Source organism: Streptomyces sp. NPDC056734, assembly GCF_042790455.1.
Lineage (GTDB): Bacteria > Actinomycetota > Actinomycetes > Streptomycetales > Streptomycetaceae > Streptomyces.
Genome location: NZ_JBHTZD010000005.1, coordinates 373,505 through 429,856 on the forward strand (window position 1 = coordinate 373,505; position 56,352 = coordinate 429,856).

Sequence of the window (56,352 nt, forward strand, 5' to 3'; positions counted from 1 at the left end):
TCACGCAGACGGACGAGAAACAGCCCCGCGACATAACGTCCCCGGACCTGGCAGACACCGGACCAGGAAAACACCAACCGGCGAGCAGCCCGGCCAGCGGCAGTCATGCAGACGGACGGGAGAAGAGCCCGCGACACAACAGCCTCGGACCTGGCGGACGCCGGACCAGGGAAACACCGGCAGGCAGGCGGCCAGGCCATCCGCGGGCGCGCACGCGGGTGGAAGGCGGCTCGGGGCCTTGCCGTCCACGGGCTCCCGGGCCCCGTCGCCCCAGGGGTCCGACGGGCCCCGGCCCCGTCGCACCATCGCCCCGTCGCCCCGTCGCCCCGTCCGCGAGCCCGCATGAAATGACTGTGCCCGCCCCGGTCCGACGGGCCCCGGGCCCTGCCGGACCCCCGCCCATGCCCAGCGCGGCGGCACGCGTTCGACGGCGATTCCGCCTACCCGGGGCCATCTCGGGGCACTATGAACGGCGTGGCAGGCGCGGGCAGGCGTGAGGGTGGGGCGGGTCGGGTGGGAGGGGCCGTCCGGGCGGTCGGGCGTGCCCTGCGGTCGCCGTTCTCCGCGGCCGCGCGGGGCATCCGCAAGGCCACGCACGCCCACGGCGCCGGCGAATCCGGCCTCGGCAAGCTGATCGAACTGCACGGAGTGAACGGCGCCGGGGACGTCATGATCACCGTCGCCCTGGCCTCCACCGTCTTCTTCTCCGTACCCACCGACGAGGCCCGCGGCCGCGTCGCCCTGTACCTCGCGATCACGATGGCCCCGTTCACCCTCCTCGCCCCCGTCATCGGCCCCCTCCTCGACCGCGTCCCGCACGGCCGCCGCCTCGCCATGGCCTGCGCCATGCTGGCCCGCGCGCTGCTCGCCCTGGTGCTGTCCGCCGCGGTGATCAGCGGCGGCATCGAGCTGTACCCGGCCGCCCTCGGCGTACTCGTCGCCTCCAAGGCGTACGGCGTGGTCCGAAGCGCCGTCGTGCCCCGGCTGCTGCCGCCCAAGTTCTCCCTGGTCAAAGCCAACTCCCGGGTGACCCTCGGCGGGCTGCTCGCCACCGGCGTCGCCGCTCCCATCGGGGCCGGGCTCCAGTTCATCGGGCCGCGCTGGCCGCTGTACGGGGCGTTCGTCATCTTCATTGCAGGGACGTTCCTCTCCTTCTCCCTGCCGCCCAAGGTCGACTCCGCCAAGGGCGAGGACACCGCGCTGCTCGCCGCCGACGCCGACCACCTCCACGGCCCGTACCAGAAAGCCGCCAAGCGGCCGGGGCTGCGGACCGTCGGCACCGCCGTCACCCACGCGCTCGGCGCCAACGCCGCCCTGCGCTGTCTGTCCGGCTTCCTGATCTTCTTCCTGGCGTTCCTGCTGCGCGAGCATCCGCTGACCGGGCAGAGCGCGGCCGTCTCCCTGGCCACGGTCGCCGTCGCGGCGGGCGCGGGCAACGCGTGCGGGACTGCGGTGGGGGCCTGGCTGCGGGACCGCGCCCCGGAGATCATCATCGTGACGGTGGTGGCCTGTGTGCTCGGCGCGGCGATCATCGCCGCCATATTCTTCAGCGCCTTCCTGGTGGCCTGTCTGGCGGCCGTCGCCGGATTCGCGCAGGCACTGGCCAAGCTGTCGCTGGACGCCCTGATCCAGCGGGACGTACCGGAGCAGGTGCGCACCTCCGCCTTCGCCCGCTCGGAGACGCTGCTCCAGGTGGCGTGGGTGCTGGGCGGCGCGGTCGGCATCTCGCTGCCGCTGAACGGGCCCTTCGGGCTGTCCGTCGCCGCCGCGATCGTCGCCGCCGGGTGGCTGAGCACCGTACGGGGGCTGCTGGGTTCGGCGCGGCGCGGCGGCCGGTCCCACCCGAGGGTCGCCTGACCCACCGGGGCCCCGCCCCTGGCCCGACCGGACCTCGCCTCCCTCATGGCCCGACCGGACCTCTCCCCTGGCCCGACCCGCCCGGCACACCCCCCGCATGGCCGCCACCCCGCGTGGCGGGGCGACCACGATCGCCCGATAGCCTTCGGCCATGACCACGATGCAATCCCGTGTGCGACGCCGCCGCGCCGTCGCCGCCGCCGGCGCCGTCTCCGCCGGACTGCTCGCGCTGACCGCCTGTGAGAAGCCGACGCCGATGGCGACGATCACGGTCGGCACGAACTCCATCAGCTCCGAGGCGTCCTGCTACAACGACGGCAAGACGCTGAACACCGAGGAACTGACGGCGTGCCTGCGGGACACGGACATCAAGACGATCTCCGTGGACCCCGACGAGACCGTGCGCTTCGGCGTCGACCCGGACATCGCGGAGAAGGGCTGGACGATCCTCATGAACGGCCAGCCGCTCACCGACTCCTCCACCAAGACGTACCGCACCATCCCGGGCAGCGTCTTCTTCAACGCCCAGTACGGGGCCAGCGGCAACACCACCACGGTGTCCATCCAGGAGGGCGAGACCCAGCCCCTCGGGCTGTGGTCCTTCAAGCTGGAGAAGGACGCCTGACCACGCCCCCGGCACCGGTCCCGGCCCCACCGCCGCCCGTGCGCGTACTCGTCGCCACCGCCGTCCCCGCCGAACGGGACGCGGTGGCACGGGCGTTCCCGCCCGCTCCCGTGCCGGTCCCCCTCCCGGGCACCGCCACCCTCCTGCGCATCCCCGCCGGTCCCGATCTCCTCGCCGCCGGGGTCGGACCCGCCCTCGCCGCCGCGACCACGGCCACCGCGCTGACCGCTGCCGCACTCGCCGGGCGGCCGTACGATCTCGTCGTCAGCGCCGGTATCGCGGGCGGCTTCGCCCCCCACGCGCCGGTCGGCGCACTGGTCGTCGCGGACGCGATCACCGCGGCCGATCTGGGCGCCGAGACACCCGAGGGGTTCCTCCCGGTCACCGACCTGGGCTTCGGGACCGTCACCCACCGCCCGCCCCCGGCCCTGGTCGCCGCCGTGGCCACCACCACCGGCGCGCTCCCGGGCACCGTCCTGACCGTCTCCACCGTCACCGGTACGGCAGCCCGCGCAGCCGCCCTGCGCACCGCGCACCCGGACGCGCTGGCCGAGGCGATGGAGGGCTTCGGGGTCGCCGAGGCCGCCGCCGCGCACGGGGTGCCGGTGCTGGAACTGCGGGCCGTGTCCAACGCCGTCGGCCCGCGCGACCGGTCCGCCTGGCGCATTCCCGACGCCCTCGCGGCCCTGTCCGCCGGTTTCGGGAAGCTCGCACCCGCCCTGGAGAGTTGGAAACCGTATGAGCGACACGACCGGTGAGCCTCCGACCGCTGACCACCTGCCCTCCGACCAGCCGCCCGCCGACCACCCGACCGGCGATCAGCTGAGGATCGCGTACTCCCCCTGCCCGAACGACACCTTCGTCTTCGACGCCCTCGCCCACGGCCGCGTCCCGGGCGCCCCCGCGCTGGACGTGACCTTCGCGGACATCGACATCACCAACGGCATGGCCGAGCGCGGCGAGTCCGATGTGCTGAAGGTGTCGTACGCCGTGCTGCCGTACGTCCTCGACGAGTACGCCCTGCTGCCGTGCGGCGGGGCGCTGGGCCGGGGCTGCGGGCCGCTGGTGCTGGCCCGGGAGGCCGGCATCGACCTGGCCGGGCGGACCGTGGCCGTGCCGAGCGAGCGGTCGACGGCCTATCTGCTGTTCCGGCTGTGGGCGGCGGACACCGTGCCGGGCGGGGTCGGGAACATCGTGGTGATGCCGTTCCACGAGATCATGCCGGCCGTGCGGGACGGGAAGGTCGACGCGGGCCTCGTCATCCACGAGGCGCGCTTCACGTACCAGAACTACGGGCTGCGCAAGCTCGCCGACCTGGGCGAGCACTGGGAGCACACCACCGGCCTGCCGATCCCGCTGGGCGCGATCATCGCCAAGCGGACGCTGGGCACGGCGGCGCTGGAGCGGCTGGCCGACGCGATCCGGTCATCCGTACGGGCCGCCTGGGACGACCCCGAGGCATCCCGGCCCTATGTGCGCGAACACGCCCAGGAAATGGACCCGGCGGTCGCGGACCAGCACATCGGGTTGTATGTCAACGAATTCACCGCCGACCTCGGTACGGACGGCTATGCGGCGGTACGCGGGCTGCTCACCCGCGCGGCGGCCGAGGGACTGCTTCCGCCCCTCGGCCCGAACGCGCTGAAGTTCCCTTGAGCCCTACGCCTCTTTGCGTCTTTGTACGTCTTTATACGTCGAGCTGGTCGGCGACCGCGCGCAGCAGTCCGGCGACCTTCTTGCCCGCGACCTTGTCGGGGTAGCGGCCCCGCTCCAGGGTCTGTGTGACGTTCTCCAGCAGCGTCGTCAGGTCCTGGACGATCGAGGCCAGATCGTCGGGCTTCTTGCGCTGGGCCGCGGCGACGGACGGGGTCGGGTCCAGGAGTGTCACCGAAAGGGCCTGGTCGCCGCGTTGCCCCGCGACGACTCCGAACTCCACCTTTTGGCCCGGCTTGAGTGTCTCGACTCCGGCGGGGAGAACCGAGGAATGGACGAAGACGTCACCGCCGTCGTCGCGGGAGAGAAAGCCGAAGCCCTTCTCGCTGTTGAACCACTTGACCTTGCCGGTAGGCACGTCTGTCCTCGTCCTCGTACTCGTCGGAAAACTGCTTCGGAAACGGCTCTTGACAGCACGGGGGCGGGTCGACCGTGACCCGCCGCTACCAAGTACCACCAAGAGCTACCAAGGCTAATGGTCTTGAGGCGGGAGACAAGACGTCGCCCGGTTGTTCCTTTGCGCTGGGAACTACCCTGGTCCGGTGCGTGACAAAACCCAAACGAATTCCGCCGCGCCCGGCGACCGGCTGATCCGCGCCGGTGCCGTGGTGTTCCTCATCGGTACGGTCGCCACGGTCGTCACCGTGGCCCCGCTGTTCCTCGGCTCGACCCCTTTTCCGACGTACATGTTCCTGCTGAGCATGCTGATGGGCGTCGGATTCCTGATCGCCGGGGTGGGGGTGTACCAGGGGGCGGCGGCCGGCCGCCGTCAGGCCCGGGCGGTGTCGTCGTCCACGTCCGGCACGGCCGCGAGGTAGTCCGAAAGCCATCCGGGGAACGCGCCGAGACCGTCGAGTACGACATCGGCGCCCGCCTCGCGCAGCTCGCGCGCGTCACACGGCCCGGTCGGCACGGTGACCGACAGCGCGCGGGCGGCCCGGGCCCCGCGTACGTCGCCCACGTGGTCGCCGACGTAGACGGTGGCCCCGTGTTCGCGCAGCGCCGCCGCCTTGGCCTCGGCCCACAGGTCGCCGACGACCGCGTCGGGCTCGATGCCGAGATGCGCCAGATGCAGTTTCGCGTTGGGCTCGTACTTGGCGGTGACGACGATCGCCCGCCCGCCGGCCGCCCGTACCGCCGCCACGGCGTCGTGCGCGCCGGGCATCGCCGGGGTCGCGTTGATCGCGATGCCCGGGTACATCTCCCGGTACAGATCCGCCATCGCGGGCACCCGCTCCGCCGGGAACCAGTTCACCAGTTCCTCCGCCAGCGGCGGCCCCAGCCGGGTGATCGCCAGATCGGCATCGATGAACACGCCGGTCCGCTCGGCCAGCGCCCGGTAACAGGCGTGGATCCCGGGCCGGGAGTCAATGAGCGTCATATCGAGATCGAACCCGACGGTGGGCGCGGGGGGACGGCTAGCGGCGGGGGCGGCAGTCATGGGGTCCATTGTGCCGAGGGGGGTGGGAGGGGGGCTGGTGTGGGGTGGGCTGGGGTGTTCGGCGAGGGTGTTCGGCGGGGGTGCGGGCTGTCCGGCGCGGGCGCCGGGGGGCGAGCTGTCCGGCACAGGGGACGAAGCTGTTGGGCACAGGCGCCGGGGGCTGGGCTGCCAGGCACAGGCACAGGCAGAGGCGGAGGGCGCGACCGTGCGGGCCGGTGGCGGGCGGCCGATGGCGGGCGGCGGGTGGCGGGTGGCGGGTGGCGGGTGGCGGGTGGCGGGACATGCTGGCCGGCGGCAGGTGACGAGGCACGCGGGCAGCGGCAGGCGGCGGGATGTGTCAGCCACCGGCGAGACGCCCAGGTCCAGGGTGTTGCAGAGGTGTCGTCGTCCAACCGGCGGGCGGCGGCCCGACGGGTTCCGGTGCGTGCTCTCGGCGTGGCCGGGGCCCTCGTACGGGATGAGGTCGGGCCCTCGCCCAGTGCGCGGGGCACCCGGCCCACGCCTCACGACCGTGGGTGCGCCTGCCGGGCGTCACCAGGCCGGTGGCGAGACACGCGGGCGAAGGTGAGATGCCCAGGGCCCAGCGGCTAGCGCTGGCGCTGGCGTTGGGAGCGCCAGATCAGGAACGCCGCCGATGTCACCGCTGCCGCTCTGAGGACCCAGGGCCAGGTCTCGTCCAGGGCGGCTCTCATCTGGCCGTCGGCGATGGGGTCGCCCCAGCGGCCCTCGGTGCGGCCCCAGAGCCAGACCAGCCCGGCGGTCACGGTCAGGGCGGGCAGGACCATGACCGCCGTCTTCATCTCCGCGCGGGTCAGCCGGCGCGAGGCCCAGGCGATGAGCCAGCCGACGGCGAGGGCGAGCAGATTGCCCAGGACCGCCCCGGCGATCAGCAGGGCCGCCGCGATCAGCAGGAGCGGGTTGTGCCATTCGCGGGAACGGGAGGCGGGCAGACGGAGAAAGCGGCGGGATTTCCCGGGCGCCGGGTCCCCCGCCTCAGCGGACTCCTCCCACTCCTCCGGCCCCGCTCCCGGCTCTTCCTCTTCGGGCTCTTCGTCGTCCTCCGGTGCCGGATCTCCCCTCTTCCCTCTGGCCGGTGGGGGCTTGAGGAGTTCCGGGATCTCCACGCCTCCTATGAATCCGGGGACCTCGTCACCGGGACCGAACGGGGTGCTGTCGGTGCGCCACCAGTCGGGCTGGGTGCTGGGGTCGCCCAGTTCATGGGCGGGGGCGATATGCGGGGAGGACGGGCCCGCCGTCGGGGCGAAGGTCCCGGGGCCGGCGGCGCGGGGCTTGGGGATGCCCCGGCGCAGCCGACGGGTGCGGGCCGGGGGCTCGCCGTCCTCGCGCTGGAGGGGGACGGCCGCGCTCGGGGTGTCGGGCGCGGCCGGGGTGCCGCCCGCCCTGGCCACGACCTCGTCGGGCGTGCCGATACGGGTCAGGATGCGGTGGACGGCGGCGGGACTGTCCACCGCGACCTTGGCCCGCCGCCGGTCGATCTCGTCGCGCAGCTGGGAGACCAGCCGCATCCGGGCCGACGACGGCAGTTGCTGCCGGTGCGCCACATCGCCGACGCGGCTCAGATACTCGTAGACGACCTGGTCGCTCTCGATCCCCACACAAGTCCCCTTGAGGGTGCCCCACTGCCCGTTTCGGCCCGCGATGGCCCGTGGCACGACGGTAGCGCAGGCGGGTCCGGTCATATCGGGCTGCACTCGCCGGGGTTCTGCGTTTCGGGCGAGTCCGGGCGGGGCGGCGCATTCCCGCGCGGTCGGCGCACTCCTCCTCCCCTGGTGGCCGTACCCCCGCGCGCCCGCCTGGCCCTGCGCGATGCCCAAGGGCGGCGCCCCGGCACACCGACCCGCTACCGTTGACCGGATGAGCGACGTGAAGCCGGCCGCCCCGCGCTCCCTCGCGGAAGCGCTCCGCGCCAGGGACGACGCCTCCCTGGCCGCGCTGCTGCGCAGTCGCCCGGATCTCGTCACGCCGGTCCCGACCGATCTGACCCAGCTGGCCACCCGCGCGGGCACCCGTGCCTCGGTGCTACGGGCGCTGGAGCGGCTGGACCGTTTCGCCCAGCAGACCGCGCAGGCGCTGGCCGTCGCCCCGGATCCGGCGACGTACGGCGAACTGCTCGCCCTGCTGGCGGGCGACGAGGGCGATCCGGCGGTGACGGACGCGCTGCCGGGGGCGGTGGCGACACTGCGCGGACAGGCGCTGGTGTGGGGCGGCGACGACCGGCTGCGGCTGGTGCGCACGGCCCAGGAACTGCTGGCGCCCTCGCCGCAGCATCCGTCCCCGACCGGCCTCGGCCCGACCGTGCGGGACGCGACGGCGGGGATGTCGCCGGGGCGGATCCAGGAGATCGTGGCGGCGGCCGGGCTGCCCGCCACGCACGACGCGGTGTCGGCGGCGGCGGCGCTGACCGCCCTGTTCGGCGACCGCGGGCGGCTGGCCGCGCTGCTCGCGAAGGCCCCGGCGGAGTCCCTCGACGTCCTGACCCGGCTGGTGTGGGGGCCGCCGTACGGGCAGGTCACGGCGGATCCGGCGCCCCGGCTGCGGTGGCTGCTCGACCGGGGGCTGCTGCTGCCGACGGCGCCCGGCACGGTCGTACTCCCCCGGGAAGTGGCCCTGCATCTGCGGGGCGGCCGGGCGCACCGGACGCCGGAACCACTGCCTCCGGCGGTGCCCGCGGCCTCCGTCCACCGGGCCCGGGTGGTCGACTCGACGGCGGCCGGACAGGCGTACACCGCGCTGGCCACGATCGATGAGCTGCTGAAGGACTGGGACGAGGGCGGGCCGGCCGTGCTGCGGGCGGGCGGTCTGAGCGTGCGCGATCTGAAACGTACGGCGGTCGCCCTCGATGTCTCCGAGCCGGTCGCCGCGTTCTGGGTGGAGCTGGCCTACGCGGCCGGTCTGATCGCCTCCGACGGGGAGACGGACGAGCGGTTCGCGGCGACACCGCTGTACGACGAGTGGCGCGACCGGCCCCCGGCCGAGCGCTGGGCACAGCTGGCGCAGACCTGGCTGACGGCGACGCGTACGCCGGGGCTGGTCGGCGGGCGGGACGGCAAGGACCGCACCCTGGCGGCGCTGGGCCCCGGCCTCGACCGCTCGGCCGCGCCGGAGGTACGGCACCGGGTGCTGGCCCTCCTCGCGGACCTGCCGCCGGGCGGGGCCCCGGCCCCCGGGTCGGTCCTGGACCGGCTGCGCTGGGAACGCCCCCCGCGCCGCGAGGACGACCTCCGCTCCCGGCTCGCCCACTGGACGCTGACCGAGGCGGAGTTGCTGGGGATCACGGGGCGGGGGGCCTTGGCGGGGCACGGCCGGGTGCTGATGGGACTGGCGGACGCGGACCTGGCATCCGCGGCCGACGACGCCTCTCCGCACACCGCCGACAAGCCTCCCCACCCCGGCGACACCCCTCCCCACCCCGCCGACGATGCCTCCGACGACGCCTCCGACGCCGGAGCCAAGCTCCCCGTCCACCACCGCTCCCGCCCCCACCCCCTACCGGAGCCGCTCTCCGCCGCCGAGCAGGCCGTGGCGTCCGCGGCGGCGGCCCGCGCACTGGCCCCGCACCTGCCCGAGCCGCTCGATCACGTCCTGCTCCAGGCGGACCTCACGGCCGTGGCCCCCGGCCCGCTCCAGCGCCCGCTCGCGGAGGTGCTGGGGGTGTTCGCGGACGTGGAGTCCAAGGGCGGGGCGACGGTGTACCGCTTCACGCCGGGTTCGGTACGGCGGGGGCTTGACGCCGGTCAGACGGCCTCCGACCTGCACGCCTTCCTCGCGACGCATTCACGGACGCCGGTGCCGCAGCCGTTGGCGTATCTGATCGACGACGTCGCGCGACGGCACGGCCATCTGCGGATCGGCGCGGCGTCGGCGTACGTGCGCTGCGACGACGACGCCGTGCTCGGCGAGATCCTCGCCGACAAGCGGTCCGCCGGGCTGCGGCTGCGGCGGCTCGCGCCGACCGTGCTGGCCGCGCAGACCGACCCGGGCTCGCTGCTGGAGGGGCTGCGGGCGATGGGCTTCGCACCGGCCGCCGAGTCGGCGGAGGGGGACGTCCTGATCACCCGCGCGCTGGCCCACCGCACACCGCCGCGCGCCGCGCCCGAGCCGGTCCCGGACGGGCCGCCGCCGCCCGGCGCGACGCTGCTGACGGCGGCGATCCGGGCGATCCGCGCGGGCGACCTGGCCGCCACGACCCCGCGCAAGGACACCCCGGCGACGACCGGCGGCGACCTGCCCCGCACCGGCCCCGCCGAGACCCTCGCCACCATGCAGGCCGCCGTACTGACCGGCCAGACCCTGTGGATCGGTTACGTCAACGCCGAGGGCGCCGCCAGTCAGCGCGTGATCGCCCCGGTGCGGGTCGAGGGCGGTTACGTCACGGCGTACGACCACACGGCGGACGAGGTCCGCACGTATCCGCTGCACCGGATCACGGGGGTGGCGGAACTGGCGGAGGGGGCGGAGCGGGCGGGGGCGGGGGCTGAGGGGGAGACGGGCTCGGGCTGAGGCCCCCGGGGTCCCCCACCCCCGCTACCCCCTCCCCCCGGTCACTCCCCCGGGTGTACCCCCCGATTCATGCACGCCACGCCGAGGGCTTCGCCCCCATGAGGGACGTTGACCGGCGTGCCGCATCCCGGTGGGGAGGGGCGGGCAGCCACCGGGTGTTCTGATCGAACTCGTGCGCCCGGGGGCGCGGGTGTGTCCCGGACCCGGGCGGGTCGGGCGGGTTCCGTCGAAGTCCAAGCCGAAGCCGAAACCGAAGGGGAACTCCATGCGCCACGCCCGTAGAGCCGCCGCCGCACCGACCACGACCGGGGGAACGGCGGAGGGCCGGGCACGGTCCCCCGGTCCGGCCGGCCCCCGGTTCTCCCCTCACGCTCCGCTGATGAAAGGCTCCGACGCTCCCATGCGTGCCAAGCGCCCCGTCTCCCCCCGTACCGCCACCGTCGCCGTCACGCTCGCCGCGCTGGTCTCCACGGCCGCGCTGATCGGCGCCCTCGCCCCCGGGGCGGACGCCGCCCCGGGAGTCGTCGCGGCGCCGCTCAACGCGGCCTCGCCCCTTCCGCTGCCCGCCGTCATCGGTCCGGGGTCGCTGATCTCCGAGACGCTGAACGTGGAGGGCCCGCTGATCAACAACATCGTGGTGCCGGGACTCACGGCCTAGCGGTGAGCCAGCGGGTGCGGTAGCTGTCGCCGTCGAGGCGGACGATCTCGGCGTGGTGGGCGAGCCGGTCGGCCATGGCCGCCGCGGCCGGGCCGCTGAAGACCTCGTCCCAGCGGCCGGGCGGCCGGTCGCCGGTGACGATGACCGAGCCGCGCTGGTAGCGGTGGGCGACGAGCTGGAAGAAGAGGCGGGTGGTGTCCGGGTCGAAGGGGACGTACCCGACCTCGTCGACGATCAGCAGGCCGTAGCCGTCCAGCTCCGCGAGTTCGGCGTCCAGCCGCCCGGCCGCCTGCGCGGTCGCCAGCCGTACGGCCCACTCCGCGGCGGTCGCGAACCGCACCCGGTGCCCCGCCTCGCAGGCCCGTACGCCCAGCCCCACGGCCAGATGGGTCTTGCCGGTGCCGGGCGGGCCGGTGAAGACGACGTTGTGCCCGGCGGTGAGGAAGTCCAGCTTGCCGAGCCGGGCGACGGTCTCGCGGTCGAAGAGGCGGGGGTGCTCGGCGTCGAAGTGCTCCAGCAGGGTGCGGGAGGGGAACCCGGCCTCGCCGATCCGCGACTCCGCCCCCGTCTCACCCGCGCGCGGCGCGGGGATCGGCAGCGCGGGTCCCGGCGCCGGTGCGGGCTCCTGGACGGGCGCCGTACTGTCCGGGCCGTCGGGGCCGTCGGGGCCGTCCGGGTGGGGGCGGGTGGCCTCCCGGTGCTGCAACTGGATCTCGCTGTGGATCTGATCGGCCCGCGCGGCCATCGGCCCCGACATGTACGCCAGGATCGCGGCCGACACGATGAACGCCATGTGGATCACCGTGCCCCACAGCAGCGAGTGCTTGGAGGTGCGGTGCACGTCGACGAACATCTGGAGCAGATGCACCGAGGAGATCCCGACGATCGCCGTGGCCAGCTTGACCTTGAGGACGTTCGGGTTGACGTGCGAGAGCCACTCCGGCTGATCGCGGTGGCCCTGGAGGCCGATCCGGGAGACGAAGGTCTCGTAACCGCCGACGATCACCATGATCAGCAGATTGGCGATCATCACGACATCTACTAATTTCAGGACGGCGAGCATGACGTAGGTCTCGGTCGCCCGTCCGCCCACGCAGGTGACGATGAGTTTCCACAGTTCGTAGAAGAACTTGTAGACGTAGACCCCCTGCACGGCCACCAGGCCGAAATACAGCGGTGCCTGGAGCCAGCGGGTCGCGAACAGCGCGAGCCCGAGCGTGCGCGGGGGCGGCGTGGGCGCGAAGGGGCCGGAGGTGAGGGATGTGGAGGTCAGGGAGGTGGAGGTCTGGGATGGGGGAGTCAGAGATGTGGGGGTCGAGTGCTGCACACTCCCGCATTCTCCGGACCACCCCACCCGCCGGATCAACCTGAGCCACCCCCAGGGCTGAATAGACATCCCGTACGACGGGTGGCAACGGGCCGGAAAGTCGACACGGCCGGTGGCCGGACCGCCGGCGGCTTCCGGGCCGGCGACGGGCGCTGGCCGCCGTCGCCCCGGGCACGATCAGGCACACTGGACGTTTGGCCGAACCGTCCGGCCGCACGAAAGGTGCCGCGCGTGAATGGTCCGTTGATCGTCCAGTCCGACAAGACCCTGCTTCTGGAAGTGGATCACGAGCAGGCCGACGACTGCCGTCGGGTCATCGCCCCGTTCGCCGAGCTGGAGCGGGCGCCGGAGCACATCCACACCTATCGGGTGACGCCGCTCGGGCTGTGGAACGCGCGGGCGGCCGGGCATGACGCCGAGCAGGTCGTGGACGCGCTGGTGGAGTACAGCCGCTACCCGGTGCCGCACGCGCTGCTGGTCGACATCGCCGAGACGATGGACCGCTACGGGCGGCTGACGCTGAGCAAGCACCCGGCGCACGGGCTGGTGCTCACCAGCACCGACCGTCCGGTGCTGGAAGAGGTGCTGCGCTCCAAGCGGATCGCCCCGCTGGTGGGGAACCGCATCGACCCGGACACCGTCGCCGTGCACCCCTCCGAGCGCGGGCAGATCAAGCAGACGCTGCTGCGGCTGGGCTGGCCCGCGGAGGATCTCGCCGGGTACGTCGACGGCGAGGCGCACGCCATCGCGCTGCACGAGGAGGGCTGGGCGCTGCGGCCGTACCAGAAGCAGGCCGTGGAGAACTTCTGGCACGGTGGCAGCGGGGTGGTGGTGCTGCCCTGCGGCGCGGGAAAGACGCTGGTCGGGGCGGGCGCGATGGCGCAGGCGCAGTCCACGACGCTGATCCTGGTCACCAACACCGTCTCGGCCCGGCAGTGGAAGCACGAGCTGGTGAAGCGGACCTCGCTGACCGAGGACGAGATCGGTGAGTACAGCGGTACGCGCAAGGAGATCCGGCCGGTCACCATCGCCACGTACCAGGTGCTCACCACCCGGCGGAAGGGTGTCTACCCGCACCTCGAACTCTTCGACTCTCGGGACTGGGGCCTGATCCTCTACGACGAGGTGCATCTGCTCCCCGCGCCGGTCTTCAAGTTCACCGCGGATCTCCAGGCGCGGCGGCGGCTCGGACTGACGGCGACCCTGGTCCGCGAGGACGGCCGGGAGTCGGATGTCTTCTCCCTGATCGGCCCGAAGCGGTTCGACGCGCCCTGGAAGGAGATCGAGGCACAGGGCTATATCGCGCCCGCGGACTGTGTGGAGGTGCGGGTCAATCTGACCGACGCCGAGCGGCTCGCGTACGCCACGGCGGAGACGGAGGAGAAGTACCGCTTCTGCGCGACGACCGAGACCAAGCGCAAGGTGACCGAGGCGATCGTGCGGCGCTTCGCGGGGCAGCAGATCCTGGTCATCGGCCAGTACATCGACCAGCTGGACGAGCTGGGCGAGCATCTGGACGCGCCCGTGATCAAGGGCGAGACGTCCAACGCCCAGCGCGAGAAGCTGTTCGGCGCCTTCCGTGAGGGCGAGATCAGTGTGCTGGTCGTGTCCAAGGTCGCCAACTTCTCCATCGACCTGCCGGAGGCGACGGTCGCCGTGCAGGTGTCGGGCACGTTCGGCTCCCGCCAGGAGGAGGCGCAGCGCCTCGGCCGGGTGCTCCGCCCGAAGGCCGACGGGCACAAGGCCCACTTCTACTCGGTGGTCGCGCGCGACACCATCGACCAGGACTTCGCGGCCCACCGTCAGCGTTTCCTCGCCGAGCAGGGCTACGCGTACCGGATCGTGGACGCGGACGAACTCCTCGCGGAGAGCTGAGCCGCAGCGCCGAGCAGCAGCACCAGCGCCAGCAGGGCGTAGGGCGACGCCAGCGGCTGCTGCCACCAGGGCAGTCGCAGGTCCAGCGCGCCCTGGTGCGGGACCAGCCACATCGTGCGGGCCGTGCAGAGCAGCGCGGTGACGGCGGCCAGGGTCAGGCGCCCCCGGGCGAGAAGCAGGGCGAGCAGCGGAACACACCAGACCCAGTGATGGCTCCAGCTGATCGGGCAGACCAGCAGGGCGGTACCGGCCGCGAGGAGTACGGCGGTGGGCTCGTCCGGGGCACGCCGGACCAGCCACAGTCCGGCGACGGCGACGACCGCCGCCGGGAGCGCCCAGGCGAGGCCCGGGTGCGGGTCGCCCAGGGCGCGGGCGATGAGCCCCTGCAAGGACTGGTTGTCGACGATCCATGCCTTTCCTACGCGGTCGGTGTCGTGGAGGTGGCGGGTCCAGAAGTCGAGGCTGGCGCGGGGCAGTACGAGCGCGCCGAGGGCGACGGTCCCCGTGAACGCGGCCACCGCTGTGGCGGCCTCGCGGTACCTGCCTCGTAGCAGGAGGTAGGCGATGAAGACGGCGGGGGTCAGCTTGACCCCGGCCGCGACGCCGATGGCCACGCCCGTGCCCCGGGCGCCGGGTGCCCGGGTGAGATCCCAGAGGACCAGACAGGCCAGGGCGAGATTGATCTGGCCGAAGAGGAGCGTCTGGAAGACGGGCTCCAGCCAGAGGGCGAGGGCGGTGGCTGTGCAGAGGGTGAGGGTCTGGTTGACGTCCGGGCGGGGGGTCGGATGACCGGCCTGACGGGGCGTCGGGTGACCGGCGAGCCGGGTGGACAGGTGGATGAGGATGGCGAGGAGGGCCAGGTTGCCGACGAGGAACGCGCCCTTGAGCAGTGACAGCGGCAGCCAGGCCAGGGGGGTGAACAGCAGCGCCGCGAAGGGCGGGTAGGTGGCGGGGAGTTGCCACTCGGTGACGGTGAAGCCGTACAGATCACGACCACCGGCGACGGCCGCGCCCTCGGCCCGGTACACGAGCACGTCGGCCATGGGGAGGCCGTGCACCGAGCAGAGGGTGAGGAAGGCGGCGAGGGAGGCTACGCAGACGGCTAGGGCGACACGGGGGGTTACGTTTGATGAGCGGTGGGTCACCTGGTGACCCTAGGCATCGCTTGGGGTGGGCGCGGGTTTCCTCGCCGTGCTGGTCGTACTCGCCGTACTCGCTGGGATGACGACGCGGGCTGGAACACGCCGTCCGGCGGGGAAGGCCGGGGGCTGGTGGTGGGGAACTACGTGGGCTTCCCCAAGGAACGAGTGATCACCCTTTCGCTGCGATCGAGAGCGGCCGAGAGGTCGCTCGCGAGTTCCTCCGGGAGCACTCCGGTTCCCAGGCCACAGGACCGGACCAGATCACGGCACGCCTGAGCACCGCTTTCCGTGGCGAGGGCGGTGAACAGCCCGTGCGACAAGACGTCGCGGGCCGCGTATCCGTTCAGCGATTCGGTGATCCGCCGGTTCAGCTCTTCGACGATTCGGCCTGCCCCCGGGTGGTGCGGTCCCACAGCGTCCAGGACCGTGATGCCGAGCCGGGCGTCGAAGATGGTCAGCCCGGGTTCGGCGTCTCGTCCGAGGTAGGTGTTCACCAGTTCGGCCGCGTAGCCGTCAAGGCGTTGACCTGCGTCGCGGCGACAAAGCACGGTCAGGCACGCGGTGACGGCCCGCTCCCATGGCTCACCAGGAGTTCGGCGAGCAACGCCGCCGCGCGCCGGCTGTCACCCGAGGTCAGGGCTGCTACGACAGCGACTTGCCGTCCGTCGAGCATCCGTGTGCCCACGCCTCGATGTCGCTCGATGTGCGCCAAGGCTTCAGGCCAACGGCCCGTGCTGGTGAGCGTTCGGGTGCCGTCGGCGAGCACCACGCGCCACAGCCACGCGTGAACCTCCCTCCGGGCCTCGGCCGTCGCGGTCAGTGCGGCCGGCACGGCAATGCTCTCGAAGACCGCGGAGCTGCTGGCCCCGACGGCCTCGTACAGGTCCAGCAGCCGCTGGCGCCCGCCGGGCGGGCAGCGGCAGACAGGCGGGCCGGAAGCGGGCAACGAGTGGGAATCGCCTTGCTATCGGTCCCTACGGGTCCATACGTTCCCCCGAGGAGGCGAGTACAGGTCGAACGAGGAGGGATGGCCGGTGCCCACCGGCCCGCGTCGGGCACCGGCCGTCTCACGTCCCGACTGACATCACCGCCAGCCGACGCTGATGAGGTTCAGTGGGGTTTCGAGAACGAAGAGACCGGGGGTCTGCTCGATTGCTGGGGCGTCGAGATGCCGGATCTCGAAGCTGGCCTCCCGATCGCGGTATTCGCGGTCCCAGGTGCGGATCGTGTCGGCCACCTTCGCGGCCAGTTCGTCACTGCCGGGACCATGGCCGATCACGCCGAACTCCCAGAGCTTGCCGCCCTCGGGGGTCTTCTGGTCCGACAGTCGGCGGGCGAGATACGTGAGGGCGCCTTTCTCCACGGCCACGCTGGACGACGGGTAAGGGTCATCGGTGAGGACGGTGCCCTTGGCCTCCTTCGGGAACAGCATCCGGATCAGGCCGCTGGACAGGGAGCAGGAGACGAACAGCTCCATCCACTCCGGCGATTCCATGGCGCGGACCATCATGCCGGTCCACTCCTCGCAGCGCGGCTGCTCCAGTACACCGGCCAGGGCCTCGGCGTCGATCGGCTGCCGCGCAGGAGCCTGGAGCCGTACGGAGCCGTCGGCGCTGAGCGGGATGACACGGCGATCGTCGTCGGCGATGCCACGCCGTAGCGGCATGAAGGTGTTCATCTTGCTGCTGACGCTGGTCCAGCGGCCATCGCGCTGTTCATACGCGATGGAGCGGGAGACGCTGCCCTTGAGCCGCTGGGGAACCACGAGCCGTCCGCCTGGGGCGAGCTGCTCCATCCAGGCGTGCGGAACCCCGTGCGCGCCGACCGTGGCGATGATTCGGTCGTACGGTGCGCCCTCGGCGTGGCCGACGGCGCCGTCGCGGGTCAGTACCTCCACCTTCGTGAACCCGGCCGCGGCCAAGTGGGCGCGAGCGCCCTCCACGAGATCGTCATCGACGTCGATGGTCGTGACATGGCCGGTCTCGCCGACAAGGTGCGCGAGCAGAGCGGCGTTGTAGCCGCTGCCCGCACCGAGTTCGAGGATGCGTTCGCCCGGCTGGGCGTCAAGCTGGTCGAGCATCAGGGCGACGACCACGGGCTGCGAGGCACAGGAGATCGACGTGCCATCGGTGTCGTACTTGATGTTCACCGGCACGTTGGCGTAGGCGTCTTCGAGCGTGACATCGGGCACGAAGAGGTGGCGCGGCACGGTACGCAGAGCGGTCTCGACCGAGGGCGTGCGGGCATCCCCGGATTCGCGGATCTTTTCGGCGAGAGCGTTGCGGAGCCGTACGGCGTCGGCCTCGGAGGTGGCGATGGTGTCGGAATTCACCGCACTGACGCTAGAGGGCGCTCTGGTCGTCCCAGGGAAGACCTGCGCGGTTGGCGTGGAAGTGAGGGCCCAGCTCGGTCCGGCGGGTGAGTCCAGCCACACTCGCTGTTCGGTGTCGGTGACGGTGATGCCGTACCGGTCCGGGCCCGGCTCGTTGTTGTCGCGGTGGATGCGGTGGGCTTCTTCGAGGTTGGCCCACAGGGGGCGGGGGCCCGTCTCGGTGACCTTGCCGTCGGGGAGCAGGCAGGCCAGGGATCCGTCGGGGGCCCATACGCGGGCAGCAATGGGTTTGCCGTTGTCATCCGTGTCGTACTGCCAGGTCAGGGCCGGTTCGACCATGCTCGTCAGGAACCGGAAGGCGTTGTTCACGATGGCGTCGACGGGGAGGGCGGACGGGCGTCCTGCGCCGGTCGGCAGTGTGGGGCGTCGGGGCGGGATTCCGTCGGCGGCGGTGTGGCGGAGCGGCATGAAGAACGCTCCACCGGGCAGGAAACGGCCCTCGGCGGTGCGGGGCCCGGTGCGGTGGACACGGGCGAGGGCGTTGCCGACGGGGGCGAGGATGAACCCGCCGTCGGTGAGCTGCCGGACCAGTGCGGGCGGGATGGCGTCGAGGCGGCAGGTGGCCATGATCCGGTCGTAGGGGGCACGGTCCGGCCAGCCGAACGAGCCGTCGCCGGTCACGACGAGCGGCCGGTGCCCGGCGGCGGCGAGACGTCCCCGGGCGGCCGCGGTGATGTCCGGGGCGATGTCGACCGTCACCACGTGATCGTCGCCGAGGCGGTGCCCGAGCAATGCGGCGTTGTAGCCGGTCCCCGCGCCGATCTCCAGCACCTTGTGCCCGTCGGTGAGGTCCAGGGCCTGGAGCATGGCGGCCATGAGGGACGGCTGAGAACTGGACGACGTCGCCGTGCCGTTCGTGCGGTGGGTGACCAGTGAGCGATCTTCGTGCACGGCGGTGAACCACCGCTCCCGGGTCTCCGGGTCGTCACCGGCGATCCGGTTACCGGCGTGGTCGTAGAAGAACGGCACGAACAGGTGCCGGGGAACCGTCTCGAACGCGGCCCGCCATGCCGGGTCGCTCAGGTCGCCGCCGTCGACGAGGGCGGCGACGAGTTCCGCCCTCGCGGCGGCGGCATCGTCGCTGATGTCAGTGGTCATGCGGGGCCCTTCTCCAGCAGATCGGCGATGGCTTGGGTGATGGGCTCGCGGGTGGGCTCGATCCATGCCCACTGGCCCCCGGGGTTGACGTCCACCAGATGGTGCGCGCCCTTGAAGTCAACGATGAAATCGAGCGCGGCATAGACGAGTCCGAGGCGGCACATCAGCTCGGGAATGCCGTCAGAGATGTAGCCGGGCAGTGTGGTGGGGGTGTGGGTGAACGTACGGGAGTCGGGGCGCCAGTCCACGGGGGCGCCTTCGGCCGGCGGATGGATCGCGACCGGGAAGAGGTGACGGTCGACCACCGTCACACGGATCTCGTGTGTCTTGTCGGTGATCTCCCGCTGAAACAGGTGCGCGGTCAGCGCGATACGGGGATCGTCCCACTGCGCTTCGGGAACGCGGCGGGTGTAGAGCTGGCCACGCTTGCCGTCCTCGGTATGGACGATGCCGCCGAGAACCTTGGTGACGATCCTGCCGCCGCACCGCTCGGCGAACGGGCGGACAGCCGCCGGGTCGTTCGTGATCAGTGTCTCCGGCACATACAGGCCGGATTCGACGGCGGCGGCAAGCTGCACGGCCTTGGTGCAGTCCGCGTTCGACTGTGGCCGATTCACCCAGAGCACCCCCGGCAGCGACCCCAGGACGGTCATCGCCTGTTTGGCCTGGGTCGTCGCGAACGCCCGCTCGGGGCCGGACATCGTGTCCGCGAACGCGAAGCCGGTGGGCTTGCGCCACCACACCGTCCGCAGCTCGGACAGGTCGATCCCCCGCAGCTCACCATGCCAGGCCCCGGCCCACTGGCCGTCGGGCCGCAGTTCGGCGCGCAGGGTCGTACGGGTGGGGAACTCGGCAAGGTCGGTGCGCCAGAACGGCACCCCGCGCGCATTCAGCTCCCGAAGCACCGTAATCCGCGGTGGGATCCAGTGCGTACGTCACGACGAGCACGCGCGGCGAAACCTCGCCGCGCATGCCCTGACCAGTGGAGACGGTCATCAGTCGTCGTTCGTGTCCGTGTCGATGGCGATGGCGTCCCTGCCGTCCGACTCGGTGTTGCAGGCAGTGCCCTCGTCCTCGCTCGGGTCCTCGGTGCACATCTGTCCGTCGATGGCGGACAGTTGGGTACCGGGGTCGACCGTGACGATCGGGCGGCGGCCGTCGACCCTGACCGGGGTGGTCAGCGCGTCGAGACCGAACGGCCGCGTCCCGGCCGGTCCGGCGCCCTCGGTACGGACCTCGTGGGACAGGGTCGGGATGCGTTCCAGTAATGCGGACATGTGCTGTTCCCTTCGTTGTCGGTGATGCGGTGTGCCCTGCCTGGGCTCCGCACGTCGTGAACGAGCCCAGCCCTGGCAGGGGGCGGGCGAGACGCCGCCCGGTCGGTCTTGCCTTGAACGGGTGCCGGGCGGGCGATGACTCGGGGGGGGGCGACGCAGGGCGTCCACCTGGGCCGTCCCGCCCCGGCGGATGGGGCCCACTCAGCGGGAAGGGGCGGCTACCAGACGCTGGGTGGTCGGTCGCCAGTGCGGCAGCGGGGGCAGCGGCAGGGGGGCCAGCGGAGGGAGTCGGCGAGGGTGAGGGGGCCGGGTCCGGGCCGGTAGACGCGTGTGCGGGTACGGTCCACGCGCTCGCCGTCGGGCCGGATGCGGTAGGTCTCGATGGTCATGCGGGAGGCGCCCGGGGCGGGTGGGGTACCGGCGTTCATCGGGCGACCTGCCCTTCCGGCTGGCGGCAGGGGCGGCGTTCTGCCGACAGCCGCCCCTGTCGCCGCTCAGCCATCGCCGTCCCGGGAGGGTTCCGGGGCCCGCCTGACAATGGCATCGAGGACGGTGGTGAGCGCCCGCTGGAATTCCGGGCTGTTTTCGATGGCTTCGTGTTCGGGGTCGGTGTACTGCCAGGTGTGACACCCCGGATGACCGGCGTACAGGATGCACGCCTCGTCCTTGGGGGTCGGACCGGACAGGGTGTTGCAGTCGGGGACGACCTGGAACGTGTCGGGGCGCCGGCCGTCCGCCCACTGGGCCCACACCTCGCCCTCGCTCGCGTCGTCCAGCTCCCACGCCAGGTCGTGGTGACGGCCCCCGGAATGCTCCTGGAGCAGGCAGCGCAACACCGGCCGTACGTTGCCCGGGGTGCTGGAGTCGTGGACCGACGCGAACATCTCCGCGATCAGGCCGACCGGCATCAGCGCGGTGGCACCACACACCCGGGGCCGGGGCCGGGGCGGCCAGGGCTGTTTGATCAGCGAGACCACACCGCACCCCCCGGCATCGCCTGCGGCACGGACACGTCCACGGCCACGGGGCCGACCGCAGCGTCAGCCGCACGCCACTTGTGCGGCAGGCGGGCGCTACGACGTCCGGACGACGGCGGTAACAGCCGCGACAGCCAACCGAAGAACAGCTTCACACGCTTCATCGCGTCCCCAAACTCCCATCCACTGGTTGCCACTTGCCCACGCCCTCACTCCGGCCGTGTCGCCCTCTTCGCTCTAGGCAACTGCGTGGTGACGCAGAGCGGTACCGTTGAACCAGCAAAAGGACCTAAGAACTTAAGATCCGCACCGACGCCAGGGGGTGAGAGCTAATTGAAAACTCCGAATCTGTGTTTAGAGAGACTGCATCGGGAGGCGGGGTGGACGCAGCGCCAGTTCACACAGTCGGTGAATCGCATCGGTGCCGAACGGGGCATGCGCCTCAAGTACAAGGAACCATCCGTCAACCAGTGGCTCAAGGGGCATATGCCCCGTGAAGCAGTTCGCCCCATCATCCTGGAGGCGCTAGCCCGTAGGCTCCATCGACCGGTTTCACCCATCGAATCCGGATTCCCTGCACCCGCCACGCCCGCAACCTCTGAAATGGGAATAGTTCACGAGCTTATCGAGCTTGGGAGGCTTGATATGGACCCGGCTCGACGCAGCGTGCTCAGTACCGGTCTGTTCTCGGCCGCCTTGATGATCCCCGGCTGGCGCGACGCAGCAGAAAGGATCACGCTGGTAAAGTCCGGCAGAGCGCGCCGAATCGGCGAGGGAGAGATCGCGATGGTCGTCGCCGCGACGCAGCACTTCTCCGATCTCGACTACCAATTCGGCGGACGAGACACCCGGCCCGTGGCAGCCGCCTTCCTCGTGAATACGGTCGCGCCCTGTCTGACGGCGGCAGGATCTGACTCCGTGCGCAACAGGATGTTGTCCGCCGCGTCCGACCTCTGCTACCTGACGGGCTATATGGCGGTCGATGAGGGACATCAAGGGCTCGGGCAGCAGTACTACCTGAAGGCCATGGAGTTGGCGAGGTCCGGGAACGACAGGAACGCCTACTCCCTTGCGTTGCACGGCATGAGTTCTCAGGCGCTCCAACTGGGACACAGCCGAGCAGCACTCAGATTGACGTCGGCGGCGATGGAGGGAGGGAAGTCGATTGAGTCCAACATGCGAGCTTTTCTTGCCGGACAGCGCGCATATGCTAGCGCCTTGACAGAGGATCAAAGGTCGGCGCAAGCTTTCCTCAGAGAAGCCGAAATAGAGATCGGGAAAACGGACTCCTCCAGCAGGGTGGTAATGGGGCACTACCGGGAAGCCGTCCTGGAATACGATGTCGCCCAGGTGAAGTACGGGCTAGGAGATACCGCAGGTTCCGTGGAATCCCTCAAGCGGTACACCCTCTTGCAAAATCGAAAGCATGGCCGCCGTGCGGTCCTCGATGGTGCGACGCTCGCAGAGCGGCAGTTGGAGATTGGGCATCTGGAAGCCGCCTGCACTACCTGGGGCCAAGTAGTGAGCGACTATCCGTTCGTGCAATCCGGACGCGCCGACCAGAGGATCATTTCTATGGCAAAGTCTCTGAAGCCGTTTCTCAAGAATCCCGCCGCCCAGGAGCTTTATGAGCGAGCGCGCGAGACGCTCCAACACCGTCTCACGGCTGGAAGCAGGTAGGCCACCCCGCCGTGGAGCGGGCATCCGGTAGCGCGTCCGACGGTCCGGGTACGCGAGCGGGCCCGCGCACTGTGTGTTTCGTGCCCCGCATGCCCCGCGTGCCCCGCATGCGCTTCCCCCGCACGCGGGGCACGCCAAGAGGAACGGGTCGCGACAGGTCACGTCGTGACCCCCGGCGTCACCTGCGGCGCACGCCCGCTTCCTCTGCGTACTCGCCGAGGATGACGACGTCGAACGCCGCGCCCGCGAACACGCGGACGGCGCGGACGGCTTCGCCTATGCGGTGGCGGTGGCTTCCGGCCACGGCGGTGGCGCCCGGGGGGCGCCCTGGAACTGGGGTGAGGGTCGCTGCGCTCATGTATCTATCGTGCGCTTTCGGGCGTAAAGAGAGCATCGGTCCACGGGGGTAATCCGGTCATCCCGGGGGTCCACCCGGGGATGGACCCCGCCCCTCACAAAGGACACCCCCCGCGCCGCCCGACCCCTAGGGGACGCCCCCGGCGTCGACTCGTCGCCGGGGCCTCGGGGGCGGCCGCCGGGATGGATATTCGTTGGTCCCAGCCCGTCCGTTCGCCTAGAATCTCCGCTCTTGCCCGCCTCCCTCCAGGAGCGCCGCCGCCCGGACGGAAACCGGGCGGCTTCTCGCCGTCCCGCTGACCCCACCCACCGCCTGCCCTGCATCGCACCGCACCGCAGGCCGCTTCCGGAGGCATCCCCTTGTCCACCCCTGCCCTCGACCCCGCCGGTCCCGCGGACCCCGCCAGTCCCGCCGACCCCGCCGGTCCCCTTTCCCGCGAGCGCTCCCACCTCGCCTCCTCCCGTGCCGCGCTGCGTGCCATGCGCGAGGACGCCGAGGCACTGGACATCCGCGATGTCGCCGCGAACTGGGTGAGCGCCGAGGCACTGGCCCACCAGATCGAGCTGCGGGTCAAAGCGCTCGCCGACCTCGCCGGCACCCCGCTCTTCTTCGGCCGCCTCGACTACCGGCACACCCCCGCCGCCGAGCGGGCCGAAGGCGCCGACGGCGAGCGTTTCTACATCGGGCGGCGGCATGTGCACAACGCCGAGGGCGATCCCATGGTCATCGACTGGCGGGCCCCGGTCTCACAGCCGTTCTACCGGGCGTCCAAGCAGGACCCGATGGACATCGCGCTGCGCCGCCGCTTCGGTTTCACCGGCGGCGACCTCACCGCGTACGAGGACGAGCGGCTCTCCGATCCGGTGGACCCGGCGGAGGCGTCCCGTACCAGCAGGCTGCTTCAGCGGGAGATCGAGCGTCCGCGCGTCGGCCCGATGCGGGACATCGTCGCCACGATCCAGCCCGAGCAGGACGGGATCGTACGGTCCGGGCTGTCCGGCACGGTGTGTGTGCAGGGCGGTCCCGGCACCGGGAAGACGGCGGTGGGGCTGCACCGGGTCGCGTATCTGCTGTACGCCCACCGCGAGCGGCTGGCCCGCACCGGCACGCTGGTGATCGGCCCGAACCGGTCCTTCCTGCACTACATCGAGCAAGTGCTGCCCGCGCTGGGGGAGTTGTCGGTGCGGCAGGCCACCGTCGATGATCTGGTGGCGCGGGTGGAGGTGTGTGGTACGGACGACGCCGCGGCGGCCGTCGTCAAGGGGGACGCCCGGATGGCCGAGGTGCTGCGGCGGGCGCTGTACGCGCAGGTCACCATGGACGTAGAGCCGGTGGTCGTGGTGCGCGGGTCCCGGCGGTGGCGGGTGGCGGCGTACGAACTGGAGGAGATCGTACGGGAGTTGCTCGACCGGGACATTCGCTACGGGGCCGCCCGGGACGCGCTGCCCCAGCGGATCGCGCACGCGGTGCTGGTGCAGATGGAACGGTCCGGGGAGGCGCCCGACGACCGGGTGCAGGACGCGGTGGCGCGCAACAGCGCGGTGAAGGCGGCCGTGAAGGCGGTGTGGCCGGCCGTGGAGCCGGCCAAGCTGGTGCTGCGGCTGCTGACCGACGCGGAGTTCCTCGCGGAGCATGCCGAGGGGGTGCTGTCCGCCGATGAGCAGAAGATGATCCTGTGGGGCAAACCCGTGCGGTCGGTCAAGGCGGCGAAGTGGTCGGCGGCGGACGCCGTGCTCGTCGACGAGGCGTCGGATCTGGTCGAGCGGACGCACTCGCTGGGGCATGTGGTGCTCGACGAGGCGCAGGATCTGTCCCCTATGCAGTACCGGGCGGTGGGGCGGCGCTGTACGACGGGGTCCGCGACCGTCCTGGGGGATCTGGCACAGGGGACCACGCCGTGGGCGACGCCCAGTTGGGAGGCGGCGCTCGGGCATCTGGGGAAGGGGGACGCCGTGGTCGAGGAGCTGACGGCCGGGTTCCGGGTGCCGACGGATGTCATCGCGTACGCGTCCCGGCTGCTGCCGTACATCGCGCCGGGGCTGGCGCCGGTGGCGTCGGTACGGGAGAGCCCTGGGGTGTTCGAGGTGCGGGAGGTTTCCCCGGGGGCTCCGGGGCCTACGGGGGCGGGTGAGGTCTCCGGTACGGCGGGGGTCGTCGGTGCCGTGCGGGAGGCGCTGGCCCGGGAAGGGTCGATCGGGCTCATCGCGGCGGACGCTCGGGTGCCGGTGCTGGCGGAGGCGCTGGGTGCGGCCGGGATCGGGTATCTGGATCCGGGGGCCGAGACCACGCGCGAGACCCGGCTCACGCTGGTGCCGGCGTCTTTGGCGAAGGGGCTGGAGTACGACTATGTCGTGCTCGACGAGCCGGGGGCGGTGGTGGAGGGGGAGCCGGATGAGCGGACCGGGTTGCGGCGGCTGTATGTGGCGCTGACCCGGGCGGTGTCGGGGCTGACGGTGACGCATTCCGGGGCGCTGCCTTGGCAGTTGCGGTGACGGTTCCCTCCGGGGGTTGGGGAGTGAGGTGGGGGGTGGCTGCTGTGGGGGCCGGGTGCGGGTGGTTCGTGGCTGGTCGCGCCCACGCGGCGGAGCCGCACATCGATACAGCCCCGCGCCCCTGAGGCGATGGCGGGTGAGCGGCGTCGGCGGCCCAGGCCGCGTCCGGCTCCCCACCCGCCCCACGAAAGCGCGGCGGAAACCGGACAGTGCCCGGTCCCGCCGCGCCCCCCGCTCAGCCCGCTGCCCCCGCTGCCCCCGCTGCCCCCAACGGACCGTCCAGGACCGTGCGCCACTCCGCTACCGCCTCCGGCGACACCGGGCCGCCCCAGCCGTCCGGGCGGGCCGCGCCGCCGATGTGGAAGGCGTCGATGCCCGCGGCGAGCAGGGCGGGTACGTGGTCGAGACGCAGGCCGCCGCCCACGAGGAGCTGTTGCTCATAGCCCGGCTCACCCCGGCGCCCGGCCTCGGACAGCAGCGTGGGCCCGCCCTCGTCGACCCCCGTGGCCGCACCCGCCGTGAGGTAGGTGTCGAGGCCCGGCAGCCCGTCGAGCTGCTTGCGCAGGGCGTCCCGGTCCGCCGCGCGGTCGATCGCGCGGTGGAACGTCCACGCACAGCCGTCCAGCTCCCCCACGAGCAGTTCGACCGTGTACAGATCCAGCCCGCCGTGCGGATCGAGGAACCCTAGGACGAACTCGTCCGCCCCCGCCCCCCGCATCCGCCGCACGGCCTCCACCAACCGCCCCGTGTCCCCCGCGGAGAACCCGTCCGCGAGCCGCAGCATCACGCGCAGCGGAATATCGACGGCGGCGCGGATCGCCGTGAAGGTGGCGGCCGACGGGGTCAGCCCGTCGGCCGCCATGTCCGTGACCAGCTCCAGCCGATCCGCACCCCCCGCCTGGGCGGCGACCGCGTCCTCGGCATCCAGGGCGATCACCTCCAGGACTGCACGCGAAACCATCAGGACCCCTTCCCGTTTCCCCTGGCGACTACAGGTCTAGTCCAATATCAGGGTACGCCGCGAACCCGCAGGCCGCGAGGAGGGGCCCCGGCCAACCAAGGAGCCGTCGCAGTTGTCACGCGTAAATATTTGCCATACTGAAGGATTTCCGACATGTAACGGTGGGCACATCGGCCGCCACACCGACGCCACCCGACGCCACCCCGACGGCCACATCGGCAGGGGCCTCCCACCGGCCTCCGCCCATACCCGCCGGTTCACCCGTAGATGTTCAGTTCCTCCGCCGCCACGCCCGCCAGCTCGAACCTCGCCCCCCGCACCGACCGCCCCGAGTACAGCCGTACGAGCGTCGGGGCGTCGCCGATGAAACGGGCCGGCGGGCGCTGTCCGTCCGGCTCGCCGAGCAGCAGCGGCTCGTCCCTGTCGTCCAGATCGGCGTGCAGCGCGACCTTGCCCTTCTCCCTGCTGATCCGGGCGAGCAGCGCGAGTGCCGACGGCAGCCCGGCGCCGCCGTACGCGCCCGGCACGCCCAGCGCGTCCCGGACATCGCCCGAGTGCACCCACTCCCCCAGCCCGATCCCGTCGAGGATCCCGCCCGCCTTCGCGATCAGCGGCCCGGCCTCGGTCATCCCGCGCTCCAGCTGATCCACCACCTCCTGGTGGGACAAACCCGCCAGTTCCTCGATATCCCGCTGATTCGCGACCGGCGAGAACACGCCTTTCTCGTACCGGCTCTCCACCACCCGGTTCAGCACGGCCGCGCAGTGCGCCAGCACGTCCCTTACCGTCCAGTCCGGACACGCCTCCGTCCGGATCTCGAAGTCCGCGTCCGCCCGGCCCCGCAGCAACGGCACCAGCGCGTCCCGCTCGATGGTCAGCAACCGCCCCGGCAGCTCGGGGTCCCGTACGCCTGCGTCCATGTGCTCATCAGTCATACGTCCCAACCTAGATGTCCGTGTACCACTCACGGGAGATGGGAGACGGCGCGCAGCGGACCGTGGGAGGGAACGCGGGACGGAACGCGGGACGGACCACGGGACCGACCACGGGACGGACCACGGGAGGGAACAATGCCCCCATGGCCGATCTCGACTCCCTCCGCGTCCGTTTCGCCGCCGCCCTGACCGGCGCCCGAGGCGACGGCGACGGACCCGATCCCCTCCGATACACCGATCCCCTCCGATACGCCGATCCCCTCCCGTACGCCGATGACCTGCTCGCCCGCTGGCAGGAACCTCAGCGCCGCTATCACACGGCGACGCACCTCACGGCCGTGCTCGACCACGTGGACGGACCGCTGGCGGGTCACGCCGGTGACCTGGACGTCGTACGGCTGGCGGTGTGGTTCCACGACGCCGTGTACCGGCCCGAGCGCGAGGAGAACGAGGAGCGGTCGGCCCGGCTCGCCGAACGGGCGCTGACGGAGGCGGGGCTGGCGCCGGGCAAGGTCGCCGAGGTGGCCCGGCTGGTCCGGCTGACCGTGACCCACGCGCCGGGCGACGACGACCCCGACGGGCAGGTCCTGTGCGACGCGGACCTCGCGATCCTGGCGGCGCCCCCGTCGGCGTACGCCGCGTACACGGCCGCCATCCGCGAGGAGTACGCCTTCGTCCCGCCGGACGCCTTCCGCACCGGCCGCACCGTCGTCCTCGTGCAGTTCCTCGCCCTCCCGGTCCTCTTCCACACCCCGTACGGCCGCGAGCACTGGGAACGGACCGCCCGCTACAACATGGCCGCCGAGCTGGAAATGCTGTCGCCCGGCTGAGCAGCACCTTCTAGCCTGCCCCCATGGGGATTCAGGGTGGGGAACAGGCCGCCGAGCAGGTGCGGAGCGCGGTCGCCGGGGCCGTGGCGGCGCTGGGGGCGGGGGTCGCGCTCGACTGGGGCGGCATCCCGGCCTCGGGGCTGGACTGGAGCTGCCGCGAGACCGCCGAGCACATCGCCGGCGATCTGCTCGCCTACGCGAGCCAGCTGGCGAGCCGCGCGCAACACGCGTACGTCCCCTACGACCTCACCCTCGACGACCCCGCCGACAACACCGGCACCCTCCAGGCCATCGAGGCCACCGGCGCGCTGCTGGCGGCGGCCGTGCGGACCGCGCCCCGCCACGCCCGCGCCTTCCACCCGTACCCCTTCCGCAGCGCGAACCGCGAGGGCTTCGCCGCGATGGGCGTCGCCGAGGTGCTGCTGCACACGTACGACATCGCCGGCGCCCTGGGTCTGCGCTACGAACCCGCCGCCGGGCACGCCGACTTCGTCCTGCGCACGCTCTTCGCGGACGTCCGGCCCGGCCCCGGCGCCTGGCCCACCCTGCTGTGGGCCACCGGTCGCGGCGCGCTGCCCGGCCGGGCCCCGGTCACCGAGTGGCGCTGGCACAACAACCTGGTCCTGCCCGCCGGACCGCTCACCCTGGAGGCGCTGACCCCCGCCTCCGCCGCCGACCTGGCCACCGGCGGCGACGGCGGCTTCACCTGGATCGAGGGCGGGCCCATGGACGGCACCCGGGTGGCCGCCGAACTGCTGCTGAAGGCGTACGCGGAAGGCGTGCTGCGGCCCCGGTTCGGGGTCTTCGTGCTGGTCCGCCGTGCGGACGATCTCGCGATCGGGGGGATGGGGTTCCACAGCGCCCCCGACGGCGACGGGCGGGTGGAGATCGGGTACGACCTCGTCGCGGCGGCTCGGGGGCGCGGATACGCCACGGAGGCGCTGCGCGGGCTCGCCGGGTGGGCGCTGGCCCAGGACGACGTGCGGTGCCTGTTCGCCACCGTCGAGCCGGACAACGCCGCGTCCCGGGCGGTGCTGGCGCGGGCCGGTTTCAGCCGGGTCGACGGGGGCGGGGAGCCGCTGCACGCGTATGAGCTGCGGGGGGATTCCGCGCCCGAGGAGTAGTGAGGGGCAGGCCCGAGAGATAGGGGCGGGCCCGGTCTCACCGGCCGGACGGACCTCCCCGCGTACGGCGTCTGCGCAGGCCCGCCCCGGTCAGCAGCCGGACCACCTCCCGGCTGCTCACCTCCAGGGCGCCCGCGCTCACCGCGTCCGGATAGCGGTGGGACGGGAGGTCGTAGTGGTCGCGCTCGAAGGCGCGGGGCGGGACGCCGAGCCGCTGGGCGAAGAGGTGGAGTTCGTCGTACGAGGCGTCGCTGATCAGGTGGGACCACAGGCGGCCGTGGCCCGGCCAGGTCGGCGGGTCGATGTAGACGGTCACGGAGCCGGCGCCCCGCCGCCCGCCCCGATCCCGGCGCTGAGCGTGCCCAGCGCCGCGACCTTCACGCCTGCCTGGTGGCACACCCAGTGCGGGTCGGGGCCCAGCTCGGGTTCGATGTCCAGCGCGTGCGGATCACCCGAACCGCAGACCGGGCACAGCGGCCAGCGCCCGTACCGGTCCAGCAGCGCGTCCTGCACGTCCTGGGCGATCAGCCCCGCGACGAACGCCGCCCCGTCCGGCCACTGCTCCACCCACCAGCGCCGCTCCACGACCGACTCCTCGACCAGCGAGACCACGTCCGCCTCGGCCACCTCACCCGCGACCAGATCGGCGAGCACCAGCGCGCGAGCGGTGTGCAGCGCCTGTTCCAGGGGGCTGATGGGATGAGCGGGGGGATCGGGAGCCATACCCCTATTGTGCGCACTCTTGACCGGGACACCCGGACGAAAATATCTTTCATGAGTGACCCAGAAGGTGAAGGAAACTTTCGACGGTACGGCGGCCCACACATCCGCCGGGCCCCCGGCACCCGCCACCACGCCCCCGGCACCCGCCACGCCCCCGGCCCGCCCTGCGCCCGCGACCCGCCCCGCGCCCCTCGCGCCCCCCGCACCCCTCGCGCCCCCCGCACCCGCCGCCCTCGCCGCCAAGGTGCGCACCCTGATCCCCTCGATGACCCGCTCCATGCAGCGCGTCGCCGAAGCCGTCGCGGGCGACCCCGCGGGCTGCGCCGCCCTCACGGTCACCGGTCTCGCCGAACTCACCGGCACCAGCGAGGCGACCGTCGTACGCACCGCCCGCCTCCTCGGCTACCCCGGGTACCGCGATCTGCGCCTCGCCCTCGCCGGCCTCGCCGCCCACCAGCAGTCCGGCCGCGCGCCCGCCATCACGACCGACATCGCCGTGGACGATCCCCTCGCCGAGGTCGTCGCCAAGCTCGCCCGTGACGAGCAGCAGACCCTCGCCGACACCGCCGCCGCGCTGGACACCGTGCAGCTCGGGGCCGCCGTCACCGCCGCCGCGGCGGCCCGGCGCATCGACGTCTACGGCATCGGGGCGTCCGGTCTCGTCGCCCAGGACCTCACCCAGAAGCTGCTGCGGATAGGGCTCATAGCCCACGCCCACTCCGACCCCCACCTCGCCGTCACCAACGCCGTCCAGCTGCGCACCGGCGATGTCGCCATCGCCATCACCCACTCCGGGTCCACCGGGGACGTCATCGAGCCACTGCGGGTCGCCTTCGAACGGGGGGCCACCACCGTGGCGATCACCGGGCGGCCGGACGGGCCGGTCACGCAGTACGCCGACCATGTGCTGACCACGTCGACGGCCCGGGAGAGCGAGCTGCGGCCAGCGGCCATGTCGTCCCGGACCAGTCAGCTGCTGGTGGTGGACTGTCTGTTCGTGGGGGTGGCGCAGCGGACGTACGACAGTGCCGGGCCCGCCTTGTCGGCGTCGTACGAGGCGCTCGCGCACCGGCATCGGAGTTAGTCCGTCGGGACCATCGGGTCGCAGGGCCCGGCTGATCGCGCCCACGCGGCGGAGCCGCGCATCCACACGGCCCCACACCCCCAGCCCATCCGATAAATCCCCTAAATCCCCCCAAACCTCAACCGTAAACCGAACCCTAGATCCCTCCTGGAAAGAGCCGTCCGGATTCATGACCTCCACCTCCGAGCCCCGGGACATCCGCGCCGAACTGGAACAGCTGACCACCGAGGCCTTCCGGCCCGAGCTGGCGGACATCGACCGGCTCTCCACCCTCGGCCTCGCCACCCTCATGAACCGCGAGGACTCCGGCGTCCCCGGAGCCGTCGCCCGCGCCCTTCCCGCCATCGCCGCCGCCATCGACGCCATCGCCGCCCGGATGGCCCGGGGCGGGCGGCTGATCTACGCGGGCGCCGGGACCGCCGGGCGGCTCGGCGTGCTCGACGCCTCCGAGTGCCCGCCCACCTTCAACACCGACCCCGCCCAGGTCGTCGGGCTGATCGCGGGCGGCCCCGGCGCCATGGTGACCTCCGTCGAGGGCGCCGAGGACTCCCCCGAGCTGGCCCGCGCCGACCTGGACGCCCTGGCGCTGACCGGCGACGACACGGTGGTCGGCATCTCCGCGTCCGGCCGTACGCCGTACGCCCTCGGCGCGGTCGGACACGCCCGTGCGCTGGGCGCGCTGACCGTCGGGCTGGCCTGCAATCCGCACAGCGCGCTGGCCGCCGCCGCCGAGCACGGCATCGAGGTGGTCGTCGGGCCCGAACTGCTCACCGGGTCCACCCGGCTGAAGGCCGGCACCGCCCAGAAGCTCGTCCTCAACATGCTCTCGACGATCACGATGATCCGCCTCGGCAAGACCTACGGGAATCTGATGGTCGACGTCCGCGCCTCCAACGAGAAGCTGCGCGCCCGCTCCCGCCGGATCGTCGCCCTCGCCACCGGCGCCGCCGACGACGAGATCGAAGCGGCCCTCGCGGCCACCGACGGCGAGGTCAAGGACGCCATCCTCACCCTGCTGGCCGGGGTCGACGCCCCCACCGCCGCCCGCCTTCTGGAGGAGTCCGGCGGCCATCTGCGCGCCGCGCTCGCCGCCGCGCCCCACTGACCCGCACGCTCGGGGACGTGCGCACCGAACCCGCGGGCCCCGAGCCCACCACCCTCGCCGCCGCCCTCCTCCCCCTGGTCGGCGGCCCCGCGAACGTCACCTCCGTCGCCCACTGCATGACCCGCCTGCGCCTCGGCCTCGCCGACCCCGGGCTGGTCGACGACGCGGCGCTGCGGACCGTACCGGGCGTGCTCGGGACCGTCGCCGACGACACGTACCAGATCGTGCTGGGGCCGGGCACGGTGGCGCGGGTGACCCACGATTTCGAGGAACTGCTGAGCGCGGAGCCGTCAGCAGCCTCGGCCGGGGAACTCACCGCGAAGGGCGAGGAACTGCGCGCCGAGCGGAGGCGGCGCAACGCCACCCCGGCCAAGACCGTCCTGCGCCGCGTCGCCAACATCTTCGTCCCCCTCATCCCGGCCCTCATCGGCTGCGGCATCCTCGCCGGGGTCAACGGGCTGCTGCTCAATGCCGGCTGGCTGCCCGGCGTGACCCCGGCGCTCGCCGCCATCGCCGCCGCGTTCATGGCCCTGATCGCGGTGTTCGTCGGCTACAACACGGCGAAGGAGTTCGGCGGCACCCCGATCCTCGGGGGCGCGGTCGCGGCGGTCGTCGTCTATCCCGGCGTCGCCCAGGTGACCGCCTTCGGCGTCGCCCTCTCCCCCGGCCAGGGCGGCGTCCTCGGCGCACTCGCGGCGGCGTTGCTGGGGACGTACGTCGAGAAGTGGTGCCGGGGCCGGGTCCCGGCCGCCCTGGACGTGCTGGTCACCCCCACTCTCACCGTGCTGGTGGCGGGCCTGGCCACGCTGTACGGGCTGATGTACGCCGCCGGTGCCGTCTCCGCCGCCATCGGCACCGCCGCCGACTGGCTGCTGACCACCACCGGCGCCCTCGCGGGCCTGGTCCTGGGCGGACTGTTCCTGCCCCTGGTGATGCTGGGCCTGCACCAGGCCCTGATCCCGATCCACGCCACCCTCATCGAACAGCAGGGCTACACCGTGCTGCTCCCGATCCTGGCGATGGCGGGCGCGGGCCAGGTGGGCGCGGCGGCGGCCGTCTACGTCCGGCTGCGGCAGCACACCGCACTGCGTACGACGATCAGGTCCGCGCTCCCGGCGGGCCTGCTGGGCGTCGGCGAACCGCTCATCTACGGCGTCTCGCTCCCCCTGGGCCGCCCGTTCCTGACCGCGTGCGTGGGCGGGGCGGCGGGCGGGGCGTTCATCGGGGTGTTCGCGATGCTCGGCGTGCGGGTGGGCGCGACGGCGATCGGCCCGTCCGGCTGGGCCCTGTTCCCCCTGCTGGCCGGCAACCGGGGCCTGGGCCTGACGGCGGCGGTGTACGCGGGCGGCCTCCTCACCGGTTACGCGGCCGGCTTCCTCACGACGTACACCGTCGGCCTCCGGCACACCCCCCTGAGCCCACCACCGTCCCCGTCCCCGGACACCGGAAACTGAGCCCGCCCCGCCCCACACCACCCCACCGAATACCTCTCCACCCTCCGCCGTACGACACTGAGGCCATGAACCACGCCCAACTGACCGCCGTGGGCCGAGCCCTCCGGGTCCTCGGCGAGCACGGGGACGCCCTGAGCGGGACCACCCCGGACGCCAAGCTGCACGAGATCCGCGCCGATCTGCGCCGCGCGGCCGATCTGCTGGAGGACAGCGTCAGTACGGCGGCGCCCACCACCCGGTGCGCCGAGCATCCGGGCGGCCCGGTCGACGAGAGCGCCCCCGACCTGTGCCTGCTGTGCGAGACCCGGCGCCGCACGGCCCGCCGGGCGGAGTACAACGGCCCGGCGGGACCCGGCGGCCCGGCCACCGCCACGCCCTCCCGCTACGGGGTGAGCGGCGACCGGCCGCAGCCCCAGCAGCGCTGGCTGCCGGAGCTGTGGAACGGCCAGGAGTGGCAGCTGTGCGGCACCCCGCGCCGCGACCGCCACGAGGCCGAGCTGTACCTCACCGCCCAGCGCCGCGGCTCCCGCCCGGCGATGGCGTACCGCCTGGTCCACGAATTCACCGACTACGAGGTGCTACGGGTGTGGGGAACGCCGGTCCGCACGGACATCGAGCCGATGGGCAACCTGTAGGGCATAGGTGAATTGATTGAGTTACTCAAGAAATACGGGTCAGGTCAGCGCATCCGTCCCCGCGCTTCGATGAAGTCCATCACCTGGTCCTCGTCCCGCTCGGACAGCGTCTCGTGGGCGCGCGGGTCACGGGCGTGCAGGGTGTGGAACAGCGGCCCCGCGGCCCCGCCCACATCGATCACGGACGCGGCGGCACCGCGCACGATCCGCTCGGTGTCCCAGTCGGCGGTGAGGTCGACGCGGTTGACCACGGCCGGGCAGACCCAGACCGGGACGGAGGCGAGCAGCCCGAGGAGCTGGAGATGGAAGTGCCCGGTCAGCACGGCCCGTACGTCACTGCCGTGCAGCACCTCCCCCAGCGCGCGCGGATTGCGCAGCCCGAAGGTCCGCTGGATGTCCACGTCCATGGCGATCGGCGGGTGATGGAAGGCGAGGATCGTGCCCCGCTGGGCACTGGTGCGCAGCAGGTTGTGCAACCAGTCCAGCTGGGCGTCGCTCAGCCCGCCGTACACCTCGCCGGGCACCAGCGAGTCCATGGTGATGAACCGGTACCCCCGCACCACGCTCACCGCCGCCCGCTCCCCCTCGGCGGAGGAGAGGACCGTCTGGGCGAGGTCCGAGCCGTCGGCCGCCAGATGCCCGCTGCCGAGCACCTTGCCGAACGCCTCACGGTCGTCGTGATTGCCCGTGGTGAAGAACAGCGGCACACGCATTCCCGCCGCGAACTCCCCCAGCAACTCCCGCGCGATCGCGTACGACTCCACCGCCCCGTCGTCCGCGATGTCCCCGGTGACCACGATCGCGTCGACCTCACGCTGATGCCGCAGCTCACCCAGCATCAGACGCAACGATTCGATGGGGTCGACGCCGTGCCGGTTGGGTCCGGCGGTCCGCTCGATATGAGTATCGGACAGTTGGAGGATCCGCATAGGCGGCACGCTAGCGCCCCACCCCCTCCCCCGCGCACCGTACGAACAGAAAGATCCCCCCTCCGGGAAACCCGGAACACCTCAAAAAGGGCGCGAGGCCGAGGCTTTTCAGGGGCGCGGGCCCTTCGAACGAACGCAGCCGTCACCTCCCCAGACACGCGGGCCCTTCGAACGGACGCAGCCGTCATCTCCCTAGGGGCGCGGGCCCTTCGAACGGACGCAGCCGTCATCTCCCTAGGGGCGCGGGGAACTGCGCGACCAGCCCCCACCGAACCCGCATCCGCCCCCACCACCCAAGCCCCCCACCACGAAGCGCCCCCTCCCCCAAAAACGCCCGAGGGCGACACCCCCGGAACCCCCGGAGGGTGTCGCCCTCGAACCATAAGGACGCAGATCGAGCAACCCCGATCAGAAGTCCATGTCACCGCCCGGCATACCGCCACCGGCAGGCGCGGCGGCCTTCTCCGGCTTGTCGGCGATAACAGCCTCGGTGGTGAGGAACAGCGCGGCGATCGACGCGGCGTTCTGAAGCGCCGAGCGCGTCACCTTCGCCGGGTCGATGATCCCCTCGGCGATCATGTCCACGTACTCACCGGTCGCGGCGTTCAGACCGTGACCCGGGGTGAGGTTGCGGACCTTCTCCACCACGACGCCGCCCTCAAGGCCGGCGTTGACGGAGATCTGCTTCAGCGGAGCCTCAAGGGCGAGCTTCACGGCGGCGGCACCCGTCGCCTCGTCACCCTCCAGCTCCAGCTTCTCGAAGACCGAGGAAGCCTGGAGCAGCGCCACGCCACCACCGGCGACGATGCCCTCCTCGACGGCCGCCTTGGCGTTGCGCACGGCGTCCTCGATGCGGTGCTTGCGCTCCTTCAGCTCCACCTCGGTCGCGGCACCGGCCTTGATGACGGCCACGCCGCCCGCGAGCTTCGCCAGGCGCTCCTGGAGCTTCTCGCGGTCGTAGTCGGAGTCGCTGTTCTCGATCTCGGCGCGGATCTGGTTGACCCGGCCGGCGACCTGGTCCGAGGACCCGGCGCCGTCGACGATGGTGGTCTCGTCCTTGGTGATGACGACCTTGCGGGCACGGCCCAGGAGGTCCAGGGTCGTGTTCTCCAGCTTGAGGCCGACCTCCTCGGAGATCACCTCGCCGCCGGTGAGGATCGCGATGTCGTTCAGCATCGCCTTGCGGCGGTCGCCGAAGCCCGGGGCCTTGACCGCGACGGACTTGAAGGTGCCGCGGATCTTGTTGACGACCAGGGTCGACAGGGCCTCGCCCTCGACGTCCTCGGCGATGATCAGCAGCGGCTTGCCCGACTGCATGACCTTCTCCAGGAGCGGGAGCAGGTCCTTGACGTTGGAGATCTTGGAGTTCGCGATGAGGATGTACGGGTCCTCCAGCGACGCCTCCATGCGCTCCATGTCGGTGGCGAAGTAGGCGGAGATGTAGCCCTTGTCGAAGCGCATGCCCTCCGTCAGCTCAAGCTCCAGCCCGAAGGTCTGGGACTCCTCGACGGTGATGACGCCTTCCTTGCCGACCTTGTCCATCGCCTCGGCGATCAGCTCGCCGATCTGGGTGTCGGCGGCGGAGATGGAGGCCGTGGAGGCGATCTGCTCCTTGGTCTCGACCTCCTTCGCCTGGTCGAGCAGCGCGCCGGAGACGGCCTCGACGGCCTTCTCGATACCACGCTTGAGAGCCATCGGGTTGGCGCCCGCGGCGACGTTCCGCAGGCCCTCCTTGACCAGGGCCTGAGCCAGGACGGTGGCCGTCGTCGTACCGTCACCGGCGACGTCGTCCGTCTTCTTGGCTACTTCCTTGACCAGCTCGGCGCCGATCTTCTCGTACGGGTCTTCGAGCTCGATCTCCTTGGCGATGGAGACACCATCGTTGGTGATCGTGGGGGCGCCCCACTTCTTCTCAAGGACGACGTTGCGGCCCTTGGGGCCGAGGGTGACCTTGACGGCGTCGGCGAGCTGGTTCATACCGCGCTCAAGGCCGCGCCGCGCCTCCTCGTCGAACGCGATGATCTTGGCCATGTGAAGTGGTCCCTCCAGGACTGGGGGTGATTCTTCGGACCGCGCCCGCGCCCGCGACGGACGGCTCGCTCACCCTGTGGATCCTTGCCCCACCCGGCTTGCGGCCTCACCGACCCGGTCCTTCGTTGTCACTCTCACCTTCAGAGTGCTAACGCCAATGATTAGCACTCGCCCCTGGAGAGTGCAAGCGCCCGCCGTGATCCACCAGGGGCGCGGAGGCGCCCCGACGGGGCGTCGAGGGGGCACGCGGAAGGGCCCGCACCCAGTGGATGCGGGCCCTTCCCTAGCAAGAAATGTTCAGGCGGTGACGCGAACCATATCGGCCTGCGGGCCCTTCTGGCCCTGCGAGATCTCGAACTCGACCCGCTGGCCCTCTTCCAGGGTGCGGTATCCGTCCATCTGAATCGCGCTGTAGTGGACGAAGACGTCCGCACCACCGTCGACCGCGATGAAGCCGTACCCCTTCTCCGCGTTGAACCACTTGACGGTGCCCTGAGCCATGCCTAACTCCCCTATTACTGGCCCTTGCACAGATCCACACTTCGCGGACCCGGGTCAGACCTCACCCCCCGATCGGTGGGGGCGTGCGCCGGAACGCGTCGACCGCGGCCGAATGTATCTGCCCAACTGCTGTCTGCAACAGGTCAATCGGACGAGAAATCCGGGCAGGACCGGTCGGGAATTTCTGGAGAATTCCTCAGACTCCGGGGCAAGTCGGGCCCGACAAAGAGAACGAAAGACGCAAAGGAAGCTCACACTTTGGCTACTTCTCATCGCTGCCTCGGAACGCGAACGGCAGCGGTTCCCCAACTCTACCCTGCTTAACCATGCAGAATTGCCCCCTCCGTTTCTCTCACGGAGAGGGCAATTCGACGAACGGTGGGTGACTCAGCAGCCGCCGGCCACGGCCGGGATGATCGACACCCCGGCCCCGTCGGGCGTGGCCGTCTCCAGCCCCTGCTCGAAGCGCACATCATCATCATTGACGTACACGTTCACGAACCGCCGCAGCTTGCCCTGATCGTCCAGCACCCGGGCGGCGATCCCGGCATGCTTCGTCTCCAGATCCGCGATGACCTCACCAAGATTCCCCCCTTCAGCGGCAACCTCGGCCTGCCCACCCGTGTAGGTCCGCAGAATGGTAGGGATACGAACGGTAACGCTCACTTTGAACCTCCGGTCAGCTAACGCCCTTTAAGGGGCGCGGGGCGCTATCGATATGCGGCTTCCGCCGCGCGGGCGCGACCAGCCCCCACCGGCCCGCAGACAAATTCAATGGAACTGGACCTAGACCAACCCGGCCTCGCGGAACGACTCCAGACTGGGCCGAATGGTCGCCGTCAACCCGGTGTCCGCAACCGCGTCCAACGTCTTCAACCCATCCCCGGTATTAAGAACCACCGTGGTCAGCGAAGGATCGAGCACCCCGCTCTCCACCAGCTTCTTGGTGACCCCCACGGTCACCCCCCCGGCGGTCTCCGCGAAAATCCCCTCGGTCCGCGCGAGCAACCGAATCGCGTCGACGACCTGCTCGTCGTTCACATCCTCCACCGCCCCGCCCGTACGCCGCGCGATATCGAGCACGTACGGCCCGTCCGCCGGGTTGCCGATGGCCAGCGACTTGGCGATGGTGTTCGGCTTCTGCGGGCGCACCACGTCGTGGCCGCCCTTGAAGGCGGCGGAGACCGGCGAGCAGCCCTCGGCCTGGGCGCCGAAGATCTTGTAGGGCCGGTCCTCGACCAGCCCGAGCTTGATCAGCTCCTGGAGCCCCTTGTCGATCTTGGTGAGCTGGGAGCCGGAGGCGATCGGCACCACGATCTGGTCGGGCAGCCGCCAGCCGAGCTGCTCGCAGATCTCGTACGCCAGGGTCTTGGACCCCTCCGCGTAGTACGGCCGCAGATTGACGTTGACGAAGCCCCAGCCCTCGCCGGCCGGGTCGCCGATCAGCTCGGAGCAGAAACGGTTCACGTCGTCGTAGTTGCCCTCGATGCCGATCAGCTCGCCGCCGTAGACCGCGGCCATGACGACCTTGCCCTGCTCCAGGTCGTGCGGGATGAAGACGCAGGAGCGCAGGCCCGCGCGGGCGGCTGCGGCGCCGACCGCGCCGGCCAGGTTGCCGGTGGAGGAGCAGGACAGGGTGGTGAAGCCGAAGGCACGGGCGGCCTCCAGGGCCTGGGCGACGACCCGGTCCTTGAAGGAGTGGGTGGGGTTGCCGGAGTCGTCCTTGACATACAGGCCGCCGGTGATGCCCAGCTCACGGGCCAGGTTGTCGGCCTGGACGAGCTTGGTCCAGCCGGGGTTCAGGTTGGGCTTGTCGGCCACGTCCGCGGGGACGGGCAGCAGCGGCGCGTAGCGCCAGATGTTCGCGGGGCCCGCTGCGATCCGCCCCCGCAGTTCCTCGGTGTCGTAGGCCGAGAAGTCGTAGGCGATCTCCAGCGGGCCGAAACACTCCTCGCAGGCGAAGAGCGGGCCGAGCGGGACGCGATGGCCGCATTCGCGGCAGGAGAGCGCGGCGGCGGGTCCGAGATCGATGGTGGAATTGCCGGTCTTCGCGACAGTCTGCACAGCCATGTGAGGCGAGGCCCTTTCTCCTCATCTTCCCCACGACGCATTTCGTCGTGAGACGGATTTGGCACCTTCCCTAGCCGGGAGCCTCGCGGTGACGATCGTCAGCGATCGGTTACGAGACCGGCTGGAGGGTTGCCGGGGCTTCATCGGGCCGTTTCCCTCTGCCCCTCTGGATGAGCAATATGCGGTTGTTCTTGCGGTTATATGTTCGGTTGTGTGCGCCGCGGACCCCCGACATGCGATGGTCATCAGCGTTGTTCAAGACTGTAACCGAAGGCCAGGACAGTTGAGATAGTCGTCCGTACCGCGAGATGGATCACACCGCCGGTGAGGCGCCGGTGACCTGGGGTTCCATCGCGTGCGAGCCCAACAGTGAGGAGCCGCGGACCGTGCTGGAAGAAGTCGAGCGCTGGCTCGGGACCCACACCTGGTCCCTGACCGACCGCCCGCTGCACCGCATCCTGGCCGCCAAGCGCAGCACCGGCCAGTCGGTCAGCGTGGTGCTGCCCGCGCTGAACGAGGAGGAGACCGTCGGCGACATCGTCGCGGTGATCCGCCACGACCTGATGGACCAGGTGCCGCTCGTCGACGAGATCGTCGTCGTGGACTCCGGCTCCACCGACCGCACCGCCGAGGTGGCCGCCGCCGCGGGCGCCCGGGTGGTGCACCGCGACGAGATCCTGCCGCGGCTGCCGGCCGTCCCCGGCAAGGGCGAGGTGCTGTGGCGCTCGCTGCTGGTCACGAGCGGTGACATCGTCTGCTTCATCGACGCCGACCTCAAGGAGTTCTCCTCGGACTTCGTGTCCGGCATCGTCGGCCCGCTGCTCACCGAGCCCGGGATCGACCTCGTCAAGGGCATGTACGACCGTCCGCTGGCGGGCGCGGCCGGACAGGGCGGCCGGGTCACCGAGCTGATGGCCCGCCCGCTGCTGAATCTGCACTGGCCCCAGCTGGCCGGTTTCGTGCAGCCGCTCGGCGGCGAGTACGCGGCCCGCCGCTCCCTGCTGGAACAGCTGCCCTTCCCCGTCGGGTACGGCGTCGAGCTGGGCATGCTGGTGGACTCCCTGCATCTCGTGGGCCTCGACGCGCTCGCCCAGGTCGATGTCGGGGTGCGCAAGCACCGGCACCAGGACGGACAGGCGCTCGGCCGGATGGCCGCCGCGATCTACCGCACCGCGCAGCTGCGGCTGGCCCGCGGGCAGCTGGTCCGGCCCTCGATCACCCAGTTCGAGCGCGGTGAGGAGGGCTTCGAGCCGCGGACGTACTCCGTGGACACCGAGGAGCGGCCGCCGATGGCGGAGATCTCCGAGTACGCGTCCCGCAAGGTCGCGTGAGGCCACGGGTGACGCCGTATACGGCGGGCGGGTGGCAGAACCGTACGTTTGAGCGTTTACGGCTCGGGCTAGGTTGAGGCGTATGGCTGCAACCTTCGGCGCTGCTCGGGTCCTGGTCGCCTCCAACCGCGGGCCCGTCTCCTACGAGCAACGCGACGACGGCACGCTGCACGCGAAACGCGGGGGCGGCGGGCTGGTCTCCGGGCTGTCGGCGATCGGCCCCGAGGCGGACGCCCTGTGGGTGTGCTCGGTGCTCGGCGACGGCGACCGCGAGGCCGTGCGGCGCGGGGTCGGCGAGCCGGGCGTACGGATGCTGGACATCCCGGCGGACGTGCACGCCGACGCGTACAACGGCATCGCCAACTCGGTCCTGTGGTTCGTCCATCACATGCTGTACCAGACCCCGCTGGAGCCGGTCTTCGACGCGGAGTTCCGGCGCCAGTGGACGTCGTACGAGAGTTACAACCGTGCCTTCGCCGAGGCGCTGGCGGCGGAGGCGGCGCAGGGGGCGGCGGTCCTGGTCCAGGACTACCACCTGACGCTGGTCCCCGGGCTGCTCCGCGACCTCCGCCCCGACCTCCGCATCAGCCACTTCTCCCACACCCCCTGGGCGCCGCCGGAGTACTTCCGGATGCTGCCGGACGACATCGCCGGGCAGGTGCTGCGCGGGATGCTGGGCGCGGACCGGCTGGGCTTTCTCACCCGGCGCTGGGCGGACGCCTTCACGGCGTGCTGCGAGGCGTTCACGGGCGGGCTCGGGGACACCGAGGTGGGGGTGCACGGCCTGGGCGCCGACGGGGACTTCCTGCGGCGGCGCTCGCACGAGGACGACGTGGAGCGGCGGATGGGGGTGCTGCGGGAGGAGATCGGCGCGGGGCGCCGGGCGATCGTCCGGGTGGACCGGACCGAGCTGTCCAAGAACATCGTGCGGGGGCTGCTGGCGTACCGGCAGCTCCTGGACGACCACCCGGAGTGGCGTGAGCGCGTCGTCCACGTGGCGTTCGCGTACCCGTCCCGGCAGGATCTCGCGGTGTACCGGGACTACATGGCCGAGGTGCGGCGGGTGGCCGGGGAGATCAACGCGGGGTACGGCACGACGGGGTGGACGCCGGTCGTGCTCCACCTGGAGGACGACTTCGCGCGCTCCCTCGCGGCGTACCGGCTCGCCGATGTGGCCCTGGTCAACCCCATCCGCGACGGCATGAACCTGGTCGCCAAGGAGGTGCCGGTCGTCTCCGACGAGGGGTGCGTGCTGGTGCTGTCGCGGGAGGCGGGGGCGTGGGAGGAACTGGGGGAGGACGCGGTGGGGGTGAACCCGTACGACGTGTGCGGGACCGCTGCCGCGTTGCATGCGGCGCTGGTGATGAGCGCGGGTGAGCGGGCCGAGCGCACGAAGCGGCTGGCTGCCGCCGGTACGGCCCTGCCTCCGGCCCGCTGGTTCCTGGACCAGCTGGAGGCGCTCCGGGCGGGGGCCTGAGGGTGGGCGGCGGGGTGCGGGTGCCCTCCGGGCGGGGAGGGGTCTGACGGTGCGCGGCCAGGTGCGGGTGCGTGGGGGCTGGTCGCGCAGTTCCCCGCGCCCCTGAGGGGGCGGAGGATACGTAGTCGGGTGCGGGTGCGTGGGGGTTGAGCGCGCAGTTCCCCGCGCCCCTGGGGCGTTGCGGCCGAGGCTGGCTTGTCTGGCGAGGACCTCACCGACGGTCCTGGTGAACGCGCTCCACCCCAACCCCCTAGGGGCGCGGGGAACTGCGCGACCAGCCACCCACCACCCGCACCCGGCCAAACACCTCCGCCACCCCCCACAACAGCCGCCCCCCAGCCGCGCTCAGCGAATCACCCCCGCCACCCCCCACAGCAACCGCACCACCCCCGCCGGACCCTCCACCACCACATCCGCCCGTTCCCGCAGCTCGGGGACCTCGTCGCTGGCGCTGCACACCAGCAGGCCCGGGGTGCCCGACGCGCGGAGGGACTCCACCGCGGCGTACGCCGGGAGGTCGCCCAGGTCGTCGCCGGCGTAGAGCACGCACTCGGCGCCCACCTCACGGACGTACTCGCGCAGGGCCACGCCCTTGTCCACGCCCGGCGGACGCAGTTCGAGGACGTAGCGGCCGGGCTCGACGATCAGGGCGTGGCGGGTGGCGAGGTCGGTCAGGGGGGCGCGCAGGGCCTCGAAGGCCGACTGGGGGTCCACCGCACGCCGGGTGTGGACCGCCACGGCACGGCCCTTGTCCTCGATCCACGCGCCCCCGGCCGACGAGCCCGCCGCCGCCAGCACCCCCGGCAGCTCCGCCCGCACCGCCGCGATGCCCGCCGGCGGCTCCGGCGCCGTCAGTTCCCCGCTCGCCGCGTCCCACCGCTCCGCCCCGTACTGCCCGAGCACGACGAGGTGCTCCAGCCCCGCGACCCCGCCGAAACCCCCGTACCGCACCGCCACCTCCGCCGGGCGCCCGGTGATCACGGCGATGGAGGCGACCTTCGGCGCGAGGGCCGTGAGCGCGCGGACCGCGTCCGGGTGGGCGCGGGCCCGCTCCGGGTCGGGGACGATCGGCGCCAGCGTGCCGTCGAAGTCGAGGGCGATCACCGCGGATCGTGGCTTGGCCAGCAGCGTGTCGAGACCGAGCCGCCCGGCCTCGGTCACCGGCGTCGGAAGATGGTTCGCGTCACTCTCGTGGCTGCCCATGCCCCGACCCTATCCACGCCCCCGGCCCCCGCCCACACCTCACCGCTCGCCGCGCCGCGCCTGGCGCACCCGTCGGAGCCGGTTGACCGTCACCGCGTCGTGCTCCAGGGCTCTGGCATCGTCCAGGAGGGCGTTGAGGAGCTGGTAGTAGCGGACCGGGGCCAGGCCCAGCTCCTCGCGGATCGCCCGCTCCTTCGCACCCGGCCCCGCAAAGCCCCGGCGCTCCAGCGCGAGGATGCCCCGCTCCCGGCTGCCCAGAGAGTCAGGAGGGTCAGGAGGGTCAGGAGCATCCCTGGGGGCCTGCGCGTCCCGTTCCCGTTCCCGTTCCATGTCGAGAACCGTAGCCGCCCCCACTGACAGACACCCCCGCCTACCCGGCCGCCGTCCCGCTCTCCGCCCGCATCGCCGTCGCCTGCAATTCGCCGAGGACCACCGACGGGCTGCCGTCCGGGTTCGCCGTGGTGCCGATGCTCTTCTTGACCTCGGCGCTGACCGTCGCCCAGGACGTGCGGCTGACCGGGTACAGCTCGGACAGGGGCAGTTCGTCGAGGAAGGGCTTGAGGTCGGCGTCCTCCTCGGCCGCGGTCATGACCTCGGAGGCGGAGTCGGTCACCGGCAGCAGGTCGTACCGGCGGGAGAAGTCGAGGACGTTGCGCTCGCTGTACACGAAGTTGAGGAACTCGCCGATCTGGTCCTGGTGGCCGTTCTCCTTGAAGGCCATCATCCAGTCGGCGACGCCCATGATGGCCTCGCTCTCGCCGTCGGCGCCGGGCATCGGCACCATGCCGAACTCGACGCCCTGGTCGGTGGCCATCTTCATCAGGGAGGGGTGCCCGTTGAGCATCCCGACCTCGCCGGCGGCGAACGCCTCGAAGGCGTCCGCGCGGTTGAGTTCGCCGGGCGCGACCGGCCCGGTCAGGCCCTCGCCGACGAGTTCGTCCCGCAGCCAGGTGAACGTCTCGACGTTCTCGGTGGAGTCGATGGCGTAGGAGCCGTTGGTGTCGACATAGCCGCCGCCCCCGCTGAGCAGCCACTGGAGGGTCTCGGCCTGGGCCTCCTCCGCGCCGAGCGGCAGCGCGTACGGGGTGGTGACGCCCTCGTCCTTCAGCTGCCGGGCGTTCTCGGCGAGTTCCTCCCAGGTGGTGGGCGCGGTGATGCCGGCCTGCTCGAAGAGGGTCTTGTTGTAGAAGAGCAGCCGCGTGGACGCCGCGAACGGCATGCCGTACTGCACGCCGTGCACCTGCCCGGCGAGGGCCAACTGGTCGGCGAAGTCCGCCTGGACGGGTATGGAGAGCAGATCCCCGGCCCGGTAGAGCAGATCCTGGTCGGCGTAGTCGGCGTAGGCGCCGATCTGGGCCAGGTCGGGCGGGGTGCCGGCGTCGACCAGTGCCTTGACCTCGCGGTCGACGTCGTTCCAGGAGTAGACGCGGACATCGACCGTCACGTCGGGGTGGTCCGCCTCGTAGCGCTGGACCAGGTCCGCCCAGTACGCCTGGGAGCCGTTGGCCTCGTTGTCGCCGTAGTCGGCGGCGATCAGGGTCAGGGTGACATCGCCCGAGTCGCCGACACCGCAACCGCCCAGGCCCGCCGTCAGGCCGAGGGCGGACATCATCGCGATCATTGCCGTTCTGCGCCGCTGCATCGCTCCGGTCCCACCCTGTTCGCTTGTTTTGCTCGTCCGGTTGACGAATCAAGGTCTACACCACGTGAATGGACTAGACCTCTCAGGGTATACGGGTCACACTGTCCCCCGTGAGACACGTCATCGCCCTCGATGTGGGCGGCACCGGGATGAAAGCCGCCCTGGTCGGGGCGGACGGCACGCTCCTGCACACCACGCGCCGGGCGACCGGCCGCGAACGCGGACCAGAGGCGGTGATCGAGGGCATCCTCGACTTCGCCGCCGAGCTGCGCGCGTGCGGGGAGGAACGGTTCGGCGAGCCCGCGCGGGCCGCCGGGGTCGCGGTGCCCGGGATCGTCGACGAGGCCGAGGGCATCGCCGCCTACGCGGCGAACCTGGGCTGGCGGGACGTGCCGCTGCGCAAGCTGCTCACCGACCGGCTCGGCGTGCCCGTCGCCCTCGGGCACGATGTGCGCGCCGGCGGGCTCGCCGAGGGCCGGATCGGCGCGGGCCGGGGCGCGGACCGCTTCCTGTTCGTGCCGCTGGGCACCGGGATAGCGGGCGCGATAGGCATCGACGGCCGGGTCGAGGCGGGCGCGCACGGCTTCGCGGGCGAGATCGGCCATATCGTCGTACGCCCCGGCGGCACCCCCTGTCCCTGCGGGCAGCACGGCTGTCTGGAGCGGTTCGCGTCCGCCGCCGCCGTCAGCGAGGCATGGGCCGCGGCCGGCGGGGACCCGGACGCGGACGCCGCCGACTGTGCGAAGGCCGTCGAGGCGGGCGACCCGCGGGCGGTCGAGGTCTGGCGGGAGGCGGTCGACGCGCTGGCCGACGGCCTGGTCACCGCCCTCACCCTGCTGGACCCGCGCACCCTGATCATCGGTGGCGGCCTGGCCGAGGCGGGGGAAACGTTGTTCTCACCGCTGCGGGACGCCGTCCGGCAGCGGGTCACCTTCCAGAAACTGCCGGCGATCGTGCCGGCGGCCCTGGGCGACACGGCGGGGTGCCTGGGCGCGGGACTGCTGGCCTGGGATCTGCTCACCACCACTGACCACAAGGAGGAATCGGCCTGATGGCAACCGCCCCAGGGGCGCGGGGAACCGCGCGTACCACCCCGACCGGCCCGCAGCCGCCGCACCACGTCCAGGTCCTCACGGGCGCGCGGGTCGTCCTGCCGACCGGCGTGGTGGACGACGGCTCGGTGACCGTCCAGGGCGACCGGATCGCCGCCCACGCCCCGGACAGCGCCCCCCGCGTCGATGTGTCGGGCCACTGGCTGGTCCCGGGCTTCGTCGATCTCCACAACCACGGCGGCGGCGGTGCCTCCTTCACCTCCGGCACGGTCGAGGACGTCCTCAAGGGCATCCACACCCACCGGCTGCACGGCACCACCACCCTGGTCGCCTCCACCGTCACCGGCGAGCTGGACTTCCTCGCCCAGCGCGCGGGCCTGCTGTCCGAGCTGGCCGAACAGGGCGACATCGCGGGCATCCACTTCGAGGGGCCGTTCATCTCGCCGTGCCGCAAGGGCGCGCACTCCGAGGAACTGCTGCGCGACCCGGACCCGGCGGATGTGCGCAAGCTGATCGACGCGGCGCGCGGCCGGGCCCGGATGGTCACGCTGGCGACCGAACTCCCCGGCGGCCTGGACTCCGTACGGCTGCTCGCCGAGCACGGTGTGATCGCGGCCATCGGGCACACGGACGCGACCTACGAGCAGACGGTGGAGGCCATCGACGCGGGCGCGACGGTCGCCACCCACCTCTTCAACGCCATGCCGGTGCTCGGCCACCGCTCCCCCGGTCCGATCGCGGCCCTGCTGGAGGACCCGCGGGTCACGGTCGAGCTGATCAACGACGGTACGCATCTGCATCCGGCCGCGCTGGAGCTGGCGTTCCATCACGCGGGCGCCGACCGGGTCGCCTTCATCACCGACGCGATGGACGCGGCCGGTTTCGGCGACGGCCGCTACATGCTGGGCCCGCTGGAGGTCGAGGTCAGCGAGGGCGTGGCCCGGCTGGTGGAGGGCGGCTCGATCGCCGGGTCCACCCTCACCCTGGACCGTGCCTTCAAGCGCGCGGTGACCGTCGACCGGCTCCCCGTCGAGGCCGCCGTGCAGGCGCTGTCCGTCAACCCGGCCCGCCTCCTGGGCCTGTCCGACGCCATCGGCTCCCTGGAGCCCGGCAAGTACGCCGACCTCGTCCTGCTGGACGACGACTTCGACGTACGGGGCGTGATGCGGCACGGCGAGTGGATCGTGGCGCCCCAACTGCCCTGATCCCTCCCGCGATCCACGGGACGGCGACCGGTCGCGGGGCTGGGCCGGTCGCCGTCTCTTTGGCATGATCGGGACGAAGGCACGTACGGCAAGCGCATTCGTCTCCCGGGGGAGGTCGTGCCAGGTGATCCTCACCGTCACCCTCAACACCGCGCTCGACCTCACCTACCGCGTCCGGTCCCTGCGGCCGCACGGCTCGCACCGGGTCACGGAGGTGATCGAACGACCGGGCGGCAAGGGCGTGAACGTCGCCCGGGTCCTTTCGGCCCTCGGCCACGAGGTGACGGTCACCGGCTTCGCGGGCGGCCCGACCGGCCGCGAACTCCAGGACGCCCTCACCACCGTCCCCGCCCTCACGGACGCCCTGATACCCGTGTCCGGCCCCACCCGCCGCTCCATAGCCGTCGTCGACGAACACACGGGCAACACCACCCGGTTCAGCGAACCCGGCCCGCCCATCACCCCGCAGGAGTGGTCCGCCTTCCAGGAGGTGTACGAGGATCTCCTCGCGTCCGTCTCGGCGGTGGCCCTGTGCGGCAGCCTGCCCCCGGGCGTCCCGGTCGGCGCCTACGCGGCCCTCATCCGCGCCGCACGCGCCCTGGCGGTCCCGGTGCTGCTGGACACCGGCGGCGAGCCGCTGCGCCGGGGCATCGCCGCCCGCCCCGATGTCGTCAAGCCCAACGCCGGTGAACTGGCCGAGCTGACCGGCTCCCACGAGCCGCTGCGGGCCACCCAGGACGCCCGGCGGCGCGGCGCCCGCGCGGTCGTCGCCTCCCTGGGCGCCGACGGGCTGCTGGCCACCACGTCCGAGGGCCGCTGGCGGGCCACCGCCCCGGCCCGGATCCACGGCGATCCGGCCGGCGCCGGGGACTCGGCGGTCGCGGGCCTGGTGTCGGGTCTGGTCGAACGGCTCCCGTGGGCCGACCGGCTCGCCCGCGCCACCGCACTCGCCGCCGCGTCCGCGCTCTCCCCGGTGGCGGGCGAGTTCGACCGGGCGGCCTACGAACGGCTGCGCGGCCGGGTGACGGTGACGCGCGAGGCCGGGGCGGCGTGAGGGCCGGGCGCGGGCGTCACGGCGGCGGGGTACGAGGGCCGGGCGCGGGCGTCACGCCAGCGGGGTACGAGGACTGCGTACGGGGGTCAGCCCTCGACCTGGCCCTGCTTCAGCCAGAGCTGGTCGAGCAGGACATCGCACTTGTCGCCGGTCTCGCAGGAGATGGAGAGGGTGTTGGTGCCCTTGTTGAGGGTGGGCCAGGCGTAGGTCTCGGTCCAGCCCTCGGCCGGGTCGTCGGAGCCGGTGAAGTTGGAGAGATTGAGCTTGCTGCCGAAGGGCTTGCCGTTGACGTTGAGGGTCATCGACTGGTCGTCGCCGACGGCGCTGTACCGCGCGAAGACGGTGTACGTGCCGTCCTCGGGGATGCCGTTGACGGTCCAGGTGACCGAGGAGCCGACCTGGTTGAGCCCGGTCACATAGGTCCCGCCGTCCGACTGGGCGCCCGCGACGTCCGAGGCGGTCGTCGCCCCGCCGCCGGGCTGGAGCGTCTGGGCGTCGACGAGCGGAAGCTCCTCCTCGGTGGCCGTGCTCTCCTGCGTCGAGGGGCTCGGGGCGCCGCTGGACTCCTCCTGCTGACTGGGCGTGGAGTCGGCCTGGGAGTCGCCGCCCGGCTCCTCGTCGCCGCCCAGCATGGCCACGCTGATGCCGATGACGACCGCGGCGACCACCGCGATCGCGCCGATCAGCAGCCCCTTGGTGTTGGGGCCGCGGCCCCGGCCGCCGCCCCCGCCGCGCGCCTGCTGCTGCGGGGCGGTGGGAGCGCCGCCCGGGAAGGTCTCCGGCGCGGCGTAGTGGGCGCTGGGCTGCCTGCCGTAGGCGCCCTGCTGGGGCACCTGGCCGTACTGCGGGGGCGCGGCCGGTGTCTGCTGGCCGTACTGGCGCTCGCCGACCGTGCGCACTCTGTTGACCGAGCCCGGATAGCCGTAGCCGCCGGACGGCGGCTGGGCGCCGTTGGCCTGCCCGTCGGCGTAGAGGTAGCCGAACGGGTCGTCGTCCTCGGGCGTGCTCGCGCCGTTGTTGCCGGGCGTCATCCCTAGGTACTCCTCAACAGGTGCGAAAGGAACGGTAGGACAGCGGTGCGGGGGGAGTCAGAAAACGAGCCTACCCCGATCGCGTGGCCCAAACGGGTGACTCGTCCCGCCTCACACCACTGACCTGCGGATCATCCCGCGCGCCTGTGCTGTTTGGGACGAGATCGTTTCTCGACGTACATCCGTTCGTCCGCGGACTTCAGCACCTCGTCCGCCGTCATCCCGCAGTGGGCCCACCCGATGCCGAAGCTGGCGCCGACCCGGACGGCCCGTCCCTCGGCACGGATCGGCTGGATGATCTCATTGCGCAACCGTACGGCGAGATCCTGTGCGTCGGCCCTGCCCAGACCGTCGGCGAGGATCACGAACTCGTCCCCGCCGAGCCGGGCGACCGTGTCGCCGTCACGCACCTGGCGCGAGAGGCGCCGGGCGACCTCGATGAGGACGGTGTCGCCCGCGTTGTGCCCGAACCGGTCGTTGATCGACTTGAAGCCGTCGAGGTCGCAGAAGAGGACGGCGAGGCCCTTGGTGCCGTCGTCGTGCTCGTTCTCCGGGGCGACGGTGTGCACATGGTGGTCGTAGCCGTCGAAGGCGTCGGCCGTGGCGTCCGGGCGGTAGTCGAAGCCGTGGCCGTTGGCGTCGAAGGCGGGGTGGCCGTAGGCCGCGTCCATGGCGTCGACATCGCTGGGGTGGGCGGCCTGCGGGCGGGCGCACAGCCGGGCGGAGAGCCGGGAGCGCAGCTCGGCGGAGTTCGGCAGGCCGGTGAGCGAGTCGTGGGAGGCGCGGTGGGCGAGTTGCAGCTCGCGGCGCTTGCGCTCCTCTATGTCCTCGACGTGGGTCAGCAGGAACCGCGGCCCGTCGGCGGCGTCGGCGACCACGCTGTTGCGCAGGGAGACCCAGACGTAGGTGCCGTCGCGGCGGGTCAGGCGCAGTTCGGCGCGTCCGCCCTCGGCGGAGGTGCGCAGCAGGGTGCCGATGTCCTCGGGGTGGACCAGGTCGGAGAAGGAGTAGCGGCGCATCGCGGAGGCGGGGCGGCCGAGCAGCCGGCACAGCGCGTCATTGCTGCGCAGTACGCGTCCGTGCTGGTCACCGCCCATCTCGGCGATGGCCATACCGGACGGCGCGTATTCGAACGCCTGGCGGAAACTCTCCTCGCTGGAGCGCAGCGCCTGCTGCTCGCGCTCCAGCCTGACCAGTGCCCGCTGCATATTCGCGCGTAGACGCGCGTTACTGATGGCGATGCCTGCCTGGAAGGCGTACATCTGGAGCGCCTCGCGGCCCCAGGCGCCGGGCCGGCGGCCGTTGCGGGGCCGGTCCACGGACAGGACGCCGATCAGTTCGCCGGAGCCGCCGCCGCTCTGCGGGCCGGAGACATACATCGGGGCGAAGAGCCGGTCGGCGGGGTGCCACTCGTCCTCGAAGCGCGGCTCGGGGCCGTCGGTGTGCCACTGCGGGACGTCGTCGTCGTCGAGGATCCAGCCCTCGGTGTGGGGGATGAACACCAGGTCGCCCCACGCCTGGCCCATGCCCAGCCGGCGCTCCCAGGAGGCGCGGGGCCCCACCCGGCCGGTGATCAGGGCCTCGGCGGCGGGGTTCCCGGAGAAGGCGGCGACGACCAGATCGCCGTCCGGCCGGACCAGGTTCACACACGCCATTTCGTACCCGAGGGCGCTGACGACTCCGTCCGAGACGGTCTGCAAGGTGTCCGCCAGGCTGCGGGCCGTGTTCATGTCGGCCATGCCCTGGTGCAGTTGCCGCAGGGACGCAAGACGGACGTAGGGCTCCGACTCGGTCTCCATGCTCGCCTCCCCCCGAGACCTCGCAGCGAATCAAGGGTTTCTCCGGCGTACGTCGCGTGCTCCTGGTCAGGCGCCCGCGGTGTACCTCGGTGTACTTCGGTGTGCTTCTGGTATTGCTGGTGCTGCTGGTACTGCCAGTACTGCTGGTGCTTCTGGTACTGCTGAGCGCTTCTGAATGTTTCTGGATGGTTCCGGATACTTCCGGAGCCTCCGGCGTACTCCTTCAGCCTCCCCGCCACTGAATCACAGCGCGCTGCCCACTCGGTACACAGGGTCAACAATTAGTCGGTCTTGTGACTCAAGTCACAGCGAAACCTGAACAATTGCGTCAGGTTTCGCTCATTTCCCTATGCTTTTCCTGAACGCAAACTTTGTATCTATGTGCGCCGTTGTCTGCTCCCCGGTTGAGGGGTTGGCAGGGCCGAGGGGGCAGAGCCCGGACGCCGTCGGCCGGTCCTAGGACCTCGCACCCGGTCCCGTCTCGGGCGGAGGTCCGATGCGGGGGCCGTACGCCGGAGACTAGCGTGCGGGGCGTGCAGAACTCCGTCCCCTCCGCTTCCGTCCCGGTCCCCGCCAGCCGGACCTCCCCGTTCCCACCCGTCACGGCGGGCGGCGCCGGGCATGCTGAGGGGGTGAGCAACGACGAGTTCCGCGCCGCCCTGTCCCGCCTCGCGGCCGGTGTGGTCCTGGTGACCGCGCGGGAGGCGTCGCTCGACCCGGACGACCCGCGGGCGCCGGTGGGCGAGGACGTGGGCATGACCGCGACGGCCTTCATGTCCGTCTCCCTGGACCCGCCGCTGGTCCTGGTGAGCCTGCGCGAGGGCTCCCGCATGGACGACCTGCTCGCCGAGCAGCCCCTGTGGGCGGTCTCCGTCCTCACCGAGAGCCAGCGCCACATCGCCGGCCGCTTCGCCATGAAGGGCCGCATCAGCGACCGGCTGCTCTTCGAGGACATCCCGTACGCCCGGGGCACGGTCACCGGCGCCCCCCTGGTGGGCGGCGCCCTGGCGACCCTGGAATGCCGGACCGAGCAGCGGGTGACGGCCGGGGACCACACCCTGGTCATCGGCCGCGTCCTGACGGCGGAGGTGCCGAGCGCGCAGGGGCGCCCGCTGGCGTATTTCCGGGGGCGGTACCGGCAGTTGGGGTGAGCGGGGGTGGGCCGGCGTCAGGGGGCGATGTCCAGCTCCACCTCCAGCCGGTCCAGCCGCTCGCGGGTGGTGACGATCTCGATGACGGCGATCCGGTCCCGTACGAAGGTGAAGGACAGCGCGCGTCGCACCTGGCCGGTGCCGGAGAGCACCACGGCACCCACGGCCCCGTCGACGAGGGCGGGCCGCACGGTCCCGACGTGGGGCGCCACGCTCGACGCGCCCCGGGCGACCGCGTGGGCACCGGCGGTCACGCTGTTCTCGCCGCGGGAGACGACATCCGGGTCGAGGACGGCGAGCAGTCCCTCGAAGTCGCCCTCGCGGGCGGCGGCCAGGAACGCCGACACGATGCGCCGCTGCCGCGCCAGATCGGCGTCCGGTTCGGGCGCCCCCCGGACCCGGCGCCGGGCCCGGCTGGCGAGCTGGCGTACCGCCGTCGGCGTACGGTCCACGATCGTGGCGACCTCGTCGTAGGGGACGGCGAACATGTCGTGCAGGACGAAGGCGAGCCGTTCGGCGGGGGTCAGGGTCTGAAGGACGACGAGCAGGGCGGCGCCCACCGAGTCGGCGAGCAGCGCGTCCTGCTCGGGGCCGGCGGCGGGCGCGGCGGGCGCGGGCATTCCGGCGTCGAGGGCGGCGTCCAGCGAGTGCTCGGCGCGGTGGCGGTGCGAGCGCAGCATGTCGAGGCAGACCCGCCCGACGACGGTGGTCAGCCAGCCGCCGAGATTGCCGACGGCGGTGGTGTCGCTGCGGCTGTAGCGGATCCACGCCTCCTGCACCGCGTCATCGGCCTCGGCGGGCGAGCCGAGCATGCGGCGGGCGACGGCCCGCAGATGCGGGCGGTGCGCCTCGAACCGTGCCGCGCGGTCGGCCGCGTGGGAGTCCTTCTCACCCATGGGCTGCTGCCACCGTCCTCAGGTCGGTCGGGACTTTCGCAGCGTTGACGGGTGGGGGCCGGAATATGTGACACGGGTGCGGTCGCGGACGGGCTCACGGGGGGCTACGTCCAGTCCCGCCCGTCCCTCCCCCGCTTGGTCTGGGACCGCTGCTTCTTCTCCCTCAGCCGGCGCTCGTTGATGCCGCGCGGGATGCGGGTGGGGCGGCGGGGCTTGGGCGGGGGCGCGGTGGCCTCGGCGAGGAGCGCCGTGAGGCGTACGGCGGCGGTCTCGCGGTTGCGCCACTGGGAGCGGTGCTCGGAGGACCGTACGGAGATCACCCCGTCGACCAGCCGGCCGGCGAGCCGCTCCAGCGCGCGGGCCTTCCAGACCTCGGGGAGCGCCTCGGTGGTGGCGAGGTCGAAACGCAGCTCGACCTGGGAGTCGGTGGTGTTGACGTGCTGGCCGCCCGGCCCGGAGGACTTCGAGAAACGCCACATCAGCTCGGCCTCGGGGAGCGAGACGGAGCCGCGGACGATGTAGGGACCGGACATGACATCTATGGTCGGGGGTGGACCGGTGGGAGTCACGCGAATATCGGCTCGGGTATCAACTCGGGCATCGGCTCTGGTATCGGCTCGGGCATCGGCTCCGGGCATCGGCTCCGGGCCGTGATTTCCATGATTTTCCGGACCGCCGTCGCCCGGGAGGTGGACTCGCGTCCGGCCAAAAGGTAAAGAAAGTAAAGCGACCCGCGTGGCGCGGGAACCTGTGGGACCCCTCTCCGCGTTCATAGGGGTAGCTGTAGCTTCGTGCCGTACGAAGCCTCAGAGGCATAGCGCACGTATCGAGGGAAGGAACTCCCGACCATGGCTGTAAGCCTGTCCAAGGGTGGCAACGTCTCGCTGAGCAAGGAGGCTCCGGGCCTGACGGCCGTCACCGTGGGCCTCGGCTGGGACGTCCGTACCACCACCGGCACCGAATTCGACCTGGACGCGTCCGCGATCGCGGTCAACCCGCAGGGCAAGGTCTACTCGGACGGCCACTTCGTCTTCTTCAACAACAAGCAGACCCCGGACAACACGATCGTCCACACGGGCGACAACCGCACGGGTGAGGGTGAGGGCGACGACGAGCAGATCAACGTCAACCTCGCCGGCCTGCCGGCCGATATCGACAAGATCGTCTTCCCGGTCTCGATCTACGACGCCGAGAACCGCTCGCAGAACTTCGGCCAGGTCCGCAACGCCTACATCCGCATCCTCAACCAGGCCGGCGGCACCGAGATCGCCCGCTACGACCTGTCGGAGGACGCGGCCACGGAGACGGCGATGGTCTTCGGCGAGCTGTACCGCAACGGCGCCGAGTGGAAGTTCCGCGCGGTGGGCCAGGGCTACGCGTCGGGCCTGGCGGGCATCGCCCAGGACTTCGGCGTGAACATCTGAGGCTGACGCCAAGGATCTGACCTACGCGGTCAAAGAGGCCCCCGGTGAGGTGATGGGGGCCTCTTTCCGTTGCCGGGATCCCGGCAACGTCGCGGGGTTCACGTCCGGGCGGAGGGGGCTTGCGCGCTGCTGTCGGTTTCTTCGCAGTCGGCGGCCACGCCCCCGGACCGGTCGTACGGTCGCGAGGGCCTGCCCGCGACTCAGCGTGCCGGCACGGAAGCCCCCTTGGCGGTGACGGAGGTGTCAGGGGTCCAGGGCTTGAGGGAGTTGAACGACCGGCGGCCGGGCGGGCCACCTCGGCCCGCGCCGCACAGGCACGTTCGACCAGCCGTCCCCTCATGAGGGCCGGGGTCGCGGGACGGCGGCTTCGGAGGCGGTGGCCAGGTGACGGAGGACCGGACGGCGGCTGCCGGGTCATGCCGCCCGGGCCGCCGTGGCATTACGTTTGACCCATGATCATCGAATCCCTCCCGGTCAGTGCCGACCGGGACATTCCGGCCGCCGTGCTGACCGAGATCACCGCGCTCTACGCCGCGAACCGGGAGTTCCAGGCGCTCAGCGGGGACTTTCCGGAGCCCGATGACATCCGGCCCGAGCAGGTGGCGGCGGTGCTGGCGGATGAGCTGGCGCAGGCGGGGGCGGAGGTGTTGCTGGCGCGGAGCGAGGGGCGGCTGGTCGGGATGGTGATCACCTTGGCCCGGCATCCGGATCCGGCCGACCCCGATCCCTGGATCGGGCTGCTGATGGTGGACGCCGGGGTGTGGCGGCAGGGGTTCGGGCGGCGGATCGCGCGGGCCGTCGAGGAGCGGTTCCGTGCCGAGGGGCGTACGGGGGTGCGGCTTGCCGTGCTCGACGGCAACACCAAAGGGCTCGCCTTCTGGATCGCCCTCGGGTACCAGGTCATCGACCGGCGGCCCGACCGGCAGTTCGGCAGGCCCTGTGCCGTGCTGCGGCGCACCCTGCGGCTTCCCCGCCGCGCCGCCCGGGTCGCCGTCGTCGACCCCGAGGGCGCGGTCCTGCTCTTCCGGTACGACAACGTCGAGGTCGGCGTCCACTGGGCGCTGCCCGGCGGCGGGCTGGAGGCGTGGGAAGGGCCCCGCGAGGGAGCCCTCCGTGAACTGCGCGAGGAGACCGGCTGGACCGACCTCCTGCCGGGGCCGCTGCTGTGCACCTGGGAGCACGACTTCACCCACAACGGCATCCCCGTCCAGCAGCACGAGCAGGTCTACGTCACCCCCGGCCCGCACCGCGAACCCACCGGGCCGTACCTCG

General features: G+C 71.9%; 50 protein-coding genes, 2 pseudogenes and 1 riboswitch (1 of these 53 running past the window's edge). Of the genes and pseudogenes, 24 read left to right on the forward strand and 28 right to left on the reverse strand.

Annotated elements, in window-relative coordinates:
• Window positions 1-465: 465 nt before the first annotated feature.
• From ACFRFC_RS10055 to ACFRFC_RS10070, 4 genes are all read left to right on the forward strand, one after another.
• Window positions 466-1,857 carry an MFS transporter gene (locus ACFRFC_RS10055; protein WP_382684149.1) on the forward strand — a complete coding sequence of 464 codons (1,392 nt, stop codon included), beginning with the start codon at window positions 466-468 and terminating at the stop codon, window positions 1,855-1,857.
• A gap of 151 nt (window positions 1,858-2,008) precedes the next feature.
• Window positions 2,009-2,482, forward strand: coding sequence for a DUF2771 domain-containing protein (locus ACFRFC_RS10060; protein WP_382684147.1), 474 nt, complete (start codon window positions 2,009-2,011; stop codon window positions 2,480-2,482).
• 38 nt (window positions 2,483-2,520) lie between these two features.
• Window positions 2,521-3,240 (forward strand): futalosine hydrolase, encoded by a 720-nt coding sequence (locus ACFRFC_RS10065; protein WP_382684144.1) that lies wholly within the window; start codon window positions 2,521-2,523, stop codon window positions 3,238-3,240.
• Window positions 3,221-4,138, forward strand: coding sequence for a 1,4-dihydroxy-6-naphthoate synthase (locus ACFRFC_RS10070; protein WP_382684141.1), 918 nt, complete (start codon window positions 3,221-3,223; stop codon window positions 4,136-4,138). Before ACFRFC_RS10065 ends, ACFRFC_RS10070 begins: the two co-directional genes overlap by 20 nt.
• A 31-nt stretch (window positions 4,139-4,169) precedes the next feature.
• Here ACFRFC_RS10070 and ACFRFC_RS10075 read toward each other — a convergent pair whose 3' ends face one another.
• Window positions 4,170-4,553: a cold-shock protein gene (locus ACFRFC_RS10075; protein ID WP_382684139.1), complete on the reverse strand. Its 384-nt coding sequence runs from the start codon at window positions 4,551-4,553 to the stop codon at window positions 4,170-4,172.
• 184 nt (window positions 4,554-4,737) lie between these two features.
• Here ACFRFC_RS10075 and ACFRFC_RS10080 point away from each other — a divergent pair, with 184 nt between their 5' ends.
• Window positions 4,738-5,013, forward strand: coding sequence for a hypothetical protein (locus tag ACFRFC_RS10080; protein WP_382684137.1), 276 nt, complete (start codon window positions 4,738-4,740; stop codon window positions 5,011-5,013).
• Here ACFRFC_RS10080 and ACFRFC_RS10085 read toward each other — a convergent pair.
• Window positions 4,965-5,645 carry an HAD family hydrolase gene (locus ACFRFC_RS10085; protein WP_382684135.1) on the reverse strand — a complete coding sequence of 227 codons (681 nt, stop codon included), beginning with the start codon at window positions 5,643-5,645 and terminating at the stop codon, window positions 4,965-4,967. The genes ACFRFC_RS10080 and ACFRFC_RS10085 overlap by 49 nt on opposite strands.
• A gap of 578 nt (window positions 5,646-6,223) precedes the next feature.
• Window positions 6,224-7,252, reverse strand: a complete 1,029-nt coding sequence (locus ACFRFC_RS10090) for a hypothetical protein (RefSeq protein WP_382684132.1) — start codon at window positions 7,250-7,252, stop codon at window positions 6,224-6,226.
• Window positions 7,253-7,511: 259 nt separating this feature from the next.
• Here ACFRFC_RS10090 and ACFRFC_RS10095 point away from each other — a divergent pair, with 259 nt between their 5' ends.
• Window positions 7,512-10,157: a helicase-associated domain-containing protein gene (locus ACFRFC_RS10095; protein WP_382684129.1), complete on the forward strand. Its 2,646-nt coding sequence runs from the start codon at window positions 7,512-7,514 to the stop codon at window positions 10,155-10,157.
• A 379-nt stretch (window positions 10,158-10,536) separates the two neighbouring features.
• Window positions 10,537-10,815: a hypothetical protein gene (locus ACFRFC_RS10100; protein ID WP_382684126.1), complete on the forward strand. Its 279-nt coding sequence runs from the start codon at window positions 10,537-10,539 to the stop codon at window positions 10,813-10,815.
• On the opposite strand, the gene istB is transcribed toward ACFRFC_RS10100, so the two are convergent.
• Entirely contained in the window at window positions 10,805-12,088 is a 1,284-nt protein-coding gene (gene istB / locus ACFRFC_RS10105; protein WP_382684489.1) for an IS21-like element helper ATPase IstB, read from the reverse strand. The genes ACFRFC_RS10100 and istB overlap by 11 nt on opposite strands.
• Window positions 12,089-12,373: 285 nt before the next feature.
• Here istB and ACFRFC_RS10110 point away from each other — a divergent pair, with 285 nt between their 5' ends.
• Window positions 12,374-14,017 carry a DNA repair helicase XPB gene (locus ACFRFC_RS10110; RefSeq protein WP_382684124.1) on the forward strand — a complete coding sequence of 548 codons (1,644 nt, stop codon included), beginning with the start codon at window positions 12,374-12,376 and terminating at the stop codon, window positions 14,015-14,017.
• Here the strand turns inward: ACFRFC_RS10110 and ACFRFC_RS10115 are convergent.
• The 7 genes and pseudogenes from ACFRFC_RS10115 to ACFRFC_RS10145 form a co-directional block, all read right to left on the reverse strand.
• Window positions 13,969-15,060: a glycosyltransferase 87 family protein gene (locus ACFRFC_RS10115; protein WP_382684122.1), complete on the reverse strand. Its 1,092-nt coding sequence runs from the start codon at window positions 15,058-15,060 to the stop codon at window positions 13,969-13,971. The two genes, ACFRFC_RS10110 and ACFRFC_RS10115, sit on opposite strands and share 49 nt — an antisense overlap.
• Before the next feature lie 239 nt (window positions 15,061-15,299).
• Window positions 15,300-15,653 (reverse strand): hypothetical protein, encoded by a 354-nt coding sequence (locus ACFRFC_RS10120; protein WP_382684119.1) that lies wholly within the window; start codon window positions 15,651-15,653, stop codon window positions 15,300-15,302.
• A gap of 590 nt (window positions 15,654-16,243) precedes the next feature.
• Window positions 16,244-17,597, reverse strand: a pseudogene (fxlM, locus tag ACFRFC_RS10125) (methyltransferase, FxLD system); the annotation flags it as partial.
• A gap of 446 nt (window positions 17,598-18,043) precedes the next feature.
• Window positions 18,044-18,715: pseudogene (locus ACFRFC_RS10130) on the reverse strand (methyltransferase domain-containing protein); the annotation flags it as partial.
• On the reverse strand, window positions 18,646-19,554 hold the full coding sequence (locus tag ACFRFC_RS10135) for a RimK domain-containing protein (RefSeq protein WP_382684117.1): 909 nt from the start codon (window positions 19,552-19,554) through the stop codon (window positions 18,646-18,648). The pseudogene ACFRFC_RS10130 and the gene ACFRFC_RS10135, both read right to left, overlap by 70 nt.
• A 90-nt stretch (window positions 19,555-19,644) precedes the next feature.
• Entirely contained in the window at window positions 19,645-19,926 is a 282-nt protein-coding gene (locus ACFRFC_RS10140; RefSeq protein WP_382684114.1) for a hypothetical protein, read from the reverse strand.
• Window positions 19,927-20,420: 494 nt separating this feature from the next.
• The gene (locus tag ACFRFC_RS10145; RefSeq protein ID WP_382684112.1) at window positions 20,421-20,903 is read right to left on the reverse strand and encodes a hypothetical protein; all 483 of its coding nucleotides are present in this window, start codon (window positions 20,901-20,903) and stop codon (window positions 20,421-20,423) included.
• Window positions 20,904-21,311: 408 nt separating this feature from the next.
• Here ACFRFC_RS10145 and ACFRFC_RS10150 point away from each other — a divergent pair, with 408 nt between their 5' ends.
• Window positions 21,312-22,583, forward strand: coding sequence for a tetratricopeptide repeat protein (locus ACFRFC_RS10150; protein ID WP_382684109.1), 1,272 nt, complete (start codon window positions 21,312-21,314; stop codon window positions 22,581-22,583).
• 178 nt (window positions 22,584-22,761) lie between these two features.
• On the opposite strand, the gene ACFRFC_RS10155 is transcribed toward ACFRFC_RS10150, so the two are convergent.
• Entirely contained in the window at window positions 22,762-22,941 is a 180-nt protein-coding gene (locus ACFRFC_RS10155) for a hypothetical protein (RefSeq protein WP_382684107.1), read from the reverse strand.
• A 359-nt stretch (window positions 22,942-23,300) separates the two neighbouring features.
• Here ACFRFC_RS10155 and ACFRFC_RS10160 point away from each other — a divergent pair, with 359 nt between their 5' ends.
• On the forward strand, window positions 23,301-25,433 hold the full coding sequence (locus tag ACFRFC_RS10160) for a HelD family protein (RefSeq protein WP_382684105.1): 2,133 nt from the start codon (window positions 23,301-23,303) through the stop codon (window positions 25,431-25,433).
• A 235-nt stretch (window positions 25,434-25,668) separates the two neighbouring features.
• Here the strand turns inward: ACFRFC_RS10160 and ACFRFC_RS10165 are convergent, their stop codons facing one another.
• Together ACFRFC_RS10165 and ACFRFC_RS10170 are read right to left on the reverse strand one after the other, a co-directional pair.
• The gene (locus ACFRFC_RS10165) at window positions 25,669-26,394 is read right to left on the reverse strand and encodes a copper homeostasis protein CutC (protein WP_382684103.1); all 726 of its coding nucleotides are present in this window, start codon (window positions 26,392-26,394) and stop codon (window positions 25,669-25,671) included.
• A gap of 257 nt (window positions 26,395-26,651) precedes the next feature.
• Window positions 26,652-27,329, reverse strand: a complete 678-nt coding sequence (locus tag ACFRFC_RS10170; protein WP_382684101.1) for a maleylpyruvate isomerase family mycothiol-dependent enzyme — start codon at window positions 27,327-27,329, stop codon at window positions 26,652-26,654.
• A 143-nt stretch (window positions 27,330-27,472) separates the two neighbouring features.
• Between ACFRFC_RS10170 and ACFRFC_RS10175 the strand changes: the two genes are divergently transcribed.
• Together ACFRFC_RS10175 and ACFRFC_RS10180 are read left to right on the forward strand one after the other, a co-directional pair.
• On the forward strand, window positions 27,473-28,159 hold the full coding sequence (locus tag ACFRFC_RS10175) for a hypothetical protein (protein ID WP_382684098.1): 687 nt from the start codon (window positions 27,473-27,475) through the stop codon (window positions 28,157-28,159).
• Between the two features lie 23 nt (window positions 28,160-28,182).
• Window positions 28,183-29,283, forward strand: coding sequence for a GNAT family N-acetyltransferase (locus tag ACFRFC_RS10180; protein ID WP_382684096.1), 1,101 nt, complete (start codon window positions 28,183-28,185; stop codon window positions 29,281-29,283).
• 37 nt (window positions 29,284-29,320) lie between these two features.
• Here ACFRFC_RS10180 and ACFRFC_RS10185 read toward each other — a convergent pair whose 3' ends face one another.
• Entirely contained in the window at window positions 29,321-29,599 is a 279-nt protein-coding gene (locus ACFRFC_RS10185) for a DUF4031 domain-containing protein (RefSeq protein WP_382684093.1), read from the reverse strand.
• Entirely contained in the window at window positions 29,596-30,006 is a 411-nt protein-coding gene (locus ACFRFC_RS10190) for a hypothetical protein (protein WP_382684090.1), read from the reverse strand. The genes ACFRFC_RS10185 and ACFRFC_RS10190 overlap by 4 nt, the downstream gene beginning before the upstream one ends.
• A gap of 55 nt (window positions 30,007-30,061) precedes the next feature.
• Here ACFRFC_RS10190 and ACFRFC_RS10195 point away from each other — a divergent pair, with 55 nt between their 5' ends.
• The 4 genes from ACFRFC_RS10195 (at window position 30,062) to ACFRFC_RS10210 (ending at window position 34,284) form a co-directional block, all read left to right on the forward strand.
• Entirely contained in the window at window positions 30,062-31,090 is a 1,029-nt protein-coding gene (locus tag ACFRFC_RS10195; RefSeq protein ID WP_382684087.1) for a MurR/RpiR family transcriptional regulator, read from the forward strand.
• A 169-nt stretch (window positions 31,091-31,259) separates the two neighbouring features.
• The gene (murQ, locus tag ACFRFC_RS10200; protein ID WP_382684085.1) at window positions 31,260-32,195 is read left to right on the forward strand and encodes an N-acetylmuramic acid 6-phosphate etherase; all 936 of its coding nucleotides are present in this window, start codon (window positions 31,260-31,262) and stop codon (window positions 32,193-32,195) included.
• Window positions 32,196-32,212: 17 nt separating this feature from the next.
• On the forward strand, window positions 32,213-33,649 hold the full coding sequence (locus tag ACFRFC_RS10205; RefSeq protein WP_382684083.1) for a PTS transporter subunit EIIC: 1,437 nt from the start codon (window positions 32,213-32,215) through the stop codon (window positions 33,647-33,649).
• Window positions 33,650-33,714: 65 nt separating this feature from the next.
• Window positions 33,715-34,284 (forward strand): hypothetical protein, encoded by a 570-nt coding sequence (locus ACFRFC_RS10210; protein ID WP_382684080.1) that lies wholly within the window; start codon window positions 33,715-33,717, stop codon window positions 34,282-34,284.
• Window positions 34,285-34,328: 44 nt separating this feature from the next.
• On the opposite strand, the gene ACFRFC_RS10215 is transcribed toward ACFRFC_RS10210, so the two are convergent.
• From ACFRFC_RS10215 to thrC, 5 genes are all read right to left on the reverse strand, one after another.
• Complete coding sequence (locus tag ACFRFC_RS10215; RefSeq protein WP_382684078.1) at window positions 34,329-35,213, reverse strand: metallophosphoesterase; 885 nt, start codon at window positions 35,211-35,213, stop codon at window positions 34,329-34,331.
• Between the two features lie 408 nt (window positions 35,214-35,621).
• Window positions 35,622-37,244 carry a chaperonin GroEL gene (groL, locus tag ACFRFC_RS10220; protein WP_355734230.1) on the reverse strand — a complete coding sequence of 541 codons (1,623 nt, stop codon included), beginning with the start codon at window positions 37,242-37,244 and terminating at the stop codon, window positions 35,622-35,624.
• 297 nt (window positions 37,245-37,541) lie between these two features.
• Window positions 37,542-37,745, reverse strand: a complete 204-nt coding sequence (locus ACFRFC_RS10225; RefSeq protein ID WP_004986573.1) for a cold-shock protein — start codon at window positions 37,743-37,745, stop codon at window positions 37,542-37,544.
• Between the two features lie 387 nt (window positions 37,746-38,132).
• Window positions 38,133-38,411 (reverse strand): MoaD/ThiS family protein, encoded by a 279-nt coding sequence (locus ACFRFC_RS10230; RefSeq protein WP_382684074.1) that lies wholly within the window; start codon window positions 38,409-38,411, stop codon window positions 38,133-38,135.
• Window positions 38,412-38,531: 120 nt separating this feature from the next.
• A complete protein-coding gene (gene thrC / locus ACFRFC_RS10235) occupies window positions 38,532-39,815 on the reverse strand; it encodes a threonine synthase (RefSeq protein ID WP_382684072.1) in 1,284 nt (427 codons plus the stop codon).
• Window positions 39,816-39,833: 18 nt separating this feature from the next.
• Window positions 39,834-39,992: riboswitch (SAM riboswitch) on the reverse strand.
• 209 nt (window positions 39,993-40,201) lie between these two features.
• On the opposite strand from thrC, the gene ACFRFC_RS10240 reads away from it, so the two are divergent.
• Window positions 40,202-41,146 carry a glucosyl-3-phosphoglycerate synthase gene (locus ACFRFC_RS10240; RefSeq protein ID WP_382684070.1) on the forward strand — a complete coding sequence of 315 codons (945 nt, stop codon included), beginning with the start codon at window positions 40,202-40,204 and terminating at the stop codon, window positions 41,144-41,146.
• 82 nt (window positions 41,147-41,228) lie between these two features.
• Window positions 41,229-42,623: a trehalose-6-phosphate synthase gene (locus tag ACFRFC_RS10245; protein ID WP_382684067.1), complete on the forward strand. Its 1,395-nt coding sequence runs from the start codon at window positions 41,229-41,231 to the stop codon at window positions 42,621-42,623.
• 345 nt (window positions 42,624-42,968) lie between these two features.
• On the opposite strand, the gene otsB is transcribed toward ACFRFC_RS10245, so the two are convergent.
• Genes otsB through ACFRFC_RS10260 form a run of 3 tightly spaced genes read right to left on the reverse strand, consistent with a single transcriptional unit; the run spans window position 42,969 to window position 45,468 of the window.
• Window positions 42,969-43,826 carry a trehalose-phosphatase gene (gene otsB, locus ACFRFC_RS10250; protein WP_382684065.1) on the reverse strand — a complete coding sequence of 286 codons (858 nt, stop codon included), beginning with the start codon at window positions 43,824-43,826 and terminating at the stop codon, window positions 42,969-42,971.
• 39 nt (window positions 43,827-43,865) lie between these two features.
• Window positions 43,866-44,156, reverse strand: coding sequence for a DUF3263 domain-containing protein (locus ACFRFC_RS10255; protein WP_382684063.1), 291 nt, complete (start codon window positions 44,154-44,156; stop codon window positions 43,866-43,868).
• A 40-nt stretch (window positions 44,157-44,196) separates the two neighbouring features.
• Complete coding sequence (locus ACFRFC_RS10260; RefSeq protein ID WP_382684060.1) at window positions 44,197-45,468, reverse strand: ABC transporter substrate-binding protein; 1,272 nt, start codon at window positions 45,466-45,468, stop codon at window positions 44,197-44,199.
• A 110-nt stretch (window positions 45,469-45,578) separates the two neighbouring features.
• On the opposite strand from ACFRFC_RS10260, the gene ACFRFC_RS10265 reads away from it, so the two are divergent.
• The 3 genes from ACFRFC_RS10265 to ACFRFC_RS10275 all read left to right on the forward strand — a co-directional run bounded on the left by ACFRFC_RS10265 (window position 45,579) and on the right by ACFRFC_RS10275 (window position 48,779).
• The gene (locus ACFRFC_RS10265; RefSeq protein WP_382684057.1) at window positions 45,579-46,520 is read left to right on the forward strand and encodes an ROK family protein; all 942 of its coding nucleotides are present in this window, start codon (window positions 45,579-45,581) and stop codon (window positions 46,518-46,520) included.
• The gene (nagA, locus tag ACFRFC_RS10270; RefSeq protein WP_382684054.1) at window positions 46,520-47,725 is read left to right on the forward strand and encodes an N-acetylglucosamine-6-phosphate deacetylase; all 1,206 of its coding nucleotides are present in this window, start codon (window positions 46,520-46,522) and stop codon (window positions 47,723-47,725) included. Before ACFRFC_RS10265 ends, nagA begins: the two co-directional genes overlap by 1 nt.
• A 124-nt stretch (window positions 47,726-47,849) precedes the next feature.
• Window positions 47,850-48,779 carry a 1-phosphofructokinase family hexose kinase gene (locus ACFRFC_RS10275; RefSeq protein ID WP_382684051.1) on the forward strand — a complete coding sequence of 310 codons (930 nt, stop codon included), beginning with the start codon at window positions 47,850-47,852 and terminating at the stop codon, window positions 48,777-48,779.
• An 86-nt stretch (window positions 48,780-48,865) separates the two neighbouring features.
• Here ACFRFC_RS10275 and ACFRFC_RS10280 read toward each other — a convergent pair whose 3' ends face one another.
• Together ACFRFC_RS10280 and cdgB are read right to left on the reverse strand one after the other, a co-directional pair.
• On the reverse strand, window positions 48,866-49,810 hold the full coding sequence (locus tag ACFRFC_RS10280) for a carbohydrate-binding protein (RefSeq protein WP_382684049.1): 945 nt from the start codon (window positions 49,808-49,810) through the stop codon (window positions 48,866-48,868).
• Between the two features lie 131 nt (window positions 49,811-49,941).
• On the reverse strand, window positions 49,942-51,609 hold the full coding sequence (gene cdgB, locus ACFRFC_RS10285; protein ID WP_382684046.1) for a diguanylate cyclase CdgB: 1,668 nt from the start codon (window positions 51,607-51,609) through the stop codon (window positions 49,942-49,944).
• A gap of 632 nt (window positions 51,610-52,241) precedes the next feature.
• Between cdgB and ACFRFC_RS10290 the strand changes: the two genes are divergently transcribed.
• Entirely contained in the window at window positions 52,242-52,760 is a 519-nt protein-coding gene (locus ACFRFC_RS10290; RefSeq protein WP_382684043.1) for a flavin reductase family protein, read from the forward strand.
• Between the two features lie 17 nt (window positions 52,761-52,777).
• Here ACFRFC_RS10290 and ACFRFC_RS10295 read toward each other — a convergent pair whose 3' ends face one another.
• Complete coding sequence (locus tag ACFRFC_RS10295) at window positions 52,778-53,656, reverse strand: sigma-70 family RNA polymerase sigma factor (RefSeq protein ID WP_382684040.1); 879 nt, start codon at window positions 53,654-53,656, stop codon at window positions 52,778-52,780.
• A gap of 104 nt (window positions 53,657-53,760) precedes the next feature.
• Entirely contained in the window at window positions 53,761-54,198 is a 438-nt protein-coding gene (gene arfB, locus ACFRFC_RS10300; protein WP_382684487.1) for an alternative ribosome rescue aminoacyl-tRNA hydrolase ArfB, read from the reverse strand.
• 306 nt (window positions 54,199-54,504) lie between these two features.
• On the opposite strand from arfB, the gene ACFRFC_RS10305 reads away from it, so the two are divergent.
• Complete coding sequence (locus ACFRFC_RS10305; RefSeq protein ID WP_382684037.1) at window positions 54,505-55,080, forward strand: TerD family protein; 576 nt, start codon at window positions 54,505-54,507, stop codon at window positions 55,078-55,080.
• Window positions 55,081-55,532: 452 nt separating this feature from the next.
• Window positions 55,533-56,352 carry the 5' portion of a GNAT family N-acetyltransferase gene (locus tag ACFRFC_RS10310; protein ID WP_382684034.1) on the forward strand. Its footprint extends 137 nt past the window's final position, so only the first 820 of its 957 coding nucleotides appear in the window; it begins with the start codon at window positions 55,533-55,535; its stop codon lies off the right edge, out of view.

What these genes read in the sequence shown, in the direction of transcription:
- ACFRFC_RS10055 (WP_382684149.1), top strand. Translation starts at nt 466, where the DNA reads ATGAACGGCGTGGCAGGCGCGGGCAGGCGTGAGGGTGGGGCGGGTCGG.
- ACFRFC_RS10060 (WP_382684147.1), top strand. Translation starts at nt 2,009, where the DNA reads ATGACCACGATGCAATCCCGTGTGCGACGCCGCCGCGCCGTCGCCGCC.
- ACFRFC_RS10070 (WP_382684141.1), top strand. Translation starts at nt 3,221, where the DNA reads ATGAGCGACACGACCGGTGAGCCTCCGACCGCTGACCACCTGCCCTCC.
- ACFRFC_RS10085 (WP_382684135.1), bottom strand. Translation starts at nt 5,645, where the DNA reads ATGGACCCCATGACTGCCGCCCCCGCCGCTAGCCGTCCCCCCGCGCCC.
- ACFRFC_RS10095 (WP_382684129.1), top strand. Translation starts at nt 7,512, where the DNA reads ATGAGCGACGTGAAGCCGGCCGCCCCGCGCTCCCTCGCGGAAGCGCTC.
- ACFRFC_RS10100 (WP_382684126.1), top strand. Translation starts at nt 10,537, where the DNA reads ATGAAAGGCTCCGACGCTCCCATGCGTGCCAAGCGCCCCGTCTCCCCC.
- ACFRFC_RS10115 (WP_382684122.1), bottom strand. Translation starts at nt 15,060, where the DNA reads ATGGCCGACGTGCTCGTGTACCGGGCCGAGGGCGCGGCCGTCGCCGGT.
- ACFRFC_RS10140 (WP_382684114.1), bottom strand. Translation starts at nt 19,926, where the DNA reads ATGTCCGCATTACTGGAACGCATCCCGACCCTGTCCCACGAGGTCCGT.
- ACFRFC_RS10155 (WP_382684107.1), bottom strand. Translation starts at nt 22,941, where the DNA reads ATGAGCGCAGCGACCCTCACCCCAGTTCCAGGGCGCCCCCCGGGCGCC.
- ACFRFC_RS10165 (WP_382684103.1), bottom strand. Translation starts at nt 26,394, where the DNA reads ATGGTTTCGCGTGCAGTCCTGGAGGTGATCGCCCTGGATGCCGAGGAC.
- ACFRFC_RS10170 (WP_382684101.1), bottom strand. Translation starts at nt 27,329, where the DNA reads ATGACTGATGAGCACATGGACGCAGGCGTACGGGACCCCGAGCTGCCG.
- ACFRFC_RS10175 (WP_382684098.1), top strand. Translation starts at nt 27,473, where the DNA reads ATGGCCGATCTCGACTCCCTCCGCGTCCGTTTCGCCGCCGCCCTGACC.
- ACFRFC_RS10180 (WP_382684096.1), top strand. Translation starts at nt 28,183, where the DNA reads ATGGGGATTCAGGGTGGGGAACAGGCCGCCGAGCAGGTGCGGAGCGCG.
- ACFRFC_RS10190 (WP_382684090.1), bottom strand. Translation starts at nt 30,006, where the DNA reads ATGGCTCCCGATCCCCCCGCTCATCCCATCAGCCCCCTGGAACAGGCG.
- murQ (WP_382684085.1), top strand. Translation starts at nt 31,260, where the DNA reads ATGACCTCCACCTCCGAGCCCCGGGACATCCGCGCCGAACTGGAACAG.
- ACFRFC_RS10210 (WP_382684080.1), top strand. Translation starts at nt 33,715, where the DNA reads ATGAACCACGCCCAACTGACCGCCGTGGGCCGAGCCCTCCGGGTCCTC.
- ACFRFC_RS10215 (WP_382684078.1), bottom strand. Translation starts at nt 35,213, where the DNA reads ATGCGGATCCTCCAACTGTCCGATACTCATATCGAGCGGACCGCCGGA.
- groL (WP_355734230.1), bottom strand. Translation starts at nt 37,244, where the DNA reads ATGGCCAAGATCATCGCGTTCGACGAGGAGGCGCGGCGCGGCCTTGAG.
- ACFRFC_RS10225 (WP_004986573.1), bottom strand. Translation starts at nt 37,745, where the DNA reads ATGGCTCAGGGCACCGTCAAGTGGTTCAACGCGGAGAAGGGGTACGGC.
- thrC (WP_382684072.1), bottom strand. Translation starts at nt 39,815, where the DNA reads ATGGCTGTGCAGACTGTCGCGAAGACCGGCAATTCCACCATCGATCTC.
- ACFRFC_RS10245 (WP_382684067.1), top strand. Translation starts at nt 41,229, where the DNA reads ATGGCTGCAACCTTCGGCGCTGCTCGGGTCCTGGTCGCCTCCAACCGC.
- otsB (WP_382684065.1), bottom strand. Translation starts at nt 43,826, where the DNA reads ATGGGCAGCCACGAGAGTGACGCGAACCATCTTCCGACGCCGGTGACC.
- ACFRFC_RS10255 (WP_382684063.1), bottom strand. Translation starts at nt 44,156, where the DNA reads ATGGAACGGGAACGGGAACGGGACGCGCAGGCCCCCAGGGATGCTCCT.
- ACFRFC_RS10260 (WP_382684060.1), bottom strand. Translation starts at nt 45,468, where the DNA reads ATGCAGCGGCGCAGAACGGCAATGATCGCGATGATGTCCGCCCTCGGC.
- nagA (WP_382684054.1), top strand. Translation starts at nt 46,520, where the DNA reads ATGGCAACCGCCCCAGGGGCGCGGGGAACCGCGCGTACCACCCCGACC.
- ACFRFC_RS10280 (WP_382684049.1), bottom strand. Translation starts at nt 49,810, where the DNA reads ATGACGCCCGGCAACAACGGCGCGAGCACGCCCGAGGACGACGACCCG.
- cdgB (WP_382684046.1), bottom strand. Translation starts at nt 51,609, where the DNA reads ATGGAGACCGAGTCGGAGCCCTACGTCCGTCTTGCGTCCCTGCGGCAA.
- ACFRFC_RS10295 (WP_382684040.1), bottom strand. Translation starts at nt 53,656, where the DNA reads ATGGGTGAGAAGGACTCCCACGCGGCCGACCGCGCGGCACGGTTCGAG.
- ACFRFC_RS10305 (WP_382684037.1), top strand. Translation starts at nt 54,505, where the DNA reads ATGGCTGTAAGCCTGTCCAAGGGTGGCAACGTCTCGCTGAGCAAGGAG.